Annotated in this window: 54 protein-coding genes (1 of these 54 cut by a window edge); 27 read left to right on the top strand and 27 right to left on the bottom strand. The window is 66.1% G+C overall.

From position 1 onward, the window contains the following. Positions 1-250: the 3' end of a RadC family protein gene (radC, locus tag CHB74_RS11565; protein ID WP_089219800.1), read on the top strand. Its footprint begins 440 nt before the window's first position; 250 of the gene's 690 nt are visible here — the last part of the coding sequence; its start codon lies off the left edge, out of view; its stop codon occupies positions 248-250. 21 nt (positions 251-271) lie between these two features. On the opposite strand, the gene hslU is transcribed toward radC, so the two are convergent. Continuing rightward, positions 272-1570 carry an ATP-dependent protease ATPase subunit HslU gene (hslU, locus tag CHB74_RS11560; RefSeq protein ID WP_089219799.1) on the bottom strand — a complete coding sequence of 433 codons (1299 nt, stop codon included), beginning with the start codon at positions 1568-1570 and terminating at the stop codon, positions 272-274. A gap of 95 nt (positions 1571-1665) precedes the next feature. Continuing rightward, positions 1666-2220 carry an ATP-dependent protease subunit HslV gene (gene hslV / locus CHB74_RS11555; protein ID WP_089219857.1) on the bottom strand — a complete coding sequence of 185 codons (555 nt, stop codon included), beginning with the start codon at positions 2218-2220 and terminating at the stop codon, positions 1666-1668. Positions 2221-2600: 380 nt separating this feature from the next. Here hslV and CHB74_RS11550 point away from each other — a divergent pair, with 380 nt between their 5' ends. Next, positions 2601-3623, top strand: coding sequence for a mechanosensitive ion channel family protein (locus CHB74_RS11550; RefSeq protein WP_089219798.1), 1023 nt, complete (start codon positions 2601-2603; stop codon positions 3621-3623). Between the two features lie 190 nt (positions 3624-3813). On the opposite strand, the gene CHB74_RS11545 is transcribed toward CHB74_RS11550, so the two are convergent. From CHB74_RS11545 to CHB74_RS11520, 6 genes are all read right to left on the bottom strand, one after another. Then, positions 3814-4149, bottom strand: coding sequence for a DMT family protein (locus CHB74_RS11545; RefSeq protein WP_089219797.1), 336 nt, complete (start codon positions 4147-4149; stop codon positions 3814-3816). A 45-nt stretch (positions 4150-4194) separates the two neighbouring features. Next, the gene (locus CHB74_RS11540; RefSeq protein WP_089219796.1) at positions 4195-4602 is read right to left on the bottom strand and encodes a holin family protein; all 408 of its coding nucleotides are present in this window, start codon (positions 4600-4602) and stop codon (positions 4195-4197) included. A gap of 450 nt (positions 4603-5052) precedes the next feature. Then, complete coding sequence (locus CHB74_RS11535) at positions 5053-5484, bottom strand: ExbD/TolR family protein (RefSeq protein WP_089219795.1); 432 nt, start codon at positions 5482-5484, stop codon at positions 5053-5055. Positions 5485-5499: 15 nt separating this feature from the next. Continuing rightward, positions 5500-5979 (bottom strand): ExbD/TolR family protein, encoded by a 480-nt coding sequence (locus CHB74_RS11530; protein WP_089219794.1) that lies wholly within the window; start codon positions 5977-5979, stop codon positions 5500-5502. A gap of 101 nt (positions 5980-6080) precedes the next feature. Further along, positions 6081-6839, bottom strand: coding sequence for a MotA/TolQ/ExbB proton channel family protein (locus CHB74_RS11525; RefSeq protein WP_089219793.1), 759 nt, complete (start codon positions 6837-6839; stop codon positions 6081-6083). Between the two features lie 75 nt (positions 6840-6914). Next, a complete protein-coding gene (locus CHB74_RS11520; RefSeq protein ID WP_089219792.1) occupies positions 6915-7574 on the bottom strand; it encodes an energy transducer TonB in 660 nt (219 codons plus the stop codon). Between the two features lie 247 nt (positions 7575-7821). Between CHB74_RS11520 and CHB74_RS11515 the strand changes: the two genes are divergently transcribed. Beyond that, complete coding sequence (locus CHB74_RS11515) at positions 7822-8676, top strand: hypothetical protein (RefSeq protein ID WP_245842852.1); 855 nt, start codon at positions 7822-7824, stop codon at positions 8674-8676. 59 nt (positions 8677-8735) lie between these two features. Here CHB74_RS11515 and CHB74_RS11510 read toward each other — a convergent pair whose 3' ends face one another. Beyond that, a complete protein-coding gene (locus tag CHB74_RS11510; RefSeq protein ID WP_089219791.1) occupies positions 8736-9137 on the bottom strand; it encodes a dihydroneopterin aldolase in 402 nt (133 codons plus the stop codon). Between the two features lie 251 nt (positions 9138-9388). Between CHB74_RS11510 and CHB74_RS11505 the strand changes: the two genes are divergently transcribed. The 4 genes from CHB74_RS11505 (at position 9389) to CHB74_RS11490 (ending at position 12494) form a co-directional block, all read left to right on the top strand. Then, entirely contained in the window at positions 9389-9916 is a 528-nt protein-coding gene (locus CHB74_RS11505; RefSeq protein WP_089219790.1) for a GNAT family N-acetyltransferase, read from the top strand. A gap of 189 nt (positions 9917-10105) precedes the next feature. Beyond that, complete coding sequence (locus CHB74_RS11500; protein WP_089219789.1) at positions 10106-10678, top strand: DUF1285 domain-containing protein; 573 nt, start codon at positions 10106-10108, stop codon at positions 10676-10678. Further along, positions 10675-11277, top strand: a complete 603-nt coding sequence (locus CHB74_RS11495; RefSeq protein ID WP_089219788.1) for a CoA pyrophosphatase — start codon at positions 10675-10677, stop codon at positions 11275-11277. Before CHB74_RS11500 ends, CHB74_RS11495 begins: the two co-directional genes overlap by 4 nt. Beyond that, positions 11274-12494 carry a CCA tRNA nucleotidyltransferase gene (locus tag CHB74_RS11490; RefSeq protein WP_089219787.1) on the top strand — a complete coding sequence of 407 codons (1221 nt, stop codon included), beginning with the start codon at positions 11274-11276 and terminating at the stop codon, positions 12492-12494. Before CHB74_RS11495 ends, CHB74_RS11490 begins: the two co-directional genes overlap by 4 nt. Here the strand turns inward: CHB74_RS11490 and CHB74_RS11485 are convergent. From CHB74_RS11485 to gcvA, 4 genes are all read right to left on the bottom strand, one after another. Continuing rightward, complete coding sequence (locus CHB74_RS11485; RefSeq protein WP_089219786.1) at positions 12470-14248, bottom strand: putative bifunctional diguanylate cyclase/phosphodiesterase; 1779 nt, start codon at positions 14246-14248, stop codon at positions 12470-12472. The two genes, CHB74_RS11490 and CHB74_RS11485, sit on opposite strands and share 25 nt — an antisense overlap. A 105-nt stretch (positions 14249-14353) precedes the next feature. Continuing rightward, positions 14354-16603, bottom strand: coding sequence for a DNA topoisomerase IV subunit A (gene parC / locus CHB74_RS11480; protein ID WP_089219785.1), 2250 nt, complete (start codon positions 16601-16603; stop codon positions 14354-14356). A gap of 71 nt (positions 16604-16674) precedes the next feature. Continuing rightward, positions 16675-16938, bottom strand: a complete 264-nt coding sequence (locus CHB74_RS11475; RefSeq protein WP_089219784.1) for a hypothetical protein — start codon at positions 16936-16938, stop codon at positions 16675-16677. A 52-nt stretch (positions 16939-16990) separates the two neighbouring features. After that, the gene (gene gcvA / locus CHB74_RS11470) at positions 16991-17938 is read right to left on the bottom strand and encodes a transcriptional regulator GcvA (protein WP_179220814.1); all 948 of its coding nucleotides are present in this window, start codon (positions 17936-17938) and stop codon (positions 16991-16993) included. A gap of 43 nt (positions 17939-17981) precedes the next feature. Here gcvA and CHB74_RS22005 point away from each other — a divergent pair, with 43 nt between their 5' ends. After that, a complete protein-coding gene (locus tag CHB74_RS22005; protein WP_089219783.1) occupies positions 17982-18221 on the top strand; it encodes a hypothetical protein in 240 nt (79 codons plus the stop codon). A gap of 56 nt (positions 18222-18277) precedes the next feature. Here the strand turns inward: CHB74_RS22005 and aroC are convergent, their stop codons facing one another. The 6 genes from aroC to CHB74_RS11435 form a co-directional block, all read right to left on the bottom strand. Continuing rightward, positions 18278-19348 carry a chorismate synthase gene (gene aroC, locus CHB74_RS11460; RefSeq protein WP_089219782.1) on the bottom strand — a complete coding sequence of 357 codons (1071 nt, stop codon included), beginning with the start codon at positions 19346-19348 and terminating at the stop codon, positions 18278-18280. Beyond that, positions 19348-20151 carry an enoyl-ACP reductase FabI gene (fabI, locus tag CHB74_RS11455; RefSeq protein WP_089219781.1) on the bottom strand — a complete coding sequence of 268 codons (804 nt, stop codon included), beginning with the start codon at positions 20149-20151 and terminating at the stop codon, positions 19348-19350. The genes aroC and fabI overlap by 1 nt, the downstream gene beginning before the upstream one ends. A gap of 20 nt (positions 20152-20171) precedes the next feature. Further along, the gene (locus CHB74_RS11450) at positions 20172-21110 is read right to left on the bottom strand and encodes a YihY/virulence factor BrkB family protein (RefSeq protein ID WP_089219780.1); all 939 of its coding nucleotides are present in this window, start codon (positions 21108-21110) and stop codon (positions 20172-20174) included. 34 nt (positions 21111-21144) lie between these two features. After that, the gene (locus tag CHB74_RS11445; RefSeq protein WP_089219779.1) at positions 21145-22080 is read right to left on the bottom strand and encodes a DnaJ C-terminal domain-containing protein; all 936 of its coding nucleotides are present in this window, start codon (positions 22078-22080) and stop codon (positions 21145-21147) included. A gap of 82 nt (positions 22081-22162) precedes the next feature. Then, positions 22163-23044, bottom strand: coding sequence for a transglutaminase family protein (locus CHB74_RS11440; RefSeq protein ID WP_089219778.1), 882 nt, complete (start codon positions 23042-23044; stop codon positions 22163-22165). A 2-nt stretch (positions 23045-23046) separates the two neighbouring features. Further along, positions 23047-25539 carry a circularly permuted type 2 ATP-grasp protein gene (locus CHB74_RS11435; RefSeq protein WP_089219777.1) on the bottom strand — a complete coding sequence of 831 codons (2493 nt, stop codon included), beginning with the start codon at positions 25537-25539 and terminating at the stop codon, positions 23047-23049. A gap of 137 nt (positions 25540-25676) precedes the next feature. Between CHB74_RS11435 and pdxH the strand changes: the two genes are divergently transcribed. Beyond that, positions 25677-26255, top strand: a complete 579-nt coding sequence (pdxH, locus tag CHB74_RS11430) for a pyridoxamine 5'-phosphate oxidase (protein ID WP_089219776.1) — start codon at positions 25677-25679, stop codon at positions 26253-26255. Further along, positions 26252-27145 carry a cation diffusion facilitator family transporter gene (locus tag CHB74_RS11425; protein WP_089219775.1) on the top strand — a complete coding sequence of 298 codons (894 nt, stop codon included), beginning with the start codon at positions 26252-26254 and terminating at the stop codon, positions 27143-27145. Before pdxH ends, CHB74_RS11425 begins: the two co-directional genes overlap by 4 nt. A gap of 160 nt (positions 27146-27305) precedes the next feature. Here CHB74_RS11425 and pepN read toward each other — a convergent pair whose 3' ends face one another. Beyond that, on the bottom strand, positions 27306-29906 hold the full coding sequence (gene pepN / locus CHB74_RS11420) for an aminopeptidase N (RefSeq protein ID WP_089219854.1): 2601 nt from the start codon (positions 29904-29906) through the stop codon (positions 27306-27308). 82 nt (positions 29907-29988) lie between these two features. On the opposite strand from pepN, the gene CHB74_RS11415 reads away from it, so the two are divergent. Continuing rightward, positions 29989-30825, top strand: a complete 837-nt coding sequence (locus tag CHB74_RS11415) for a Rossmann-fold NAD(P)-binding domain-containing protein (protein WP_089219774.1) — start codon at positions 29989-29991, stop codon at positions 30823-30825. Here the strand turns inward: CHB74_RS11415 and CHB74_RS11410 are convergent. Together CHB74_RS11410 and CHB74_RS11405 are read right to left on the bottom strand one after the other, a co-directional pair. Further along, positions 30735-31619, bottom strand: a complete 885-nt coding sequence (locus tag CHB74_RS11410) for a DMT family transporter (protein ID WP_089219853.1) — start codon at positions 31617-31619, stop codon at positions 30735-30737. The two genes, CHB74_RS11415 and CHB74_RS11410, sit on opposite strands and share 91 nt — an antisense overlap. Before the next feature lie 68 nt (positions 31620-31687). Next, positions 31688-32689, bottom strand: coding sequence for a threonine aldolase family protein (locus tag CHB74_RS11405; protein WP_089219773.1), 1002 nt, complete (start codon positions 32687-32689; stop codon positions 31688-31690). Between the two features lie 176 nt (positions 32690-32865). Between CHB74_RS11405 and CHB74_RS11400 the strand changes: the two genes are divergently transcribed. The 10 genes from CHB74_RS11400 to CHB74_RS11355 all read left to right on the top strand — a co-directional run bounded on the left by CHB74_RS11400 (position 32866) and on the right by CHB74_RS11355 (position 46196). Then, a complete protein-coding gene (locus CHB74_RS11400; RefSeq protein ID WP_089219772.1) occupies positions 32866-33885 on the top strand; it encodes a GGDEF domain-containing protein in 1020 nt (339 codons plus the stop codon). A gap of 109 nt (positions 33886-33994) precedes the next feature. Next, positions 33995-34333: a PilZ domain-containing protein gene (locus CHB74_RS11395; RefSeq protein ID WP_089219771.1), complete on the top strand. Its 339-nt coding sequence runs from the start codon at positions 33995-33997 to the stop codon at positions 34331-34333. A 108-nt stretch (positions 34334-34441) separates the two neighbouring features. Continuing rightward, positions 34442-35611 carry a TetR/AcrR family transcriptional regulator gene (locus CHB74_RS11390; protein WP_089219770.1) on the top strand — a complete coding sequence of 390 codons (1170 nt, stop codon included), beginning with the start codon at positions 34442-34444 and terminating at the stop codon, positions 35609-35611. 178 nt (positions 35612-35789) lie between these two features. Then, positions 35790-37577: an alkyl sulfatase dimerization domain-containing protein gene (locus CHB74_RS11385; RefSeq protein ID WP_179220812.1), complete on the top strand. Its 1788-nt coding sequence runs from the start codon at positions 35790-35792 to the stop codon at positions 37575-37577. Between the two features lie 176 nt (positions 37578-37753). Then, positions 37754-39937 carry a TonB-dependent receptor gene (locus tag CHB74_RS11380; RefSeq protein ID WP_179220811.1) on the top strand — a complete coding sequence of 728 codons (2184 nt, stop codon included), beginning with the start codon at positions 37754-37756 and terminating at the stop codon, positions 39935-39937. 178 nt (positions 39938-40115) lie between these two features. Next, complete coding sequence (locus CHB74_RS11375; protein ID WP_089219768.1) at positions 40116-42494, top strand: arylsulfatase; 2379 nt, start codon at positions 40116-40118, stop codon at positions 42492-42494. Positions 42495-42528: 34 nt separating this feature from the next. Beyond that, the gene (locus CHB74_RS11370) at positions 42529-43818 is read left to right on the top strand and encodes a TetR/AcrR family transcriptional regulator (RefSeq protein WP_089219767.1); all 1290 of its coding nucleotides are present in this window, start codon (positions 42529-42531) and stop codon (positions 43816-43818) included. Between the two features lie 73 nt (positions 43819-43891). Beyond that, a complete protein-coding gene (locus CHB74_RS11365) occupies positions 43892-44524 on the top strand; it encodes a DUF1326 domain-containing protein (RefSeq protein ID WP_089219851.1) in 633 nt (210 codons plus the stop codon). 61 nt (positions 44525-44585) lie between these two features. Next, on the top strand, positions 44586-45395 hold the full coding sequence (locus tag CHB74_RS11360) for a DUF2182 domain-containing protein (RefSeq protein ID WP_245842849.1): 810 nt from the start codon (positions 44586-44588) through the stop codon (positions 45393-45395). A 39-nt stretch (positions 45396-45434) separates the two neighbouring features. Next, positions 45435-46196 (top strand): NRDE family protein, encoded by a 762-nt coding sequence (locus CHB74_RS11355; protein WP_089219765.1) that lies wholly within the window; start codon positions 45435-45437, stop codon positions 46194-46196. A 7-nt stretch (positions 46197-46203) separates the two neighbouring features. Here CHB74_RS11355 and fghA read toward each other — a convergent pair whose 3' ends face one another. Further along, positions 46204-47052 (bottom strand): S-formylglutathione hydrolase, encoded by an 849-nt coding sequence (gene fghA / locus CHB74_RS11350; protein ID WP_281253537.1) that lies wholly within the window; start codon positions 47050-47052, stop codon positions 46204-46206. A 182-nt stretch (positions 47053-47234) separates the two neighbouring features. Here fghA and CHB74_RS11345 point away from each other — a divergent pair, with 182 nt between their 5' ends. The 4 genes from CHB74_RS11345 (at position 47235) to CHB74_RS11330 (ending at position 50254) form a co-directional block, all read left to right on the top strand. Further along, a complete protein-coding gene (locus CHB74_RS11345; protein ID WP_089219849.1) occupies positions 47235-47546 on the top strand; it encodes a PilZ domain-containing protein in 312 nt (103 codons plus the stop codon). Between the two features lie 79 nt (positions 47547-47625). Next, positions 47626-48297, top strand: coding sequence for a DUF969 domain-containing protein (locus CHB74_RS11340; protein ID WP_089219764.1), 672 nt, complete (start codon positions 47626-47628; stop codon positions 48295-48297). Continuing rightward, on the top strand, positions 48294-49250 hold the full coding sequence (locus CHB74_RS11335; protein WP_089219763.1) for a DUF979 domain-containing protein: 957 nt from the start codon (positions 48294-48296) through the stop codon (positions 49248-49250). Before CHB74_RS11340 ends, CHB74_RS11335 begins: the two co-directional genes overlap by 4 nt. Next, positions 49247-50254 carry a DUF2891 domain-containing protein gene (locus CHB74_RS11330; protein WP_089219762.1) on the top strand — a complete coding sequence of 336 codons (1008 nt, stop codon included), beginning with the start codon at positions 49247-49249 and terminating at the stop codon, positions 50252-50254. Before CHB74_RS11335 ends, CHB74_RS11330 begins: the two co-directional genes overlap by 4 nt. A gap of 368 nt (positions 50255-50622) precedes the next feature. Here the strand turns inward: CHB74_RS11330 and secA are convergent, their stop codons facing one another. The 3 genes from secA to CHB74_RS11315 form a co-directional block, all read right to left on the bottom strand. Continuing rightward, complete coding sequence (gene secA / locus CHB74_RS11325) at positions 50623-53358, bottom strand: preprotein translocase subunit SecA (RefSeq protein ID WP_089219761.1); 2736 nt, start codon at positions 53356-53358, stop codon at positions 50623-50625. A gap of 113 nt (positions 53359-53471) precedes the next feature. Continuing rightward, a complete protein-coding gene (locus tag CHB74_RS11320) occupies positions 53472-53738 on the bottom strand; it encodes a hypothetical protein (RefSeq protein ID WP_089219760.1) in 267 nt (88 codons plus the stop codon). Between the two features lie 103 nt (positions 53739-53841). Next, positions 53842-54456 (bottom strand): energy transducer TonB, encoded by a 615-nt coding sequence (locus CHB74_RS11315; protein ID WP_245842847.1) that lies wholly within the window; start codon positions 54454-54456, stop codon positions 53842-53844. Positions 54457-54553: 97 nt separating this feature from the next. Between CHB74_RS11315 and argJ the strand changes: the two genes are divergently transcribed. Next, positions 54554-55777, top strand: coding sequence for a bifunctional glutamate N-acetyltransferase/amino-acid acetyltransferase ArgJ (gene argJ / locus CHB74_RS11310; protein WP_089219759.1), 1224 nt, complete (start codon positions 54554-54556; stop codon positions 55775-55777). A 4-nt stretch (positions 55778-55781) separates the two neighbouring features. After that, positions 55782-56393, top strand: coding sequence for a glutathione S-transferase family protein (locus tag CHB74_RS11305; protein ID WP_089219758.1), 612 nt, complete (start codon positions 55782-55784; stop codon positions 56391-56393). Positions 56394-56429: 36 nt separating this feature from the next. On the opposite strand, the gene CHB74_RS11300 is transcribed toward CHB74_RS11305, so the two are convergent. Next, on the bottom strand, positions 56430-56840 hold the full coding sequence (locus CHB74_RS11300) for a hypothetical protein (protein ID WP_089219757.1): 411 nt from the start codon (positions 56838-56840) through the stop codon (positions 56430-56432). Positions 56841-57091 lie beyond the last annotated feature (251 nt).

Below are 57091 nucleotides of genomic sequence, written 5' to 3'. Positions count from 1 at the left end.
GTCCGAAGGATCGGTGGATCAGGCGGCGGTCTATGTCCGCGAAATCGTCCGCCGCGCGATCGATCTTGGCTCGGCGGCGCTGATCCTGGTCCACAACCACCCGTCGGGCGATCCCACCCCCAGCCGGCAGGATATCGCCCTGACCCGCGAACTGATCGCGGCCGGCAAGCCGCTGGGCATTACCGTCCACGATCATATCGTCATCGCTGGCGAAGGCCATGCCAGCCTGCGGGCGATGGGGCTGATGTAGCCCCCCGCCCCGCCCCGGCCCTTACAGCACGAACTTGCTGAGATCGGTGTTGCGCGCGATCGCCGAAAGCTGATTTTCGACATAGGCCTGATCGATCACGAGCGTGCTGCCCTTGCGATCCTCGGCATCGAAGCTCACTTCCTCCAGCAGCTTTTCCATCACGGTGGAAAGCCGGCGGGCGCCGATATTTTCCACCTGCGCGTTCACCTCCGCCGCGATGCGGGCGATGGCGGCGATGCCATCGTCGGTGAAGCGGATCTCGACCCCTTCGGTGCCGATCAGCGCGCGATATTGCTCGGTCAGCGATGCCTGGGTGGCCGAAAGGATGCGGACGAAATCCTCCTCGGTCAGCGCGCGCAGCTCGACGCGGATCGGCAGGCGGCCCTGCAGTTCGGGCAGCAGATCGCTGGGCTTGGCGACGTGGAAGGCGCCGCTGGCGATGAACAGGATATGGTCCGTCTTCATCGGCCCATATTTGGTGGCGACGGTGGTGCCTTCGATCAGCGGCAGCAGATCGCGCTGCACGCCTTCGCGGCTGACCGATCCGCCACGCACGTCGCTGACCGCGATCTTGTCGATCTCGTCGAGAAAGACGATGCCATTGGCTTCGGCGTCGGCCAAAGCGACGCGGCTCACCTCATCCTGATCGAGCCGCTTGTCGGCTTCCTCGTCAACCAGCTTGGCCCATGCGGCGCGGACCGGCAGCTTGCGGCGCTTGGTGCGCGCGCCGCCCAGCTTGCCCATCATGTCGCTGAGGTTGATCATGCCGACCTGGCCGCCCATGCCGGGGATCTCGAACGAAGGCGAACCGCTGTCCTCCAGCTCCACCTCGACCTCCTTGTCGTCGAGATGGCCATCGCGGAACCGCTGGATGAAGGCGCTGCGCGTCGCTTCGCTCGCATCCTTGCCGACCAGCGCGTCGAGCAGGCGGATGAGCGCGGCCTCCTCGGCCTTGTCCTTCACCGCGTTGCGGCGGCGTTCCTTTTCCAGCCGCACCGCTTCCTCGACGAGATCGCGGGCAATCTGCTCCACATCGCGGCCGACATAGCCGACCTCGGTGAACTTGGTCGCTTCCACCTTCACGAAGGGCGCATCGGCCAGCTTGGCGAGGCGGCGGCTGATCTCGGTCTTGCCGCAGCCCGTCGGCCCGATCATCAGGATGTTCTTGGGCGTCACCTCGTCCCGCAGATCCTGCCGCAGCCGTTGCCGGCGCCAGCGGTTGCGCAGCGCGACGGCGACGGCGCGCTTGGCCTCCTGCTGCCCGACGATATGCGCGTCGAGCGCGTGGACGATTGCCTTGGGGGTAAGCGCGTCGTTCATTCTGGCTTTCTCTGGGAAGGAACTTCAGGGGGCGAAACCGGCGATATCGGTGCGGGACAATCGCGGTTCAAGCCAGGCGTTGGGCGGGACCGCGATCAGGTGGCGCTATCCAGCGTCTCCACCGTCAGCTGGTCGTTGGTGAACACGCACACCTCCGCCGCGATGCCCATCGCCTTGCGGCACAGCCGTTCGGCATCAGGTTCATAATCGACCAGCGCGCGCGCGGCAGCGAGCGCGAAATTGCCGCCCGAACCGATCGCCGCGACGCCGCCCACCGGTTCCAGCACATCGCCATTGCCGGTCAGGATCAGCGTCACATCCTTGTCCGCGACGATCATCATCGCTTCGAGATTGCGGAGATATTTGTCGGTGCGCCAATCCTTGGCGAGTTCCACCGCGGCGCGCATCAGCTGGCCGTGATGCTGTTCCAGCTTGCGTTCCAGCCGTTCGAACAAGGTGAAGGCATCCGCCGTGGCGCCCGCGAAACCGCCGATCACCGATCCGTCGTGCAGGCGGCGGACCTTGCGGGCGTTGGGCTTCATCACCGTATTGCCCATCGAAACCTGGCCGTCACCGGCGACCACCACCTTGACACCGCGCCGCACCGACAGGATCGTCGTGCCGTGCCAGCCAATCTTGTCTTCGCTCATATCCATTCCGTAATCTGTTCCACGGGCGATATGGGCGCGGGGTAGCGGGATGACAACGCGGGCGCCGCCATCGCGACGCGAAAAGATGGCCGAACGGCAACTGCCCCGGCGGAATAGCGAAGTTGCGGAAGTTGAGCCTTGCCATGGCGACTCTCAAGATCCAGATAACTATCGGAAAAGCAAAGATTCTCGCCCAGGCGGCGCGGACGAATGCGGACAGAGGCCGTTCACGGCAATAAGCTGAACGCCGCGTCGTACGGGCGGCCAAACCCCATTTGCTTTAACGGTGCAAAGCCTCCGCCATCCCAAGAAACACCGATACCGAGGGGGTGTCGCGCGATGTAGCCTTGCGGCACGCGTTCACCACCAGGGCCCCGGCTATGTTCGAAGACGCACTCCAGGCCGCACAGGCCCTCGCAGGCTCGGTCACGTGGACCATCCTCGCCAAGCGCGCCATGACAGCTATCGCCATCGTCGCGTGCGCGCTCCTCGTGGTGAAGATGCTGCGATATTCTCTGGATCGCGTGCGCGGCCGCGTCACCAACGGCGCGCCCATGGTTTATATTGTCGAGCAGTTGGCCACCTATCTGATCATGATCGTCGGCGTGCTGGCCGGCGTCACCGCGCTGGGCATCGATATCACCTCGCTTTCGATCTTTGCCGGCGCCATCGGCGTGGGGCTCGGGCTGGGCCTACAGGGTATCGTGAAGGAGTTCGTTTCCGGCCTCGTTCTGATTTTCGATCCGACGATCCGGATCGGTGATTTCATCGAGCTTGAAGGCGAGGTCCGAGGCGAGGTCGTAGAAATCGGCCCGCGCGCCACGCGGCTACGGACCAACGACAATCTCAATGTCGTCATCCCCAATTCCGCACTGGTCCAAAGCCAGGTCAGAAACTGGACTTACAACGAATCTTCCCGGCGCATTCACGTACCCTTCTCGGTCGCCAAGCAAAGCGACTGCACAAAGGTTCGCGACGTCGTGTTGGCGGCCGCGAGGGGCCTCGATTTCACCTTGCCGGACGATGATCTGCACAAGGCGCAGGTCTGGCTGAAGGGGTTCAGCGGCGCCGGGCTCGATTTCGATCTCGTGATATGGCCAACGCCGGCATCGGCACGCCATCCGCGAACCCTGCATGCGGCTTATACCTGGGCCATTTATGAAGCTTTGCGTGCGGAAGGCATCAACAGCGCCAGTGACCAGCTGGAGATAAGCCTGCGCGGCCTGTTCGGCCTTGAAGGCGATGACGCGCTCAAGGTCATTCACGTCCCCACAGTGGACGAAGCACAATCGCGACCGCGTAAGGAGCATGAAACGGCGCCGAACGACGCGGCAACCGCCGTCGCGCTCGATTCCGATCGGGGCCTGCATGAACGGGCAATCGAACAGCCACGCCACCGATAGCATCACCGGATCGCGCGTCGCGCTCATTTGGCGCGGACCGGCTCGTTCACCATGGACACTTGTGACCCAAGCCGACCGTCGCAGAGGGCAACGCCGCCGGTCCGCTTGCCCGACAAAGCGGCCCTCTGAATATCCTGCCCGCCTGCCGGCCAGCCGACCATCACTGAGCGTTGGAATTTCCGCGCGCCGTTTAAGCGCGCCCGACGAACATGAATGCCGCCGCGCCCGCGATGCACGCCGATGCGCCCAGGAAGCGCCAGCTTAGCGGTTCCTTGAGCACGAAGATCGCGAACAGCGCGAACACGGCAAGCGTGACGCATTCCTGCATGATCTTGAGCTGGCCGCCGGTAAAGCCATTGAAATAACCGATCCGGTTCGCCGGCACCGCTAGGCAATATTCGATGAGGGCGATCCCCCACGATGCCAGGATCACCACCCACAGCCGCGCGTCGGGAAATTTGAGATGGCCATACCAGGCGATCGTCATGAACAGGTTGGATGCGACCAGCAAGGCAAGGGTGGGCATGTGGCGGGGCTCCTGCGCGGCCCCGCCACCCGGCGTGGGCGAAGCTCAGCTCTTCTTCGCCTTGCCCCATTCACGCGCGGCCGTATAGCCCAGATAGCCGGTGCCGAAGAGCGCGTAGAGCGGTTCGGGCAGGCCGGCGAGATAGGCGTTCATCGCCTGCGCGATGGCGGTGGCGACATCGGGCTTCGCCGCCGCGATCAACCCCATCGGGATCGACCAGAGCAACAGCGCGTAGATGACGTAGAGAAAGCTGGGCCGCGCGCGGCTGGTCCACGGATCGGCCGACTGCGCCTCGGCCACGATCGCCGAAAGCTGCACCTTGAGCGCTTCCATTTCCTGGCTGCCTTCCAGCTTGATGAGTTCGAGCTTGGCCCGATCGCGCGCCTCGGGATCGGGAATGATCTTGTCGATCAGCTTCGCGACCGGACCGATGATACCTTCGATGAGCGACATGAATGCCTCCTGCGATTGAGGCACGATTTTAACCGATATGGATATCTGTAGGACAGCGGCGACGGAAGCCGGCACGCACGGAGCCGCCTGGCCCGCGTCGACGAAAGGGATCCCGCCACTTGGGACGCAGAAACAAAGACGAAAGGCCCTCGCGGAAACCGCCCCTGCGCGCGCGCCCACACACTCCGCCGCCATCGGGAGGAAATTGGCCGATTCAGACGGCTAGCGCCGCCCCCCAAACGCATGACCAACGGCCGATCGGGTGGACCGCCAAGATCGACAGAACGCAGGCCCACACCCCAAATTTCCGGGCTGCCGCGCCCTGCCACACAGATCGCGCTGGCAACCCTGCGCTGCTTCCCGCAGGCCGGTGGCCACCGACCCGCATAAGAAAAGGGGCGGACCTTGCGGTCCGCCCCTTTCTTTCGTCCGAATGCTTGCGCGCCGGGATTACCAGGTCGCGTAAGCCTCGTTACCGACGAAGCCCATCTTCTCGACCTGGGCGCGCTTGGTGATCGCGAGGACTTCGTCCACGACCACATAGCGGGCCTGCGGGTCGGGCTGCAGATGCAGCTCGGGAACCGGGTTCATCGTCTGGGTCTGATCCAGATACTGGCGGAGCACGGTGAGGCTCACCGGGCTGCCGTTCCAGAACACCGTGCCGGCCGGATCGATCGTGACCTTGTTCTTCACGGGATCGATGGGCGGCGGATCCTTCTTCGCATTGGGATCGTCGACCGGAAGGTCGAGCTTCACCGCGTGCGTCTGGATCGGGATGGTGATGATGAACATGATGAGGAGCACCAGCATGACGTCGATCAACGGCGTCGTGTTGATGTCCATCATCGGCTCACCTTCGGTGGTGCTTGCTGCCATTGCCATGATGGATACTCCTGATCAGAGACGGCCAGCCGTGTAGCCCGCCGGCGGTTCGGAAATGAACCCGACCCGCGCGAAGCCCGCACGCTGCATGGTGAAGATCGCGCCGCCGATGCAACGGTACGGCGTGTTCACGTCCCCGCGGATATGCGCTTCCGGAAGTTCGACGCCAGGCGCGGTCGGGCCGCCCTGCTTGTCGATTTCAGCCTTCAGCTTGACCACGGCGCGGTCGAGCAGTTCCTGCGGCTGAACCAGCGTCTGGCCCCAGAAAACCTCGCACTTGCCGCCAGTGGCGCGCACCGAGAGCGAAACGTTCTCGGGCTTGGTCGTCGTCGGTTCGAACACAACCTTGGGCAGATTGACGGGAACCGTCTGGATGACGACGGGAACGGTAATGAGGAAGATGATGAGCAACACCAGCATGACGTCCACGAGAGGCGTCGTGTTGATGTCGGACATCGGGGCGTCGTCTTCAGCGGGCCCTGCACTCATGGCCATAGGGTGAGATCCTGTCCTACTTCAACTTTCGGCGGCGACGGAGCCAACCGAGCGACCCGGCGTTTCCGGCGTGACCCCAAGGGGCCACGCCGGGCCGATAGTTACGCCTTGGTGGCGGTCGCAGCCGGCTTGGCAGCGGCCGGAGCGGCCGGCTTCGCAGCGATCAGCGACGGCTTCACCGCACCGTTCGACACCATGTAGCCATGGATGTCGGTCGCGAAGGCAGCGAGCTGCTCGGCGACGACCTTGTTGCGGCGGATCAGCCAGTTGTAGCCGAGCACGGCCGGAACGGCCACGGCCAGACCAAGCGCGGTCATGATCAGAGCTTCACCGACCGGGCCGGCGACGGCGTCGATCGAGGCCTGACCGGCAGCGCCGATCTTGATGAGCGCGCGGTAGATACCGATCACGGTACCGAACAGACCGATGAACGGCGCGGTCGAACCGACGGTGGCGAGAACGGCGAGGCCGTTGCCGAGCTTCGAGTTCACCGCCTGCTGGCTGCGCGACAGCGAGCTGAGCAGCCAGTCATGCTGGTCGATCGGATCGATGAGCTTGGTGTGCTCGTCCTGGGCGCGCAGGCCGTCGTCGACGATCTGGCGATAGGCCGAGTTCTTCTCGAGCTTGGCGGCGCCGTCCTTCAGGCTCGGCGTGCCCCAGAACGAGGTGCGCACGCGCTTCGCCTGGTTGAGGATCTTCTGCTGCTCAAGGAGCTTGGTGAACATGATGTACCAGGACGCGGCCGACATCACCACGAGGATGATGAAGGTGGCCCAAGCGATCGTTCCGCCCTGCTCCAGGGCGGCCATCAGGCCGTAGGGGTTCTCGCCGCCATGGGGCGCTGCAGCGGGGGTAGCCATTTCGGTGTTCTTCCTCTTCGTCGAATTGGTTGATTGGCCGGCCGGATGCTTCAGGCGATCCGGCTCATGCCGTCATCAGTCTTTGGGCATCTGCCAGCGAACGCGGCGCGAATAGCCACTCGAGGGCACATCGTTGCCAGCCGAGTCCTTCGCGGGCTTGTAACGGCCGCGACGGGTGATGTTGCGGCAGGCCGCTTCATCGAGGTCCGGGTGGCCGGACGAGGCCGTCACGCGGCAGTTGACCACCTTACCGCCGGCATCGACGTCCCAGGCCACCGTAACGGTGCCTTCGCGCTCTTCACGCAGGGCTCGCGACGGATAGTCCTCGGTGGTGACCCAAAGGCTCGAATTACCGCGTTCGGATGCCTTCGCAGCCAGGGCAGGCGGCGGCGGCGGCGGCGGGGCCGGAGGCGCGGTCGGCGTGATGACGACCGGGGGCGCCTCACGAACCGTGGTCACCGGCGGCGGCGCCACATTCTGCACCTGAACGATCGGCGGCGGAGCAAGCACGGGCGGCGGCTCAACCTTCTGTTCGGGCGGCGGCGGCGGGGGCAGCTCCTCCGGGGGTGGCGGCTCCTCTTCGACGTCGAAAGTCTTCAGGTCCTGAGCGACTTTCTTGACGACGTTGTAGGCCAGGCCCGTCACGAACGCATAGCCGATCACTGCGTGCAGCAGTGCGACAATGCCGATCGCCACGACCCGGCGGGAGCTCATCGATTGATCAGCGTAAGCCATTAAGGAACGACACTCCCTCCAATCCACAAGCTTCACGGGTCCGGGCTGCCCATGGGGGAGCGCCCGACATAATCTAGCGGGTACCGTCTTGGTTCAGTAATTATTGACGGAATGTGTGTCCTTATCGCGACACTTTCGACGACGCAATTCCTTTGTCCAACCCTTGAACCGTCCGGGGTCGCCATGCGAAACCGGCCTCTCAGGCCATTTTCAAATGGTTGTATGCTCTTGGCCAGAAGGATTGAACATGCGTCAAACGTCGCTCGCGATCGCGATTCTGACAACGCTTTCCGCGATTCCGGCGGCAGCCCAGCAAACCCCGCGAATCGTCGAAAATGCGCCGGTCGCCCGCCAAATGACCTATGCGGATCTCGTCGCGCTGGCCGAAGCGGCGGACGCCGTCGCCGATATCGAGGTGACGGCCGCAACCAAGCTTAAGGGCCCGGCGGCGGCGGGCACGCCGGCCGGCATGCAGCGTTTCTACATCGAAGGCCGGTTGATCGCCCTGCTGGGCGGGAAAAAAGGCCTGCCCGGCCAGGTGGCGTGGCTTGCCGATGTCCCGCTCGATGCGGCGAATCGCGCGCCAAAGCTCAAGAAAATGCGGCTTCTGGCCTTTGTGGACACGGTTCCCGACCGGCCCGGCGAGCTGCGGCTGGCGCGGCCTTATGGCCAGATGATGTGGTCCGCCGATCTGGAAACCCGCACGCGCGGCGTGCTGCGCGATCTGATCGCCGCGGATGCACCGCCGCACATCACCCGCGTCGGCAACGCCTTCCACGTCCCCGGATCGCTGCCCGGCGAGAGCGAAACCCAGATTTTCCTGGGCACGGACGATGGCCGCCCGGTCTCGCTCAACGTGCTGCGCCGGCCGGGCGAATCGCCGCGCTGGGCCGTGGCTTTGGGCGAAATGGTGGACGACAGCGCCGCCCCGCCCGCGCCCGACAGCCTGCTCTGGTATCGCCTCGCCTGCACCCTGCCGGCCGAATTGCCCGATCATTCGACGGCCGATCTGACCGCCGATCAGGCCGGTGCCGCGCGCGCCGATTATCGCGTCGTCATCGAGGCACTTAAGCCCTGCACGCGCAATTTTCCGGCGGGCTGACGCCGCTTAATTTGCGCTGGCCACAATCAAGTCGGCCGGCCAGCGCGCGGCGCCGGGGGTCAGAAGGACGCCAGTTCCACCCCGACGCCGGCGCAATCGGGATAGATATCGGGCTTGCGGGTCGAGACTCGCAGCGCCGTCACCCCGGCGCGGGCCGCGATCAGATCGTAAATGGCGCGCGCCAGCGTTTCCTGCAGGTTGAATCGGCCACTGTCCGCCAGCCTTTTGATCTCGGTGCGCAGGAAATCATAATTCCACGCGGCGGCGGCATTGTCCTCGCGCGCGAAGCTCGCCTCGTCGACCCACACCTCGACATTCACGACCAGCCGCTGCGGCGTGCCCACCTCGAAATCATGGAAGCCGATATCCACCGGCAGATTGAAGTCTTCGAGGAAGATTCGGCGCGACTTGGGGGCAAGCGCGGTCGGAACGAGTCCATCGAGGACAGGCGGCGTGGTCATGTGGTCATCTCGCATTGTTCGCGGTCGCGGTAGCCGCTGCCTGAAAATCGGGCAAGTCGCGCAAGCGCCAGGCGGGCCGCGCTGGTCCCGCGACCGTCCCGGGTTTATCCACAGCCCTTTCCACGAGTCATGTGGAAAAGCCCCCAGCCCGCCCGATCCCCGCCCCCATCGACAATTCGGACTTTTCTTTCGTGCGGGAGTCTCTAGAGGGCGCGCGCATCTTCACACATCATGGAAAGCTCCCCCCAGGATTGATCACGCTCGCTCCGCTCGCCGCCGCCGATCCCGCCGCCGTTGAACAATTGCTCGATGCCGCTTTCGGCACCGATCGCCACGGCCGGACCGCCTATCGCCTGCGAACCGGGGTGGATGCGATTGCCGAACTGTCCTTTTCCGCATTCGACGATGCCGGAAATCTGGTGGGAACGCTGCAAAGCTGGCCGGTCGAACTGGCGGGTGACGATGGCCGCACGGTGCCTCTCGCACTGGTCGGCCCGGTCGCGGTGCGGCCCGATCGCCAGCGCGACGGCATCGGCCGCAAGCTGATGGAAAAGATGCTCGCCGCCGCCGATGCCGGGCTGGCCGATTCGCTCGTGCTGATCGGCGATCCCGAATATTATGGCCGCTTCTTCGGCTTTGACGCGCAATGGACAGGTGGCTGGGAGGTTCCCGGGCCGGTCGAACGGCGCCGGCTGCTCGCCCGGCTGCGCGGGACGGCGCCGCTGCCGCTCAACGGCCAGTTGCAGGCGCGCCATGCCGCCCCGGCGGCCCCGCGCTGACCCTGCCTTTCGCCGGAGTCGCCGCCCCGATAGCATCGGAGCGGCCATTCCGGCTTTCACCTCCGCGCGATTTCCGAGTCAGCAGATGTTTCCATCTGCTTCGAAATCGCGCGCGCTTGGCCGATCCCGCGATTTCCGAGTCAGCAGATGTTTCCATCTGCTTTGAAATCGCTCTAAGCGGATGGCGTCATGCCTGAAACCAGCCCCCCGCCAGAGGATCTGACCGGCCTTTCGCTCGCCGAAATCGCCCGGCTGGCCGCCGAGCGGAAGTTGCCGCCGGTGGAAAAGTGGAATCCGGCGCATTGCGGGCACAGCGATATGCGGATCGCGCGCGACGGCACCTGGTTCCATCAGGGCTCGCCGATCGGGCGGCAGGCGATGGTGCGGTTGTTCGCCAGCATCCTGCGGCGCGAGCCCGATGGCCGCCATGTGCTCGTCACGCCGGTGGAAAAGCTGGATATCGACGTGGATGATGCCGCGTTCGTCGCGGTCGAACTCCAAAGCGAAGGCGAAGGCGCCGATCGCCGCATGGCCTTCCGCCTCAACACCGGCGACATGGTGGTCGCCGGGCCCGAACATCCGCTCCGTTTCGAGGACAAGGGCGATGGCCCCCACCCCTATCTCGCCGTGCGCGGCGGGCTGGAGGCGTTGATCGCCCGGCCGGTTTATTATGAACTGGCCAATATCGCGATCGACGAGGGCGCCGATCCGCCCGGCCTGTGGAGCGGCGGCGCCTTCTTTCCGCTGGAGCCCGCGCCATGATGCTCGCCACCCGCCTCCGCACCGCGCTTGCCGACGGGCAGGCGCGCGATCCGATCCTGCTGGAACATGACGATGCCGATTTCGCGCTGCGCGCCGGCGAACAGATCGTGCCGGCGGCCGTGCTCGTCCCCTTCGTCGATCGGGTCGATCCCACGATCCTGATGATCCTGCGGCCGGAAACCATGCGGCGCCATGCCGGCCAGATCGCCTTTCCCGGCGGCCGGGTCGATCCCGGCGACGATGGCGTGATCGGCGCGGCCTTGCGCGAGGCGGAGGAGGAGATCGGCCTGCCGCGCGCCCATGTCGATGTGGTCGGCACGGTCGATCGCTACCGCACGATCACGGGATATGATGTGACGCCGGTGATCGGCGTGCTGCCGCCGGATCTGCCGCTGATCGCCCAGCCGACCGAGGTGGCCGACATCTTCGAAATCCCCCTCTCCTTTCTGCTGGAGCCGATGAATCACATCGAGCAGGCGGTGGAATGGCAGGGGCGTGAACGCCGCTTTTTCGAGATCACATGGCAGGATCGGCGCATCTGGGGCGCCACCGCCGCGATGATCGTCAACCTTGCCCGCAGGCTCGCTTACCCCGCATGACCACCCGACTTCCCGATGCCCCCTGGCGCAACCGCGCCGGGCTTGCCGAACTGCTGGCCGCGCTGGGCGCCGCCGATGATGCCACCCGCTATGTCGGCGGGGCGGTGCGCGATACGCTGCTCGGCCTCCCCGTTTCCGATGTCGATTGCGCCACCGCGCTCGCGCCCGAAGAGGTGGTGAAGCGCGTGCGCAAGGCCGGGTTCAAGGCGGTGCCCACCGGCCTTGCCCACGGCACGATCACCGCCGTGCTGCCCGATGGCGCGACGGTGGAGGTGACGACGCTGCGCCGCGACGTTTCCACCGACGGGCGGCGCGCCACCGTCGCCTTCACCGACAATTGGCGCGAGGATGCCGAACGCCGCGATTTCACGATCAACGCGCTGTTCGCCAGCCCGATCGACGGCAGCGTTACCGATTATTTCGGCGGGATCGACGATCTGGCCAATGGCCATATCCGCTTTATCGGCGATCCGCTGACCCGCATTGCCGAGGATCATCTGCGTATCCTGCGCTTCTTCCGCTTCCACGCGCGCTTCGGCAAGGGCGCGCCCGATGCGGCAGGCCTCGCCGCCTGCGCCGCGCGCGCAAATGACCTGATGGCGTTGTCGCGCGAACGGATTGCCGACGAACTGACCAAGCTGCTTGCGCTGCCCGATCCCCATCCGACCATCGCCTTGATGCACGATGAAGGGATCTTCGCGCCGGTGCTGCCCGAAATCGACGGGGACGGCGTCGCCCGCCTCGCCCGGCTGATCGCGCGCGAGCCGATCGCCCATGCCGCGCCCGATGCGGTGCGCCGGCTGGCGGCGCTGCTGCCGCGCGATCCCGCTGTCGCCTTCCAGGTCGCGTCGCGGCTCCGCCTGTCCAACGCGGCGCGCGGCCGGCTCGAACTGCTTGCCGCGCCACCCTCGCCCGGCACCGCGCCGGTTCCGCTCGCTTATCGCCAGCCGCAGGCGGCGGTCGATCTGCTGCTGCTGTCGGATGCCGATGATGCCGAACTGGCGGCCGCGATCGCCGCGCTCGACGGCTGGCAGCGCCCGCAATTCCCGATCAAGGGCGGCGATCTCGTCAAGCTCGGCCTGCGCCCCGGCCCGCAGGTGGCGGCCGCGTTGCAGGCGATCGAGCGCGACTGGCTCGATGCCGGCTTTCCCGACGAACAATGGGTGAAAAACGCCGCCGAAGCCGCGGTCGATCAGGCGCTGCGCGAACGCCAGTAAGGCAGCGCCTCGCCGGCCGAAAGTGGCCGGGCGAAGTAGAAACCCTGGCCGCAGCCGCAGCCGAGCGCCGAAAGCGTGTGGGCGAGTTCGATCGTCTCGACACCCTCGGCCGTGGTGTCCATGCCCAGCGCGTCGGCCAGCCCGAGCACGGCGCGGACGATCGCCACCGAGTCGCGGTCGCCCAGCATCCCGGTGACAAAGCTGCGGTCGATCTTCAATATGTCGATCGGCAGGCGCTGCAGATAAGCAAGCGATGAATAGCCGGTGCCGAAATCGTCCATCGCGATCTTCGCATCCAGCCCCTTCAGCCCCTGCAGCGTGCGGGTGGCACGTTCGGGATCCTGCACGATCGCGCTTTCGGTCAGTTCCAGCGTCAACCGGTCGCCGCGCAGGCCCGAACGGCGCAACGCGTTCTCGACCGCGCTCGACACATCGTCGCGGGCAAGCTGGATGGCGGAGACATTGACCCCGACATGGATGGGCAGCGGCGCGCCATGTTCGGCGTCCCAGCGCGCCAGCGTCGCCAGCGCGGTTTCCAGCGCCCAGCGGCCGAGCGGCACGATCAGCCCCGATTCTTCGGCCACGGGGATGAACTCGGTCGGCGAAATCAGCCCCAGCGCCTCATGCTCCCAACGAGCGAGCGCCTCGAACCCGGCCACCTTGTTGGTCTGCAGGTTGACGAGCGGCTGGAAGGCCAGGGTCAGCGAATCGCTCTCGATCGCGCGGCGCAATTCGGTTTCCAGGCTGAAGCGGTGGCGAGCCTTGCTCACCTCGCCCGGCTGATAGACCTCGACCCGGCCGGAGCCCTTGGCCCGCTTGAGCGCGAATTGCGCGTTGCGCACCAGATCCTCGGCGCCGCCGATCTGATCGCTCACCAGCGCACAGCCGATCGCGCAGTCGATGCGGATTTCCAGGTCGGAAATGCGGAAGGGCGCGGTCATCGTCGCCTGGATGCGGCGGGCCGCGTGCAGCGCATCGCCCGGCCCGTCCGCCAGCTTGAGCAGGATCGCGAATTCGTCGCCGCCGATTCGCGCCAGCAGGTCGCCTGCGCGGAGCGACGCGATCATCCGGCGCGCCACGGTGATGATCAGTTCGTCGCCGGCGATCGAACCCATGCTTTCATTGATACGGCTGAAGCGGGTGAGATCGACAACGAGCACCGCATGCCCCGCCATCCCCGCATCCGCCTCCAGGACGGATTCGACCGCTTCATTGAATGCGACGCGGTTGGGCAGCCCGGTCAGGCTGTCATGCGTCATTTCCGCCCGCAGGCTGCGTTCATTCTCCACTTCGGCGGTGCGGTCGATCAGCGAAAGCACGCAACGCCGCGTGCCATCCTCATAAGCCGCCAGCCGGCCGAAGCGGACGACGAAGTGGCGCCCGCCCACGCCTTCGCCATCCTGCCAGGCAAATTCATGCGCCCGCGCGCTGCCGCGCAGGAAATCGGCGAGCGCGGTCTGCACCGGCTCGCGCTCCACCAGCGGCAATGTCGCGCCGGGGCGAATCGGAATGGCGCCGGAAATCGCGTCGAGCACCTGGAACTGCTCGTTCCCCAGTATCTCGACCGTGCCATCCAGTTGTTCGGTCACGATCGCCGCGGCGATCGGCAGCGCATTCAGATATTCCTGCCGGGCGCGGCGTATAAGCTCGATCGTCGCCAGTTCCTCGACGCGCGCGATCTCGCGGACGATGGGGAATTCCATCGTCTCGTCCACCATAGCGGCCAGTTCGCTGCGATGTGGCTCGACCTGCATGGTGGAGAGCCATAACCCGAGACGGTTAATTCTTGCTTTAGCTCAAGCCGGGCCGAAGCGACGGAATCTACGACACTTTCCCGGAAGCGATCGGCAGCGCCCCGCTCACCCCTCGAAACGGTTGTCGCGCGGGAAGCCGATGGGCGGCATCCGGCCGCCTGCGCCACGCGCCGTGCGCCACGGGGTCATGTCGCCCTCGGTGCGGGTCCGGCCGGTTTCGCCGCCCATCGCCCAGCTCAGCCCCTGTTCGAAGCGGAAGGCCAGCGCGTCGGACAGGCCACCGTCGCGATAACGCTGCAACTGCACGCCGGCGCCGCGCGTCATTTCCGGCATCTCGCCAATCGGGAAGACGACGAGCTTCCGATTCTCGCCGATCACCGCGATATAATCGGCATCCGCCGGCACCGCCCGCACGATCCGCAGCTTGGCGCCGGTGCGCAGGTTCACCACCTGCTTGCCCTTGCGGGTTTCGGCAACGATGTCGGCGGTCGTGCCCAGGAAGCCGCGCCCGTCGGACGCCGCCAGCAACAGCCGCGCGCTGGCGCTGGCGGGCAGCAGCGCCACCGGCGGCGCCTCGCTCTCGATATCCACCATCAGCCGCACCGGCTCGCCAAAGCCGCGTCCGCCCGGCAGCTTGTCGGCCGCCAGCGTGTAGAAACGCCCGGTTTCGGTGGCGAGCAGCAGCTTGTCGGTGGTCTGCGCGTGGAAGGCGAACAGCGGGCCATCGCCTTCCTTGAACTTCAGCGCATCGGCCGAAGCGAGGTCGTTATGCCCCTTCATCGCGCGGATCCAGCCGCGCTGCGACAGGATGACGGTGATCGGCTCGCGCTCGATCATCGCTTCCAGCGGAATCTCGCGCGCGGGCGCTGCTTCCTCGATCAGCGTGCGCCGCCGGCCCAGCTCGGTTTCCGGGCCATAGCGATCGCGCAGCTTGGCGAGATCCTTCTTCATCCGCGTCTTCTGCCGCGCCGGGCTTTCGATCAGCGCGACCAGGCCCTTGCGTTCCTCGTCCAGCGCATCGCGCTCGCGCTTCAGCTCCATCTCCTCCAGCTTGCGCAAGGAACGCAGCCGCATGTTGAGGATCGCTTCGGCCTGGCGGTCGGTCAGCGAGAATTCCGCCATCAGCACCGGCTTGGGCTCGTCCTCCTCGCGGATGATCTGGATCACGCGATCGAGGTTGAGATAGGTGATGATATAGCCGTCGAGCAACTCGATCCGGTCGTCGATCTTGGCCAGCCGGTGCTGCGATCGGCGGACGAGCACTTCGAACTGGTGCGCCAGCCATTCGGCCAGCGCCTGCTTCAGGCTCATCACGCGCGGCGTGCGCTGGGCATCGAGCACGTTGAGGTTGAGCGACACGCGCGATTCCAGCGCGGTCAGGCGGAACAGGCCGTCCATCAGCACCTGCGGATCCACCGTGCGCGAACGCGGTTCGAGCACGATCCGCACCTGTTCGTCCGATTCATCGCGGATGTCGGCCAGGATCGGCAGCTTCTTGTCGTTGATCAGCGCCGCGATCTCCTCGATCAGCTTCGCCTTGGGCGTCTGATAGGGGATTTCGTGGATGATCGCCGTCCAGGTGCCGCGCCCCTGATCCTCGATCGACCAGCGCGCCCGCACGCGAAAGCCGCCCCGGCCGGTGGCATAGGCCTCCGCGATCGCCGCCGCACTGTCGACGATCACGCCGCCCGTCGGGAAATCGGGGCCCTTCACGAACTGCATCAATTCGCTGTCAGGCGCCTCGGGCTGGTCGATCAGCAGCGTCACCGCGTCGATCAGTTCGGCCACATTGTGCGACGGGATCGACGTCGCCATGCCCACCGCGATCCCGCTCGCGCCATTGGCCAGCAGATTGGGGAACAGGCCGGGGAAGATTTCGGGCTCTTCCTCCTCGCCATTATAGGTCGGGCGGAAATCGACGGTGCCTTCGTCCAGCCCCGCCATCAGATCGATCGCCGAAGCCGTCAGCCGCGCTTCGGTGTAGCGATAGGCCGCAGCATTATCGCCATCGATATTGCCGAAATTGCCCTGCCCGTCGACGAGCGGATAACGCAGCGAGAAATCCTGCGCGAGACGGACCATCGCGTCATAGACCGACTGATCGCCATGCGGGTGATATTTGCCGATCGTATCGCCCACCACGCGGGCGCATTTCTTATAGGCCGCCGCCGGATCCAGCTTCAGCAGCCGCATCGCCCACAGCAGCCGGCGGTGGACCGGCTTCAGCCCGTCGCGCACGTCCGGCAGCGATCGCGCCGTGATCGTCGACAGCGCATAGACAAGGTAGCGGTCGGACAGCGCGCTATCGAACGGGGCTTCGGTGATGAGGTCGATCGGCTCGGCAGATGCGGTCATGGCCAAGGGGATAGCAGCGCGTTCGGCGCTGTGCGAGGGCGTTTTGCCTTATGCCTGCCGCCCGAACAGGGTTAGCGGGGCGCGGCCGACCGTTGCGGCGATTCCGGCCGCTCGCCATCGATCATATTGTTGATCAGCGGATCATCGGCCGCCGGCACGGGTTCGGCCGAATTGCCCCAATTGCTGTTGCTCAACGGGTTGTCCGCCGTATTGCCGGGCTGATCGGGGCCTGGCTGGTCGGGGCCGGGCCGGTCGGGCGGTGCCGGCGCATTCTGCGCGATCGCCAGGATCGGCACTGCCAGCAGCAGCAGGCCCAGCGCGATTTGCCTGCGCATCGAAACGTCTCCCACGGGATATGGCAGACAAACGCACGAACGCGGGTTCGGGTTACAGCGGATCGGCCGTCCGCTCGTCCGCCGCCGGCTTCAGGAACACGCCATTGCCGTCCAACGCGGCCTGCGCGGCAATCTCCTCCAGCACCCAATCCCGGAAGGCGGCGATCTTGGGCACGTTGCGGCGCTGTTCGGTATGGACCAGCCAGAAGCTCGGCCCCTCGAACGCGATCAGCGGAAAGGGCTGGACCAGCCGGCCGGCCGCCAGTTCCTGTTCCAGATAGAGCGGGCTGACGATCGCCGCCCCATGCCCGGCCATCGCCGTGCTCGCCTCCAGCACCTGGGAATCGAGGCGGATGCCCGGCCGTCGCGGTCCATCCGGCACGGCGACACCGGCCGCGGCGAACCATTGCTTCCACCACAGATCGTCCGGGCTCAGCCGGTTCACCGCCAGCAGATCGGCCGGCGCGTTCAGCGGATGCGCCGCCAGATAGGCCGGGCTGCACACCGGCGTGAAATGCAGCCGGAACAGGAAATGCGCGCGCAGGCCCGGCCAGTCGCCATAGCCGGTGCGGATGCCGACATCGACCTCCTCGCGCGCGAGATCGAGCACCTCGTTGCCGGCGTGCAGGCTCACCGCCAGGTCGGGCCGCGCCATCTGGAACCGGCCCAGCCGCGGCGCCAGCCAGTGCGACGCAAAGGTCGTCGCGCAGGTGATCTTCAACACCCCGGCATCGTCGGATGCGAGGCTGGCGAACGCATCGTGCAGCGTGTCGAACGCGCCCGATATCGTGGGCGCGACCTTGCGGCCCGCATCGGTCAGCACCACCCGGCGCTTCGCCCGCGCGAACAGCGGCACGCCCAGCCGCTCCTCCAGCAGGCGGATCTGATAGCTGACCGCCGCCTGCGTCATCCCCAGTTCCTGCGCGGCGGCCGTGAAATTCTCGTGCCGGGCAGCGGCCTCGAAAACACGGACGGCGGTCAGCGGGGGAATCCTGCGCATGCGAGTTGATAAGCCCTCTTTATCACCTCAGTCGACCCTTTTGTTGGCCGGTGCGCGCGGAATCGGGCATTCAGCATGGGCCAAGGGCAATTTCGACAATCGAAGGATCAATAAGATGCAGCGCGATTTCCGCAATGATGCCGCACGTCCGTCGTCCACGATCGCCGGATGGATCTCCAGCCTGATCGGCAATGTGACGGACACGTTCGAGCCGCTCCACCGCGCCTATTTCGACGCGCCGTGGCACCGTGAAAACCGCGACGGCTGCGCCCGCCGCTCCTGATATAAGAAGGCCGGCCGCCGGCTCGGCCGCATGGGGCCGTCAGCCGCGCCGGATCGTCAGCCGCATTGGGCGCGGTGGAGCAGCTTCTGGTCAGCCAGGACAAGCGCCACCATCGCTTCCACCACCGGGGCCGCGCGAATCCCGACACAGGGATCGTGGCGGCCCTTGGTGCGAATATCCGCCGCCTGCCCGTCCCGCCCGATGGTTTCCACCGGGGTCAGGATCGACGATGTCGGCTTCAGCGCGACGCGCAGCACCAGTTGCTGCCCGGTCGAAATCCCGCCCGCGATGCCGCCGGCATGGTTGGCCATGAACAGCGGCTTGCCATCGGGGCCGGGACGCATCGGATCGGCATTTTGCTCGCCGGTCAGCCGTGCCGCCTCGAAGCCGTCGCCAATCTCGATACCCTTCACCGCGTTGATCGACATGCACGCCGCCGCCAGTTCGCTGTCCAGCTTGGCGTATAGCGGCGCGCCCCAGCCCGCCGGCAGGCCATCGGCCACGCATTCGACGATCGCGCCGACCGACGATCCCGCCTTGCGCGCACCATCGACGATCGCTTCCCACCGCGTCGCCGCCGCCGCATCGGGACAGAAGAACGGGTTGCGATCGATCTCGGCATCGTCGAACGCCGCGCGGTCGATCGCGTCGCCGCCCAGTTCCACCAGATAGGCGCGGATCCGCACCTCGGGGATCACCTTGCGCGCCACCGCGCCCGCCGCCACCCGCGCCGCCGTTTCGCGCGCGGACGAACGCCCGCCGCCGCGATAATCGCGGAAGCCGTATTTCGCGTCATAGGCATAATCGGCATGGCCGGGCCGATAAGCGAGCGCGACCTCCGAATAATCCTTCGACCGCTGGTCGACATTCTCGATCATCAGGCTGATCGGGGTGCCGGTGGTCCGCCCCTCGAACACGCCGGAAAGGATGCGGACCTGATCCGGCTCCTGCCGCTGCGTGGTGAAGCGCGACGTGCCCGGCCGCCGCTTGTCGAGCCAGGGCTGGATGTCAGCCTCGGCCAGCGCCAGCCCCGGCGGGCAGCCGTCCACCACCGCGCCCAGCGCGGGGCCATGGCTTTCCCCCCAGGTGGTGAACCGGAAGACGCGACCGAAGCTGTTGAACGACATCAGGCGAGCGCGATGTCCGGCGCGTCCTCGGCCTTCATGCCGATGACGTTATAGCCCGCATCGACATGGTGGACTTCGCCGGTGACGCCCGATGCGAGATCGGACAGCAGGTAAAGCGCCGAACCGCCGACATCTTCGATCGTGACGTTGCGGCGCAGCGGCGAATTCAGCTCGTTCCACTTCAGGATGTAGCGGAAATCGCCGATGCCCGACGCGGCCAGCGTCTTGATCGGCCCGGCGGAGATGCCGTTGACGCGGATATTTTCCGGCCCGAGGTCCATCGCCAGATATTTCACCGACGTTTCCAGCGCGGCCTTGGCGACGCCCATCACGTTGTAATGCGGCACCACCTTTTCGGCGCCATAATAGCTGAGCGTCAGGATCGAGCCGCCATTGGGCATCATCGCCCGCGCGCGCTTGGTGACGGCGACGAACGAATAAGCCGAGATGTTCATCGTCATCAGGAAATTTTCGAGGCTGGTATCGACGAACAGCCCGCGCAGCTCATTCTTGTCCGAAAAGCCGATGGCGTGGACCACGAAGTCGATTGTCGGCCAGCGCGCCGCCAGCGTGTCGAACGCGGTGTCGAGCGCGGCCATGTCGCCGACGTCGCAATCGATCAGGAAATCGGATCCCAGCTCTTCGGCCAGCGGGCGCACGCGCTTTTCCAGCGCCTCGCCCTGATAGCTGAAGGCAAGCTCCGCCCCGTGCGCGCGCAGCGCCTTGGCGATCCCCCACGCAAGCGAGCGATCATTGGCGAGACCCATGATGAGTCCCCGCTTTCCTTCCATCAGGCCCGTCATTCTAACTCCATCAGCCTTGTTCAGCCTTGTGACGCAGGCCCCTTTAACGCCGGTTCGGGCATTTCCGCCAGTGCCGCGTTGATATTCGCGCCGATCACCAGGCCGAAACCGATCAACCAGAAGAAAAGCAACGTAATGATCACGCCGGCCAGGCCGCCATAGGTGAGGTCATACCCGCCCAGCATGCTCAGCGCGCGCGGCAGCAGCATCGTCACGCCGATCCACCAGAAGGTGACGAACATCGCGCCGGGCCATTTCGGGCAGGCGGTGTAGCGATATTTGCTGGGTGTCAGCGAATAGATCAGCGCGTAGAGCGCGAAGCCCATCAGCGCGAGCGGGACGAGGTGGGAAATGGCGATCCACAATTGCGCTTCACCGGCGAAGGGCAGCAACCGCGTCACGAATTCCTGCGCGGCGGTGATCAGCACCTGCATCGAAAAGGCGGTCAGCGTGGCGATCACCGACACCACGATGATGCCGATCGAACCCAGCCGATAATGCAGGAATCCGCGCGAATAAGGCGTGCCATAAGCGCGGCGCAGGATATCGCGGATGGTTTCGACGAAGCTGCCCACCGTCCACAGGCCGACCAGCGCGCCGAACCACAAGAGCGGCCCGGTGCCGCGTGCCGCCAGCACGTCGTTGATCGGCTTGCGCAGCAATTCGGCCACCGTGGGCGGCAGGCTGGCAAGGAAGGTGCCCACCGCCACCGCCGTATCGGGCCCGCGCCCGAACGCCTGGGCCAGCGCCGCCAGGATGATGAAGAAGGGGAACAGCGCCAGCATCGACAGATAAGCCAGATTGCCGGCATGGATGAAGCCATCGGAATAGACGCCGACGATCACCCGCTTGGCGATCTCGAACGGGCGCGTGCCGGGGCGGACGCGATCGAGATGCCTGTCCCATGCCGGGCGCCGCCTGGCGCGTTCTTCCGGTGATTCTGGGGAGACATCCTGCAAGATCGCGCCTTTCGCTGCGGCTCCGGTTAAGGGGTCAAACTCCCAGCGTTAGCCGTGGGTTGCGTCCCTTGCCCTTCCAGCCTTCGACAAAGGCCTCAAGGTCGGCATCGCCCAACGGCACATCCACCATCAGGGTGACGAGCTGGTTGCCCCGGCTGCCATCCTTGCGGTGGAAGCCCTTGCCGCCCAGCCGCAGCACCTTGCCCGATGTCGCGCCCTTGGGGATGTTCAGCATCACCGGCCCGTCCACCGTGGGCACGCGCACCTTGCCGCCCAGCACCGCCTCGTCGATGGTGATCGGCAGGTCGAGCCGCACGTCATCGCCCTCGCGCATGAAGAAGCGGTGGGGCTTCACCTCGATCGTCACGATCGCGTCGCCGGCGCCGCCGGGGCCCTGTTCACCCTTGCCGGCCAGCCGCATCTGCGTGCCGCTTTCCAGCCCCGCCGGCAGCTTCACGTCGATGGTCTTGCCGTCGCTCAGGGTCACGCGCTGCGCCTTCAGGCCGGCCGCCTCCTCGAACGGCACCGACAGGCGATAGGCGATGTTGGCGCCCTTTTGCGGCGCGCGCCGCTGGCCGCCGCCAAAGCCGCCGAAGCCGCCCCCGGCGCGGCGCTGGCCGCCGAACAGCCCTTCGAAGATGTCGCCGAAATCGGCCGCATCGCCCCCGAAGCCGCCAAAACCGCCGCCGCCCGCACCGTGGCCGCCGCCGAAGCCGCCGCCCCCGCCGCCAAAGCCGAACCCGCGCGGATTGCCCTGCTCGTCGATTTCGCCGCGATCATATTGGGCCCGCTTGTCCTTGTCGGACAGCAGATCATAAGCGGATGTCACCTCGGCAAAGCGGTCCGCCGCGTCGGGCTTGTCCGCGTTGCGATCGGGATGAAGCTCCTTCGCAAGCTTGCGATAGGCCTTCTTGATCTCGGCATCGCTCGCCCCGCGCGATACCCCCAGCTTCGAATATAGATCCGCCATGTCCACCCGTTACGCCGGATGCCGTCCGGCACCAACTGTTGCAAAAATACAACAGAAAAGATGGGTGAGCAAAGCAAGGAGGTCAAGCCTCCACCGGCTCCACATCGACTGCCACGTCCACACTCTGCTGGTCCTGCCCCATGAAGATGCCGTCGATCGGCGACACATCGGCATAATCGCGGCCCACGGCGGTGACGATATGATCGCCCGCCATCAGGCAGGCATTGGTCGGATCGAAGCCGATCCACCCGCGCGCCGGGCCGCACCACAGCATCACCCAGGCATGGGTGGCATCCGCACCGACCAGCCGGGGCTGCCCTTCGGGCGGGATCGTCCGCAGATAGCCGCTGACATAAGCGGCGGGCAGGCCGTGCGCGCGCAACGCCGCGATCATCACCTGCGCGAAATCCTGGCAGACGCCGTGGCGCCCGCGAAAGGCTTCGATCGGCCGGGTATCGGCCACGGTGGCGGCGCCGTCATAAAGGAATTCGTCGTGGATGCGCGTCGCCAGCGCCAGCCCCGCCTCCACCGCCCCGCGCCGCGGATCCAGCTCCGCGGCGGCCCAGGCCGCGATCTCGGCCTCGAGCGCGATCAAGGGCGATGCGAACAGATAATTGGCCGGCCCGGTCGACGAAAGATCGCCCGATGCGCGCACCGCCGCCGCCACGTCGCCAAGGCTGGCATCGTCGGTGCGGATTTCGGGCACGTCGCGGTCCACCGCCATGCGGAACCGGCTTTCGATCACCAATTCGGTGGTCGCCTGTTCCAGCAACATGCGCACCATGTTCACCGGATAGCCGCCCGGCCGCATCACGGTGAGCGCCGCGCGCGGCGTAACGGTCAGTTCATAGCCTTCCAGTTCCTGCCCGCTCCAGCGCACCGGCTCCAGCCGCAAGTTGCAGCGCTGGAAGCGCACCGGCTGGGCATAATGGAAGGATGTGCGGTGGCTGACGTCGTATAGCATCCTCATGCCAGGATCATCGAAGCCGCGCGCAGCGCCTCGCCCCCTTGCAGGAAATAACGCCGGCCGATCGCATCGGACAGCGCAAGCAGCCGGTTCTCGATCGCCATCACCGCATGGCCGCCCAGCGCCTCGGCCTTGGCCAGCGCCACCAGCCCGCCCAGTTCGATCGCAATCAGTTGCTGCTCCTCCGCCATGCCGTCGTCGCGCAGCACCGGCAGCGCCGCCAGATGCTTGCCGATGCTCGCCACCTGATAGGCCAGCGAGCGCGGATTATAAGCGTCGAGCGCGACGAGATCGCGCACCGGCGCCAGCGACAATTCGGTCATGTAACGCGCGCGATAGCTGATCTGGCTGTCGGTCAGGTCCAGCAAGGTGGTCAGATCATCGGCGCTGGCATCATCGTCGGCGAAGTTGCGCAGCAGCCGGCACGCCAGCACCGCCCGTTCGATCCGCCGGCCGACATCGTGGAACCGCCATGCGGCGGTGCGCCCCATATTCTCCGCCGCCAGCCCGGCCAGTGCCGAAAAGCGCACCTGCAACGCCGTCGCCCGGTTGAGCAGCCCGGCGGCATCCTCCGCCCGCCCTTCGGGCATGGGTTCGTCGATCAGCCGCCACACGTCCGCCGAAAGCCGGTCGCGCGTGCCCTCGCCGATCGCATGGACATTGGCCAGCAGCCGCCGCACCGATGCCAGGCCGTTGCCGTCCACGGCAGAAAGCGCCAGCGCCAGCATGTCCTGCTCGCCCAGATCGCCGCCACCGCCGGCCCAGTCGGTCGCCGCGCCAGACGATATCAGCAGCCCGCGCAGCCGCGTCATCGTGCGCGGCAGCAGCCCGGCGCCGGCATCGGCCTCGATCGTGCCGCCCAGCGCCGCGCGCACCAGCCGCAAGGTCGCCTCGCCCCGTTCCAGATAACGGCCCAGCCAGAACAGATTGTCGGCCGCGCGGCTCGGCAGCGTGCCGGGGTTGCGGCGGATCGCCACCTTGGGCGGCACCAGCGTCACGGCGTCCACCGGGCGGTGGGCGACCACGCACACATCGGCGCTGAACGCACCCTCGCCCATCACCGCCGCGCGCACATCGCCCTGCGCGCCGAAGCGGGCGAAGCCGCCGGGCATGATCGTCCATTGCCCGTCCGCGTCGCGGCAGGCGAATACCCGCATGGTGAAGGGACAGGGCACCAGCATATTGTCGACCAGCGTCGGCGCGGTCGAAAGATGCACCACTTCCTGCCCCACATAATCCTGCGGCCGGCGGCGCAGCCCTTCGGCCAGTTCGGCGCGGGCGGCGGGGCTCAGATCGGCGCCCAGCACCGGCCGGCCATCGGGCAAGCCCGGCAGCGGGCCGCCAAAGGCCGGCGCGATCAGCAGCTCGTCCAGCATCGCCTCAACCTGCTCGCGCTCACGCTCCTGCCCGCACCACCAGGTGGCGATATTGGGCATGTGCAGCTGCTCGCCGGTCAGCCGCCGGGCCAGCCCGGGCAGGAAGGCGGACAATGCCGTCGCCTCGATCACGCCCGCGCCGGGCGCGTTGGCGACGACGGCATTGCCCGCGCTCACCGCATCCATCAGCCCGGGCACGCCGATCGCCGATTGCGCGTCGAAGGTCAGCGGATCGATGAAGCGCGTGTCCAGCCTGCGCCACAGCGCGTCGATCCGCTTCAGCCCCTCGATCGTGCGGACGAACAGCTGGTCCTCGCGCACCGCAAGATCCTCGCCCTCGACCAGCAGGAAGCCCAGATAGCGGGCGAGATGCGCCTGTTCGGCATAGCTCTGGTTGAAGCGCCCCGGCGTCAGCAGGCCGATGCGCGGATCGGATCGCTTGCACGCCGCCGCCATCCCCTCGCGAAAGGCGGAAAAGAAGGGCGCCAGCCGGCGGATGTTGAGCCGGGTATAAAGCGTGCCCATCACCCGCGATGCCGCCAGCCGGTTTTCCAGCGCATAGCCCGCGCCCGCCGGTGCGCGCGAATAATCCGCCAGCACGCGCCATTCGCCATCGGGGCCACGGCCGATATCGGCGACATAGGTGTGCAGCCGGTGCCCGCCCGGCGGCGGCACGCCGATCATGGTGCGCCAGAAATGTTCGCTGCCCGTCGCCATCACGGCCGGCAGCGCACCATCGCGGAACAGCGCCTGTTCACCGAAAATGTCGGCGAGCACGCGTTCCAGAAGCTCGGCGCGCTGGCCGATCGCGCGTTCGATCCCGCGCCATTCGTCCTCGCCGATCAGGAGCGGGATGGCGGAAATCCGCCACGGCCGCTCATGCGCCTCGCCCGGCAGGCGGAACGACGTGCCGATCTCCGCCACCTGCCGGGTGATCCGATCCTGCAGATGGTTCAGATTGCCTTCGCCAAGGCCGGCCATGCCTTCCAGCAGGTGGTTCCACCAGCGCGCGCCGCGCCCCACGTCGCCGCGCAATATGTCGCCGCTCGTCGCGCGAGGCAGATAGGATGCCAGCCACCCTTCTCCCCATGTCGGCAGGCCGGGCAATTGCGACATCGAAAATGATCCCCTGGCATCTCCGCGCGACCATGCGGCGCTTGTCGCCAACTGGATCATATCGCCTTGTGCAGCGCAATATCTTCCGGGCCGTAACGATGGTTCTCTCGTCCGGGCCGATGCGCTAAAGCGCCGGTATGACGCACGATCCCTTCGCCCAGTTCGATGCCTGGTTCGCCGAAGCGCGCGCCAGCGAACCCAATGACGCCAACGCCGTGGCGCTCGCCACCGTGGCCGCTGATGGCCAGCCATCGCTGCGCATGGTGCTGCTGAAGGGCCATGACGAACGCGGCTTCGTCTTCTACACCAACCTCGAAAGCCGCAAGGCGGAAGAACTGCTCGCCACGCCCAAGGCGGCCTTGCTGTTCCACTGGAAATCGCTGCGCCGGCAGATCCGCATCGAAGGCGCCGTCTCGCGCGTCAGCGACGCGGAAGGCGACGCCTATTTCGCCACGCGCAGCCGCGATTCGCAGCTTGGCGCCTGGGCGTCGGAACAATCCCGCCCGCTGCCCGACCGCGCGACCTTCGAAGCCCGCTATGACGAGATGGCGGCGCTGTTCGAAGGCAAGGACGTGCCCCGGCCGCCGCATTGGTCGGGCTTCCGCGTCGCGCCGCAGCGCATCGAATTCTGGCAGGATCGCCCCCACCGCCTGCACGAACGCCACGTCTATACCCGCACCGCCACCGGCTGGACCGAGGGGATGCTATACCCGTGACGGGCGGCATCCCGCTCGCCCAGCGCGCCGCCCTCGCCAGCGTCGCGACCGCCGCCTTCCTGATCCTGCTCAAGGGCTATGCCGCGGCGCAGACGGGATCGGTGGCGATGCTCGGCTCGCTCGCGGATTCGGGGCTGGATCTCGTTGCCTCGCTCGTCACCCTGTGGGGCGTGCGCATCGCCGCCGCCCCGGCGGACGAGGATCACCGCTTCGGCCATGGCAAGGCGGAGGCGCTGGCCGCCCTCTTCCAGGTCGCGCTGATCACGCTGTCGGCCGCCGCGATCGGCTGGCGCGCCGTCACCCAGTTCCTTGCCGGCAGCCAGCCGGCCAATGCCGAATATGGCATCGGCGTGTCGATCCTCGCGCTTGCCGCCACCGGCCTGCTCATCGCCTATCAGCGCAGCATCCTGCGCCGGCAGAACAGCATCGCGATCCGGGCGGACAATGTGCACTACCAGTCCGATCTGCTGCTCAACGGCGCGGTGATCGCCGCCCTCGTGCTCGATCAGTATCTCGGCCTGACCGGCGCGGACCCGGTGTTCGGCGTGCTCATCGCGCTGTGGCTCGGCTGGGGCGCGTGGGGATCCGCCGTCACCGCGATCGATCAGTTGATGGACAAGGAATGGCCGGAAGAACGCCGCCAGCACTTCCTGGCCGTCGCCGCCCGCCACCCCGAACTGCGCGGCATCCACGATCTGCGCACCCGCACCAGCGGCATGCGCGATTTCGTGCAGTTCCACGTCGATGTCGCGCCCGACATGACGATCGCGGAGGCGCATCGCGTGATGGACGAGGTGGAGGAACGGCTGGCCCGCGAATTTCCGGGCACCGAAATCCTGATCCACCCCGATCCGCAGGGCTGGGTCCGCCAGCGCGGCAAGGCGCCCTGACCATCGCCACTGCCATGCCGGCCGATGCCGGCATGGCAGTGGCGATGGCGATGGCGCTTAGAGCATTTTCCGACCCGACTGCGTCGGCTCGAAAGCTCTAAACTTTTAGTTTGCCGCGTTTTCCGAGTCAGCAGGTGACGCCACCCGCTTGGAAAACGCTCTAGCCCAGGCTTTTCGACGCCTGTTCGAACACGTCCTTCGACAGGCCCGGCGTCGCCAGCACGCGCGCCAGCTCGGCACGCATCAGCGTGGCCCGCGCCTCATCGAAACGGCGCCACCGGCCCAGCGGCGGGATCAGCTTGGCCGCCGTCTGCGGGTTCAGCTTGTCGACGGCCAGCACCATATCCGCCAGGAAGCGATAGCCGCGCCCCGAAAGATCGTTGAAGCCCTTCTGGTTCACCGCAAAGGCGCCCACCAGCGCGCGCACGCGATTGGGGTTGGCCAGCGTGAAATCGCCATGCCCGGCCAGCGCCTCCACCGCCGCCACGCTATCGTCGCGGGTCGACAGCGCCTGGGTGGTGAACCATTTGTCGATCACCAGATCATTGCCGCGATAACGGTCGTAGAACAGCTTCAGCGCCTCATCGCGTTCGGCCCACTGGCTGTTGACCAGCGTGCCCAGCGCGCCCTGCCGGTCGGTCATATTGTCCGCGTCGCGGAACTGGCGGAACGCGATCACCGATGCGTCGGGCGCCCCGCTTGCCGCCATATAGCCGAGCGACACCGTCTTCAGCCGCCGCAAGCCCTTGGCCGGCGGGGTATATTCATAACGGTTGGCATGCGTCTTGGCGTAAGAGGCGCGCCATTCGTCCTCCAGTTCCTGCCCGAGATCGCGGCGCAGCGCCTCGCGCGCCAAATGGATCGCCACCGGATCGACCACCGGCATCTGATCGCCGATGAAGGATTCGCTGGGCAGCAGCACCGCTTCGGCGATGAAGGCGGGGTCGAGCGCGGCATTGCGCAGCGTTTCCTGCACCGCTTCGATCACCGGGCGATGATCGCCCTCACCAAGCGCCACCGCGCGCACCAGCGTGTCCACCATCAGCTGCTGCATCGCCTCGTAACGGGCGAACGGATCGTCATCCTGCGCGGACAGGAAGGCAAGGTCCGCCGCCGATCGATCGGCCACGACCGTCACCGGGGCGGAAAAGCCGCGATTGATCGAAAGCACCGGCCGTTCGCCAATCCCTTCGAACAGGATTTCCTGATGCGCATCCTCCAGCATCACCAGCCGCTCGCCACCGAAGGTCTGGCCGGTCACCTCGCCATAAAGCGCCACGCGCAACGGGATCGGCATCGGCTGCTTGCTCGGCTGGCCGGGCGTGGGCGGCACCCCCTGCTCCAGCGTCAGGCGCGCCTGCCCACCGGCCGGTTCATGCTCCAGCCGCGCGGTGACGCGCGGGGTGCCGGCCTGCGAATACCACAAGCGGAACCGGGCGAGATCGACGCCGGATGCGTCCTCCATCGCGGTCACGAAATCCTCGCAGGTCGCCGCCTGCCCGTCATGCCGGTCGAAATAGAGGTCGGATCCCTTGCGGAACGCGTCCGCGCCCAGGATCGTGTGAAGCATCCGGATCACTTCCGCGCCCTTGTTATAGACGGTCGCGGTGTAGAAGTTGGAAATCTCCATATAGCTTTCGGGGCGGATCGGATGCGCCAGCGGCCCGGCATCTTCCGGGAATTGCGACGCGCGTAGCGCGCGCACATCCTCGATCCGCTTCACCGCCGCCGATCCCTGATCGGCAGAAAAGCTCTGGTCGCGGAAGACGGTGAAGCCTTCCTTCAGCGAAAGCTGGAACCAGTCTCGGCAGGTGACGCGATTGCCCGACCAGTTGTGGAAATATTCATGCGCGACGACACCAGCGACATTGTCATAATCCACGTCGGTCGCGGTATCGGGATCAGCCAGAATGTAGCGTGAATTAAATATGTTGAGGCTCTTGTTCTCCATCGCGCCGAAATTGAAATCGGCGACGGCGACGATGTTGAATTCGCCCAGATCATATTCGCGGCCATAGGCCTTTTCGTCCCACGCCATCGACGCCTTCAAGGCGGCCATGGCGTGTTCGGTCTTGGCCAGATCCTCGGGCTTCACCCAGATCGCAAGCTCCACCTCCTTGCCCGATCGCGTGGCAAAGCTGTCGCGATTGGCCACCAGATCGGCCGCCACCAGCGCGAACAAATAGGTCGGCTTGAAGAACGGGTCGCGCCATTCGGCCCAGTGACGGCCGTCGTCCAGATCGCCGCCATCGGTGCGGTCGCCGTTCGACAGCAGCACCGGAAAGCGCGCCTTATCCGCCTCCATCCGCACGACATATCGGCTCAGCACGTCGGGCCGATCGGGGAAGAAGGTGATGCGGCGGAAGCCTTCGGGTTCGCATTGCGTGCACAGCATCCCGCCCGAGGCATAAAGCCCCATCAGCTGGGAATTCTTCTCGGGCGCGATCTCGACCTCGGTTTCGATGACATGCGCGTCGCCGGGCAGGTCGATCATCAGCGCGGCACCGTCCATCCGCCAGGCATCGGCCTGCGGCTCGCCGTCGATCCGCACGGCCAGCGGCGTCAGCCCGTCGCCATCCAGCCTGAGCGGGCGGTTATGCGCGCCGCTGCGCGTCACCGAAAGCCGCGCCGTCACCCGCGTCGCCGCCGGGTCCAGCGCGAAATCCAGTGCAACATCAGGCACAAGCCAGTCGGGCGGCCGATAATCCTCGCGGTGAATGACGGGCGGCGGGGCGGCAGTGGCGGTCTGGGCGTCAGGCATGGTCACAGGTTACGCTCCGGGTCGGCGGGATGCCAGTGCGATGACTCTATCTCGGCGGTCGTTAGCCATTTACAAGCACGGCATGTCCCGTCTGCTGATCTTCGGCCCCGGCTATTCGGCCCGCCGCATCGCCGCACCGCTCGAACAGGCCGGCTGGCAGATCATCTCCATCGGCCGCGATCGAATCGACAGTGCCGATGTCGCGGCGGAGATCGCGGCGGCGACGCATATCCTCTCCTCCGTCCCGCCGGCCGAAGGCGTGGATCCGGTGCTCGCCCGCCATGGCGCGGCGCTCGCATCGGCTTCGGCCCGCTGGATCGGCTATCTGTCCTCCACCGGCGTCTATGGCGATACCGGCGGCGGCTGGGTGGACGAAACCGCGCCCACCGGCCTTGGCCGGCGTTCGGCGCGCGCGCTGGCGGATCGGGCGTGGCTTGCCCTCCACCCCGAAACGCGCGTGTTCCGCCTGCCGGGAATCTATGGGCCCGGCCGCTCGGCGCTCGATCGTGTCGCCGCCGGGCAGGCGCACCGCATCGCGCTGCCCGGCCAGATTTTCAGCCGCGTCCATGTCGACGATATCGCCGCCGCGGTGCTCGCCAGCATGCGCCACGGCCCGGCGGGCGCCTACAACATCGCCGACGATCATCCCGCCGCCCAGAATGATGTCGTGGAATATGCCTGCGATCTGCTCGGCCGGGACTGGCCACCGCTGTTGCCGCTCGATCAGGCCGGGCTGTCGCCCGCCGCCCGCGCTTTTTATGGCGAAAACCGGCGGGTCGCGAACAACCGGGCGAAGCGGCTGCTCGGCTGGCGCCCCCTCTACCCCGATTATCGCGCGGGGCTGCGCGCCCTCAGCGCGATCACCAGCCCGGCCAGCGTCAGCAACCCGCCGGATGCCGCGAGCACGCTCCAGCGATAGCCCTCGAACATGGTCGAAAGCGCCATCGCCAGCACCGGGATGACGACGCTGGAATAGGCCGCGCGCGCCGGCCCGATCGCGCGGACGACACCGAAGTAAAGCGGGAAGGTCAACGCCGATCCCACGACGCCCAGATACAGGATGCCCGCCGCATAAGCCGGTCGCGGGTCGAAGCTCGGCGCACCCACGGTCAGCAGCGCCCAGCCCGCGTTCATCGCCGCGCCCAGCGCCATCGCCCAGGCGAGCACCGCCACGATCGGCAGGCGCTTGGCCAGGTCTGTCGCCTGCGCGACATTGGCGGTCGATGCCGAAAGGACGCCCATCAGGGTGAAGCCGATCCCCGTCGCCACCGCCGCATGGCCGGCCGTTCCCGCCGCAAGCTCGTGGATGAACAGCAGCGCGATGCCCAGCCCCGCGACGGCCGATCCGGCGATGAAGCGCCGCGTCAGCACATGGCCGAGGAAGATGCGCCCGAACACCGCATTGGGCACCACCAGCAGCGCGAACACCACCGCCACCAGCCCCGACGTGACATAATGTTCGGCGCGATAGACGAAGTTGAAATTGAGCACGAACTGGGTGACGCCCACGATCGCCGCCATCGCCCAGCCTTCGCGCGGCAGGCGCAGCGTCTGCCGCGTCACTAGCGCATAAAGCATCATCGTGATCGCGCCGACCGCGAAGCGATAGGCGACCGACCATGTTGGCGGCACGACCGCGATCTGATCGCGGATGACGAGCCAGGTCGAACTCCAGATCAACGTCACGATCGCCAGCGGCACCAGCACGCGCATCTGCGCGCCGGGCGCGGGAGCCTCGGGCGGCGCCTCGGGCGGCGCGGCCGATGCGGCAGGCGCCCCGCTCACAGGGCGGCGATCGCGGTGGCGAGCGCGTCGACCTCGCCCGCAGCCTGGCTCCATGACGTCACGAAACGCGCCTCGCCCGGCGCCCAATCGTAAAAGTCGAAGCCCTGGGCGCGCAGCCGTGCCGCCTCCGCCGCATCCAGCCGCAGGAAGATCTCGTTCGCCTGCACCGGATGGCACAGCCGCGCCGGTGCCGCCGCGCCGATCCGCGCCGCCGCCGCATTGGCCGCGCGCGCATTGTGAAGCCACAGATCATCGGCCAGCATGGCGTGGATCTGCGCCGCCAGATAGCGCCCCTTGGACAGCAGATGCCCGGCGCGCTTGCGGCGGATCGCCACCTCGGCCGCCAGCTCGGGCTTGAAGAAGACGATCGCCTCGGCCGACATGCCGCCATTCTTGACGAAGCCGAAGCTCAGCACGTCGACGCCCGCGCGCCATGTCACATCGGCCGGCGTGCAGCCGAGATGGGCGACGGCATTAGCGAAACGCGCGCCATCCATGTGCAGGCCGAGCCCGCGTTCCCGCGCCAGCGCGCCGATCGCCCCCACCTCGTCAGGGCCATAGACCAGCCCATATTCGGTGGCATTGGTGATCGAGATTGCGGCCGGCTGCACGCGATGCACATCATTGGCGATCTGATCGATCACGTCGCGGATGGAAGCCGGCGTGATCTTCGCGCCCTCCCCCTCGGCCGCCAGCAGCTTGGCGCCATGGGTGAAGAATTCGGGGGCGCCCGCCTCGTCATTGTTGATGTGCGCGTCGCGATGGCAGACGACGCTGCGCCACGGCTGACACAAGGCGCCCAGCGCCAGCGCGTTGGCGGCGGTGCCGGTCGACACCCAATGCGCCGCGACGCGGGTTTCAAACAGATCGGAAAAAGCCTTGTCGAGCCCCTGGCTGAGCGCGTCGCCCGCATAAGCGGTGTCGACCTTGTTCGCCGCCGCCATCGCGGCAAGCACGGCATCGGCCACGGGGGCGGCATTGTCGGAGAAGAAGCGCATGATCCGCCTTTTGACGCAGCCACGGCGGCGGTCAATCGGACAGTCGCACGGCGGGCGCCTTGCCACCCATTTTTTGTATCAAAGTTAGCACCTTCTTGACGATTATCGGCTTGATAGGCTCTGTTCGGGGCGCGCGCGGCGGGGGGCTTGCGCGGCTCGCAACTGGCCAGGGGACCATGGGCGCACTACCGCAGGAAAACCAATCGAGCTGGACGGCCGATCTCTATGCCGAGATCGGCGCGATGCTGGCCGCGCACGGGCTCGAACCCTCGCCCGCCCATTATGAGCTGATCCACTGCTATCTCACCGCCGGCGACGCCCAGCTCGTCACCGCGATCGACGATACGATCCGCCAATATGGCACGCTCACCCCGGCGATGGCGGCCACGATCGCCGCCCAGCGCCGTGGCGAGCTTTCCCCGGTCGAGCTGGAACGGATGGCGGACGACGCCCAGCGCCGGCTGCAGGCGATCGCCGCGATCGCCGATCGTTCGGGCCGCGATGCGCGCGATTATGGCGATGCGCTCGCCCGCAATGTCAGCGCGCTCGAAATCGGGCCGAAAAGCGACGCGCTGGTCAGCCTGATGGATCTGACCCGCGCGATGATCGACAAGACGCGCAGCGCCGGCGAGGAACTGCGCCGCGTGTCGGACGAGGTGATGACGCTGCGCTCCTGCCTGGCCGAAGCGCGCAAGACCGCCGAGACGGATGCGCTGACCGGCCTGCCCAACCGCCGCGCGCTCGACATGAAGATGCGGCTGGCGTTCGAGGCCGCGCGCGATCAGGGCAGCCCGCTGTCGCTCGCCATCTGCGATATCGATGCGTTCAAGGCGGTCAACGATCAGCACGGCCACCAGCTTGGCGACAAGGTGATCAAGTTCATGGCCGGCGCGCTCGCCCGTAACGCGCCCGAAAGCCTTTATATCGCGCGTTATGGCGGCGAAGAATTCGTCATGCTGTTCGAAGGCATGACCGCGCAGCAGGCGGCCGACTATATTGATGTCATCCGCGCCGAAATCGCAGCGCGTGAGTTCAAGGTCGCCGAAACCGGCCGCCCGATCGGCCGCCTCACCTTTTCCGCAGGTGTCGCCGCGCTGGAAGGTCGCAAGGGGCCGACGGCTACATTGAAGCTCGCCGATGCCGCACTGTATCGGGCCAAGCGCGATGGCCGGAACTGCGTGCGCGTTGCTGAATGACCGGCACAGCTAAATTGACGAATTGCTCGAATTAATAGCTCCTTAGCCAAATTTCTTCTATAAAGGGCGTGGGGCAGGCGGTATCACCGCCAAAAGGATGGGGAGCACAATGGCCATTGAGGGCGCCAAGCTCACGCATGATCCACTGACGCACTTCAAATATGGCCGTCGCCATGGCCGGCATCGCGTGCAACTGCTCGCCTGCCTGCATTCGCCGCGCGGCACCTTGTCGGCGGTTCTCCTCGATATCTCGCAAGGCGGCGCGCTGGTGTCCTGCCCGACGCCGATCGAGGAAGGCACGCACGTCACCCTTACCCGCGGCAGCCTCAATGCGGAGGCCACCGTCGTCCGCACCGAAGGCCGCCGTCTCGGCCTGTCCTTCGCCGATCCGATCGACGCCGAACTGGTGGCCAACGTCGTCACCCCGCTGGCGCTCTGGGCGAACTGATCGTCCTCCGCATGGCGCGCCGGATCGCCGCCGCCATCGCCTGAATATCGCACGCCCCTTGCCACCGGCCCGTCCGGCGGCCAATTCCGTCGCGAACATGGAGGCGGAATGGCGAACGACGCGGCCCACAAGATTGCCGATGCAGCGGCCCGGCACTGTCTGGATGCGGGGCTGGGCAGCGTAACCATGCGCTCGGTGGCGGCCGCCGCCGGCGTCGCGCCATCTGCCGTCGCTTATCATTTCAAGACGCGCGATCGCCTGCTCGTCGCCATTCTCGATCGCCTGTCCTTCGGCATCCAGGCGTGGCGCGACGGCGCCCGCGACCAGTTGGCCACGGCGGCGGCACAATCGCTCGGCCATGGGGCGATGGCGGCGGTCGCGCTCTCGGGCTTCATCCACATGCAGGGTCTTGCCAGCGTCACCGCGCGCGAAGTCGCCCGCGCCCTGCGCACCACGGAAAGCGCCGATGCGGCCGCCGGGATCGTCGCGCAAATCCACCAGCAAGGCCGGCTGTTCTGGCAATCGCTACCCGTCTTCGCCGGCGACGATGCGGAAACGCGCGCCATCTGGGCCGGCGTGATCGAAGGGCTGGTGCCGCTCGCCATGCTGGATCGCAACCCGATCACCCGGCATGGCCGGATCATCCAGATCCTGATGCGGCTGGAAGATCGGCTGGCGGGCCGCGCCCCCCGCCCGTTCGACGACGCCCCCCTGCCGCCCGCGCAGGACCGGCCCAGCCGCCCCACCGGCAAGCAGGAAATCGTGGAAGCGACGATCCGGCTGAGCGGCCGGGTCGGCATCGAAGGCCTCACCCACCGCAACATCGCCGCCGAAGCCGGGCTGTCGGTCGCCTCGACCACCTATTTCTATCCGGCGAAGGAAGACATCATCGCCGATGCCGCGCACGAACTGCAGACGCGGGCGATCAACGCCATCGTCAGCGGCGATTCCCCCCTCCCCCAGTTCATGTCGCGCATCGCGCTCGATCTGGAAGGCGGCGAACGGGCGGAGCTTGCCGCGCTCACCGCCTTTTCCACCGCGGCGGTGCGCCATGGCGAGCTTCGGGAACTGGCCGATACCTTCCTCAAGCTGCGCGGCATCGATGCGCTGCGCTGGCTCGACGCGCGCGGCTGTTCGGGCGTGGATCGACTGGACGGAATCATCTGGTCGGCCGCCAGCACCGCCCTCGTCGATCAGGCATTGCAGCGCCCGCAAGACCAGCGCGTCGCATTTTTAGACGCAATTTCATCGACTTGGATGCACAGACTGTTCGGCTGAAGCAAACTGCACATATGTTCACATCCCTCTTGTGAACTGTACGGACGCACCGTAATAGGCGGATGAAACTGGCGGGACAGTCAGTGATTCGTTGAATTTCGGCTGCGTCACCGGCCCGGCACAAACTGTTCTTATGTTCAGTTTTTGCAGCCTGGCGCACCGCTCGGGAGAGTTGAGGATGCGCCTGTCATTTGCCGCCACCCTTTTGTTCGCAACCGCCACCCCGGCGCTTGCCCATGGCCCGGCCGATCTCGCCGTCCCCTTCTCTGCGCCCGCCAACTTCACCGCACATGCCAAGATGTTCCAGGAACGGGTGACGCGCGTCGGCACCACGCCCGTCTGGCAGATCGAGTTCCAGGGCATGAACGTCGTCGTCATCGAAGGCACCGACGGGCTGATCCTCGTCGATACCGGCATGAACAAGGATGTCGCCAATGCCGCGCTGGCCAAGATCCGCGCGCAGATTTCGGCCAAGCCGATCAAGGCGATCATCTACACCCACCACCATCCCGATCATGTTCACGGCGCATCGGTTTTCGCCAATCCGGCCGATGTCGCCAGCGGCAAGGTGCCGATCTTCGCGGCCAGCAACTTCCTGAAGGAATTGTCGGACGAAGGCATCGCCACGCTGCCGATCGTCGCCACGCGCGCGGCCTACATGTTCGGCTTCAGCCTCACCGGCGATGAAGCCGCCGATTATCATGTCGGCTGCTGCGGCGGGCTGAACACGCCGGGCAAGAATGAATCGGGCTACATCCCGCCCACGCAGTTCGTGGAGATGGATGGCGCCCGCGACGTCGAAATCGCCGGGGTGAAGCTGCACCTGTTCCACACCGGTGGCGAAGCTGCCTCGCACATCGCCGTCTGGCTGCCCGAACATAAGGTTCTGGTTTCGGGCGACGAGGTTCAGGGGCCGACCTTCCCCAACCTCCATTCGATGCGCGGCACCAAGATGCGTGACGCCAATCGCTGGATCGCCGCGCTGCGCCGGATGCAGGCCTATGACAGCGCCTATATGGTGCCGCTGCACGGCCCCGTCGTCACCGGCGCGCCCAAGATCAAGGCGCTGCTCGCGGGCTATGAGGACGCGATCCAGTACACCCACGATCAGGCGATCCGCCACATCAACATGGGCAGCACCGTCGCCGATCTGCCCGAAGCCGTGGGCGATCTGCCGCCCTATCTGCGCTCCGAACCCTATACGACCGAATATTATGGCACCGTAGCCGATGCCGTCCGCAGCTATTATGTCGGCTATGTCAGCTGGTTCTCCGGCGACGCCACCGATCTCGATCCCACCCCGCGCCCCGAACGCGCGCGCCGCGAAGTGGAATTGATGGGCGGCCGCGCCCGCGTGCTGGCCACCGCCACGGACGCCTTCACCAAGGGCGACGCACAATGGGCGGCCGAACTCACCACCCTGCTGATCGCGATCGACCATCAGGACATGGACGCCCGCAAGCTGAAGGCGGCCGCCTTCCGCAAGCTCGGCTATGCCACCTATAATTCCAACCGCCGCGGCTTCTACCTGATGGGCGCGCTCGAACTCGAAGGGAAGATCAACCCCAACGGGCTCACCGCGCGCTACATGAACCCGGATAATATCAAGAAGATGCCGGTTCCGCTGATGCTGGAACAGGTGCGTTATCGGGTCGATCCGGCCAAGGCCGGCGATCGCGATGTCAGCGTCGCCCTGTCGCTGCCCGGCCAGGCCGGCGGCGCGGCTGACAGCTGGGTTGTCGAACTGCGCAACGCGACGCTCAAGAGCTACCGTCAGGCCGCCCCGGCCGGCATGCCGGTCGCGACGCTCGATCGCGCGGCTTTGGGCGAATTGGTTGCGGGTGCCGCAACGGTCGACGTTCTCGCCAAGCGCGGCGCGATCTCCGGCAACGGCGCCCCGGCCCTTTCCAGCATCTTCAACGCCCTGGATCTGAAGCCCGCCCCGATCAGCCTTGTGGTCCGTTGACCACAGTTGCAGCCAAATTGAGCGAGCCATGCGATATACCGCACTCTGCGTATTGATTTACAGAATATATTACGCATAGAGCGACCCCACGTCCGTTTGGACGGTCACTTGTACGATACAGATTAGTACCACCAGTCTCAGCCAGCGCGCTGTCCGCTGGCTTAGGGGAGATTTTGATGTTGAACGGCCTTGTGTCGCGGCGCGTGCTTGCCGCCTGTCTGTTTGCGTGTGCTACGCCCGCCTTCGCCCAGGATGCGGCGCCGGCTGAAGGCTCGACCGCCGCGGTCGAAGCCCAGGGCCTCGAAGAAATCGTCGTCACCGCGCAGAAGCGCTCCGAGTCGCTCCAGAAGACGCCGATCTCGATCATGGCGATGACGAGCGCCGACATCGAAAAGAAGGGCATTGTCGACCTGACCGACCTGCGTTCGCAGGTGCCCGCGCTTCAGGTCACCCCGCACCCGAACAGCGCCACCACCGCCCGCGTGTTCATCCGCGGCGTCGGCAACAATGACGATCAGATCACCGTCGATCCCAGCGTCGCCGTCTATCTCGACGGCATCTATGTCGCGCGCGGCCAGGGCCTTTCGGCCGAAATCGCCGAAGTGGAGCGGATCGAAGTGCTGCGCGGCCCGCAGGGCTCGCTCTACGGCCGCAACGCGACCGGCGGCGCGATCAACTACATCACCAAGGCGCCCGATCTCGGCGAATTCTCCGCCAAGCAGACCTTCACGGTCGGCAATTATGATCAGTTCCGTTCGCGCACCCGCGTCAACATTCCGGTCGGCGACAAGCTCGCCGTCGAGCTCGCTTATCTCCACAGCGAGAAGGACGGCTATGTCGACAATCTCGGCACCGGCGTGAAGCGCTTCGGCGACCAGCGTCGCGACGCCTATCGCGCCGCCGTGCTGTGGGAACCGATCGATACGCTGCAGCTGCGCTACACCTATGATCGTTCGGACATCAACGACACGCCGGCCTACATGGTCTACGCGCCGTTCTACCCGGATCAGGCCGATCGCCCGACCGCGGGTTCGCCGGCCGTCAACAACCTGCTGCGCAACGACGTCACCGCGCAGGGCCACAACTTCACCGCCACCTGGGAAGTTGCCGACAATCTGACGATCAAGTCGCTCACCGGCTATCGCAAGCTCGATAACGAGACGCACCAGGATTACCTGACCGGCGCTGTCGGCCCCTTCCCGGTGTTCCTGACCAACTTCTACCAGAATCAGGAACAGTGGAGCGAAGAGCTGCAGCTCATCGGTTCGGCCTTCGACGACCAGATCGAATATGTCGTCGGCGCCTACTGGTTCGACGAAAAGGCGGACAGCTTCGACACCACCGTGCCGACCGGCCGCCCGACGAGCAACCGCACCGCGACCGTCCGCAACAAGGCCTATGCGCTGTATGGCCAGGGCACGTGGCGTCCGGACTTCCTCGACGGCCTGTACGTCACCGGCGGCATCCGCTGGTCGCGTGACGAGCGCAAGGCGACGCTGGCGCAGGAAGTCATCCCCGTCGGCGGCGGCACCCCGATCGTGCTCGCGCCCGGCGCTGGCGACAACAGCTTCAACGATGTCAGCCCGAGCCTGACCGTCGGCTACAACGTCAACCCGGACGTCAACGTCTACGCGAAATATGCCAGCGGCTATAAGACGGGTGGCTACAACCTCCGCGCCAGCAGCATCGAGCGCTTTGAGGACGGCTTCGGCCCCGAAACCCTCGACTCGTTCGAATTCGGCATCAAGTCGAGCTGGCTGAACAACCGCCTGCGCGCCAACCTCGCGGTCTTCCGGTCGAACTACAAGGACATCCAGACCAACGTCCAGATCGACCCGGCCAACCCGGCGATCACCGACGTGTTCAACGCCGGCAAGGCGCGGATCCAGGGCATCGAGCTTGACCTCACGGCCAAGCCGACCAAGAGCCTGACCTTCTCGGCCAACTACGCCTATCTCGACGCCAAGTATCAGAAGATCATCGATCCGCTGACCAACGCCGACATCACCTCGGCCTTCACCTTCGTGGAAGCGCCGAAGCACACGCTGACGACGAGCGCGGAATATTATTTCCCGGAAATGTCGATCGGCCAGCTCAGCGCCAGCGTCGATTATTTCATGCAGAGCAAGAAGTCGTCGGCGACCAGCGATGCGCGTTACGTGATCGGCGATTATGGCCTGCTCAACGCGCGCCTCACTTTGTCGGATATCCCGCTGGGCCTCGGCAAGTGGCGTCTGTCGGCGTTCGGCAAGAACCTGACCGACAAGGAATATTATGTCGCGCACTTCGCCGGCGGCCTACCCGCCGCGATCTTCGGCGAACCCCGCACCTACGGGCTCGAGCTGACGTTCGAATATTGATCCAGACCGGTGCCGGCCGCCTTCGGGCAGCCGGCGCTCCGGGGCCTCTCGACCGCCGGCGAAGCACGTCTTCGCCGGCGGTTTTTTTATGTCGCCATCGCCCCCCCACGCGCGGCTCTAAGCCCTTGCCTTATACGAAACCGTATCGTACCGATCCGGCAAGCAGAGGAGGACGGACATGCCGGCAAAGAAGGCGACGGGACGATTGAAGGCGCAGATTTCCGGGGCGATTGCCCTGTCGATGATGCTCGGCGCGGTACCGCTCGCCGCGCAGACGGCGCTGCCGCCCGCCCCTGCCCCCTTCGCCGGCACGATCGGGCAGACCTATGCCGATTCCACCGCAGCCTTTCCCAAGCGCGCCACCGCGCCGGCCGGCGCGCCCAATATCTTCCTGATCATCACCGATGATGTCGGCTTCGGCGCCGCATCCACCTTCGGCGGGCCGATCCCCACCCCCAATCTCGATCGGCTGGCGGCGCGCGGGCTGATCTACAACCGCTTCCACACCACCGCGATGTGCTCGCCCACGCGGGCCTCGCTGCTCACCGGGCGCAACCACCATGCCGTGTCGAACGGCATCGTCGCCAATCTGTCGACCGGCTTTCCCGGCTACAACAACGTCCTGCCCAAGAGCGCGGCGACCGTGGCGGAAATCCTGCGCCAGAATGGCTACAGCACGGCGATGATCGGCAAGCATCACAACGCGCCCGAAGCCGATGTGTCGGCCGCCGGCCCGTTCGATCTGTGGCCCACGGGGCTCGGCTTCGATCATTTCTTCGGCTTCATGGGGGCCGAAACCAACCAGTTCACCCCGGCGCTCTATCGCGGCACCACGCCCGTGCCGACACTGAAGGACGGCGTGCTCGACAAGGCAATGGCCGATGACGCGATCGACTGGATCCACAACCAGAAGGCCGCCGCGCCCGACAAGCCCTTCTTCCTCTATTACGCCACCGGCTCGGCCCATGCCCCGCTGCAGGCCCCGGCGGACTGGATCGCCCGCTTCAAGGGCCAGTTCGACAAGGGGTGGGACAAGGTTCGCGATGAAAGCCATGCCCGCCAGCTGAAACAGGGCATCGTCCCCGCCGGCACGGTCAACACCCCGCGCCCGGCCGGCATCACCGCGTGGAAGGATCTCACCGCCGATCAGCAGCGCGTCAACGCGAAGATGATGGAGGTCTATGCCGCCATGCTTGCGTATCAGGATGCGCAGGTCGGCCGCGTGCTCGATGAAATCGATCGCATGGGCGAAGGCGGCAACACGCTGGTCATGTTCATCGAAGGCGATAATGGCGCGGCGGCCGAAGGCGGGCCCAATGGCAGCACCAACCCGATGGCCAATTTCGCCAACGCCATGAACGAGGACGAACAGGCGCTGCTCGCCAATATCGATGCCTTTGGCGGGCCGGATGCGGTGCCCAATTGGGGCTATGGCTGGGCCTGGGCCACCAACGCGCCGTTCCGCCTGTTCAAGCAATATGCCTCGCATCTCGGCGGCACGCGCAACGGCTTCGTCGTGTCCTGGCCCGATCGCATCGCCGCGCGCGGTGTCCGCCCGCAATTCACCCATGTCGTCGATGTGATGCCCACCATCCTCGAAGTCACCGGCATCAAGGCGCCGGACATGGTCAACGGCGTCGCCCAGCAGCGGATCGACGGCGTCAGCTTCGCCTACAGCTTCGCCGCGCCCAAGGCGCCCGAACGGCATGAAACCCAATATTTCGAAATGATGGGCAACCACGCCATCTATCATAAGGGCTGGCTGGCCAGCACCACGCCGCCCACCGAACCGTGGAGCCTCGGCACGCGCGATGTGCTGCCCACCGATTATCAGTGGGAGCTTTACGACCTGACGAAGGATTTCTCGCAGTCGCGCGATCTGGCCAAGGCCCAGCCGGCAAAGCTGAAGGAAATGCAGGCCGTATTCGACGCCGAAGCGAAGAAAAGCCAAGTCTATCCGCTTGATAACCGCATGACGATGGCCCGCTTCATGGCCGGTCAGCAGCAGCTGCCGAAGCGCGATCTCTACACCTATTGGGGCGCAGGCATTTCGGTGCCGTGGGTCCGCGCGGCGCCGATCAACGCGCGCGGCTTCCGCATCACCGCCTCGGTCGATCTTGCCGAAACGCCGGCCAATGGCGTGCTGGTGGCGGTCGGCAGCAAGTTCGGCGGGTGGAGCTTCTACATGAAGGATGGCCGGCCGGTCGCGCTGATGGCGGCGTCGCAGCTCAAGGGCGCGCAGTTCCGCGTCGAAGGCCAGCCGGTCGGCGCCGGCAAGACCGATCTCGTCTTCGATTTCCGCTATGATGGCGGCATGAACGCGGGCGGCGAAATGGTGATCAGCGCCAATGGCCGCGAAATCGGCCGGGGCCGGATCGCGCGGACGATCTCGAAATATCCGGAAATGACCGACACGCTCGACATCGGTTTCGACGCCGATACCCCGGTCACCGACGATTATGCCGATGGCGGCCGCTTCAACGGCCATATCGCCAAAGTCGATATCGCGGTCGGCAAGCCGGGGGCGCCGGACGGTCCGCAGGCCGCTGCCCGTTGACCGGATCGGGGCATTCGGCCCAAACGGTCGGCAGATGACGACCAGACCGATACCGATCGACGACCGCGAACAGATCAGCCGCGCGCAAATCCTGCGCGCGGCTGGCATCGTGTTCCTGAAGGAAGGCTTTGAACGCACCAGCGTCGATATGATCGCCGCCGTCGCGCATATGAGCAAACAGAGCCTCTACGCCTTCTATCCCAACAAGCTGGCCCTGTTCGAAGCCGCCGTGCGCCGCGAGGTTGGCGGATCGCGCCACCGCGATGCCGTGGCCGAATGCGATCAGGATATCGCAGCGACGCTGCGTCGCTACGCCGAACGCCTGTTCGCCGATTTCACCGATCCCACCAATTTCGGCCTGTTCCGCGCCAATATCGCGGCCGCCAACCATGTCCCGGCGCTGGCCGCCGATCTCCATGCCTGGCGACTCGCCGGATCGCGCCCGCTCGGCGATTATCTCGAACGGCAGGTCGCCGCCGGCCGGATCGTGCCCTGCGACGCGCTGGCCATGGCGATACGCTTCGGCGGGCTGGTCGTGGGTGGCAGCCGGCTCTTCTTCGGCTACCCGGCGCCCGCGCCGGACGATCGCGATGCGCTCGCCAACACCGCCATCCGCCTGTTCCTGCACGGCTATGCGGGCGCGGCCACGGCCGCTGAACGGCCGGACGACATCGAACCTGCCCCCGATCTCGCGCCCGACCTCGCCAATATCTTCGCGCCGCCGGCGCTCGAAGGCACGGCCGCGCTGCGCCTCTCTCCGGCGAAGCTCGCCGCATTGGTCGAAGCGGCCACGGCCGAATTCATCGATCAGGGCTATCGCGGCGCCAATGTCGAACGCATCGCCGCCGCCGTCCACGCCAGCAAGGCGACGATCTACCGCCAGTTCGGCAACAAGGAAAAGCTGCTGCGCTATGCGATCCAGCAGGACATCCATGTCGCCGGGCAGGCCGCCTTGCCCACCGATGCCGGGCCGGATCTCGACGCCGCCATCACCGGCCTCGCGCGGGCGGCGATGGATGAACATCTGCACCCCCGCAACATCCGCATGCACCGGCTGCTGATTCAGGAAGCCGACCTGCTGCCCGATCTCGCCCGCCGCTTCCACGCGGGCCGCGAGGCGCGGCTGGGCCTCGCGCTCACCGCCGTGCTGCGCCACCATGCCCGGCCTGCGCCTTCGGCCTCGGACATCGCGGCCTTCCATGTGCTCGCCACCTATGCGGTGCGCTTCTTCACCGACGATACTCCGGTCGATCCGGCGGTGCGCGATCGCTATGCGGCGGAATGCGCGCGGCTATTCCTCCACGGCCTCGCCACTGGCGGCTGAACGCCGGGCGGGCTGGTTGCCCGGCCGCGAAAGGCGTATCATGCGCCCCGCACGGCATCGCCGGGAGGACCGCATGACCTCATGGGAAATCCGGGGGCGCGAACTCGTCAACTGCACCTGCGAATATGGCTGCAACTGCCAGTTCAACGCGCTGCCCGACAAGGGGCATTGCCACGCCGTCGCGGGCATCCAGATCGATCGGGGCCATCATGGCACGACCACGCTGGACGGCCTTCGCGTCGCCGCCATCTTCAAATGGCCGGGCGCGATCCACGAAGGCAATGGCGAGGTGATCGCCTTTGTCGACGATCGCGCCGACGACGCCCAGCGCGAAGCCTTGCTCCGCATCATGACGGGGCAGGATACCGATCCCTTCGCCACCATGTTCGCGGTCTATGCGGCCACGATCACGACCATGCACCCGCCGGTCTTCATCCCCATCGAACTCGATCTCGACGTCGACGGGCGGCGCGGGCGGATCTTCGTCGCCGGCTATATCGAAACCACTGGCGAACCGATCCGCAACAAGGCCACCGGCGCCGAAACCCGCGCGCAGATCGTGCTGCCCGAAGGCTTCGAATATGCCGTCGCCGAAATCGGCAGCGCCAGCAGCGTCACCCAGGGTCCGGTGCTGATGCAGACCCGCGACAGCTACGGCCAGTTCGCGCATCTGCACCTCAACAATCACGGCGTGGTCCGCGCCTGATCCGCGACCGATGGACGGGGCGCCCACTCCATCCCCCTCGCGCCGCCGCGATCGCCGCATCGTGGGTGTCGGCATCCTCCTCCTCTGCCTGCTCGCCTGGGCCTATCTGCTGTCCGGCGCCGGCTTCGGGATGAGCCTCGCCGATATGACCACGCTCACCTTCCACCCGACGGCGCACCACGCCGCCGCGATGCCCGAGGATTGCGACATGCCGGGCATGGGTGCGCCGGGGGCATGGTCAGCGGCGCAATGGCTGCTCGTCATCGCGATGTGGTGGGTGATGATGGTCGCGATGATGCTGCCCGCCGCCACGCCCACGATCCTGCTCTACGCCCGCGTCCACCACCACGCGGCGGCCCGTGCGACGGCCGACGCCCCGACCGCCGCGATCGCGCCGGCCTGGGCCTTCGTGGCCGGCTATCTGCTGGTGTGGCTGGGCTTCGCCATCGGCGCGACCGCACTGCAATGGCTGCTGGAACGCCAGCAGTTTTTCGACGGCGCGGCGATGGCGCTGCACGATCACCAGCTTGCCGGGGCCATCCTGATCGCAGCCGGCTTCTATCAACTCTCCCCCCTGAAACATGCCTGCCTTGCCCATTGCCGATCACCGGCAGCCTTTCTGGCCCGGCACTGGCGACCGGGCATCGGCGGCGCGCTGCGGCTCGGCATCGCCCACGGCGCCTATTGCGTCGGCTGCTGCTGGATATTGATGGCGCTGCTGTTCGTCGGCGGCGTGATGAACCTGATCTGGATCGCGGCGATCGCGCTGCTGGTGCTCGTCGAAAAGCTCGCCGGGCCGGGCAAGGGGATCGGCCGCCTCATGGGCGGGTTGCTGATCCTGTGGGGCGTGCTGTTGCTGATCACCGCCTGACCGCTTCGTCCGCAGGCAAAAATCGGCGATAGAGGCGCGATGTGTGTTCTCGCATTCGCATGGCAGGCCCATCCTCGCTGGCGGCTGATCGCGGCCGGCAACCGTGATGAGCTGCACGCCCGCCCCGCCGCCGCGCTCCACCATTGGCCTGCGCCCAGCCCGCTGATCGCGGGGCAGGACCTTGCATCGGGCGGCACCTGGATGGGCGTGTCCGATCAGGGGCGCTTCGCCGTGGTGACCAATTTGCGCGGCTATGGCGGGCCCGAGCCGGACCGCGCCTCACGCGGGGCGCTGGTCTGCGACATGCTGGCCGGCAACGGCCATTATGCCGCGCCGTCGGACGCGGATCTGGCTGATTTCAACCCGTTCAACCTGATCGTTGCCGATCGCGAGCGGGCGGACTTCCTGTCCAACCGGCCCGGGGCGATCCGATCGCCGCTGACCAGTGGCATTTACGGCCTGTCCAACGGCCGCCTCGACGAACCATGGCCCAAGACGATCCGGCTGAAGGCGATCCTGCTGGACTGGATCGTCAACGATGCCACCGACCCTGCGGCCTTGCTGAGCGGGCTGGCCGAAGCCACCCTGCCCGCCGCCGGCCTGCAACCGGCATCGCCATCGGACGTGCCGGAGGAGGCGCTGCTTTCCCCAATCTTCATCCGCAATGCCGTCTATGGAACGCGGTGCAGCACCGTCGTCGCGATCGACATGGAGGGCCAGGGCCGGATCATCGAACGGCGCTTTGCCGCCGATGGCAGCGCCACCGGCGAAACCGCCTTGTCCTTCCGCTGGCCCGGTTAGGACGCGTTCAGCCCGCCAGCCGCGCCGCGTGCCAGCGCAGATGATCGTCCATGAAGGTCGAGATGAAATAATAGCTGTGGTCGTAACCCGGCTGCATCCGCAGGGTGAGCGGGATGTCCGCGTCGCGGCAGGCCTGTTCGAGCAATTCGGGCTTGAGCTGCCCGGCGAGGAAATTGTCCGCACCGCCCTGATCGACGAGCAATTCGGCAACGCGCGCGCCATCCGCGATCAGCGCCGTCGCATCATATGCCCGCCACGCGGCGCGATCATTGCCAATATAGCCGCCCAGCGCCTTTTCGCCCCATGGGCAGTTGAGCGGCGAGCTGATCGGCGCGAAGGCCGAAACGCTGCGATAGCGGCCGGGATTGCGCAGCGCGATGGTTAGCGCGCCGTGGCCGCCCATCGAATGGCCGGTAATGCCCTGCCGCGCCATATCCGCCGGGAAATGCTCCGCGATCAGCGCCGGCAATTCCTGTTCGATATAGCTGCGCATCCGGTAGTTCGCGGCGAACGGCGTTTCCGTCGCATCGACATAGAAGCCCGCGCCGAGGCCGAAATCATAGGCGCCATCGGCATCGTCGGGCACGCCTTCGCCACGCGGCGACGTATCGGGCGCGACCAAGATCAGGCCGAGTTCGGCGCAGGCGCGGCGAAACTCCCCCTTTTCCGTCACATTGGCGTGGGTGCAGGTGAGGCCCGAAAGATACCAGACGACCGGCAGCTTCGCGCCACTTTCGGCCTGCGGCGGCAGATAGACCGAAAAGACCATGTCGGTGCCGGTTTCGCGCGATGCGTGCCGATAGACACCCTGCACGCCGCCGAAGCTGCGATTGGTGGAAATGGTTTCGATCGTCATTCCGGTCTGTCCCTGGCTGCGGCCCTGCCCGCCCATAGCCCGGATCATCCGGCACGGGAATGGAAGCAGGCACGCCACCCCGGCCAAGATGACCGCCAATCATCGCAGAGTTGATTTACGCGAATTTCACGATCTTGTTCTAATCGATCGCATCAGGTGGATCGATGAACAGGATGATCCCGATGACGGATGCGGTCAGACGAAGCACGCGCCATGATGTCGCGGCCCATATTTCGGTGAAGGTGGATGGCGCAGCGCCGGTTGCGGCGATCCTGTGCAACATTTCCCGCCACGGCCTTGTCATCGACAGCCTAGCCGCGCTTTCGGAAGACAGCGACATCGTGGTCGAACTGATCCCGGGCACGCAGGCGCCGGCCCGTTTCGTGTGGCAGGATTCCTTCCGGTCGGGGCTGGAACTGGTCGATCCGCTGAAGGCCGAGGATTATTGGTCGCTGCTGCAACAGCTGGATCATTGCAGCGACGCGGCCGAATAGCGCCCGGCGCAACATCTTTCCCCGCCGCCGGCCTGCATTTCGCTCTTTCCCGGCGAACGCGGGGGCTTAACATGCCGCCATGCTCGTCCTGTCCGGTATCGCCGTTGTCATCCTCGGCTTCGCGCTGAGGTTCAATCCGCTCCTTGTCGTCATCACCGCCGGGCTTGTGACCGCGCTCGCCGCCGGGCTCGATCCGGTCGCCGCGATAGCCGCCATCGGCAAGGCGTTTCGCGACAACCGCTTCATCGCCATTCCCTGGCTGGTGCTGCCGGTGATCGGTCTGATCGAACGCGGCGGCATCCGCGAACGCGCCCGCACCCTGATCACGCGGATTCGCGGCGCGACCACCGGACGCGTGCTGATCGCCTATTTCACCGTCCGCCAGATCACCGCGGCGCTCGGCCTGATCTCGCTGGGCGGGCATGTCCAGATGGTGCGGCCGCTGATCGCCCCGATGGCGGAAGCGACGGCCGAGCGCGACGCGCCGATCGACCCCGACACCCGCCACCATATCCGCGCCCACGCAGCGGCGGCGGACAATGTTGCCGTGTTCTTCGGCGAAGATGTGTTCATCGCCATCGGATCGATCCTGCTGATCCGGGGCGTGCTGGAACAGCATGGCATCTTCGTCCAGCCGCTGCAGCTGGCGGTGTGGGCGATCCCCACCGCGATCGCCGCCTTCCTGATCCATAATGCCAGGCTGCTGCTGCTCGACCGGCGGCTGCGCGCCCGCGTGGGGGCCGAGGCATGATCGGGCTGGAAGAACTCTACATCCTGGTCGGGATGATGTTCGCGGTGTTCGCGCTGGGCCACGTCTTTCACCGCCGCGATCCCGCCCGCTGGCGCAGTGCCGGCTTCTGGGGCTGCTATGCCGCCATATTCCTGGCCGGATCCCATTTGTCCGACCTTGCCGTCGGCGGGCTGGTGCTGGGCATGGCGATGCTCGCCGCGCTTTGCCTCAAGCCCGGCGCGCCGCCACCGACCACGAGTGCCGACGAACGCGAGGCGAGCGCCAACCGGTTGCGCAACCGCCTGTTCATTCCCGCGCTCGCCATTCCCGCTATCACGCTGGGCGTATCGCTGGCGATGAAAGACGGCATGGTCGCCGGCTTCCCGCTGATCGACCCCAAGCAGGTGACGCTCGCCGGGCTGGCCGGCGGCGCGCTGGTCGGCCTCGCGCTCGCCATGTGGCTGATCCGCCCCCCGGCCGGCGCGCCGGCTGCGGAAGGACGGCGGCTGGCCGATGCCGTGGGCTGGGCGATCGTGCTGCCGCAGATGCTGGCGGCGCTGGGCGGTGTGTTCGCCGTCGCCGGCGTGGGCGAGGTGGTGGCGCGGATTGCGACCGATCACATGCCGATGGCGATCCCGCTCTTCGCCGTGATCGTCTATACGGTGGGCATGGCGCTGTTCACCATCGTCATGGGCAATGCCTTTGCCGCCTTCCCGGTGATGACCGCCGGCATCGGCCTGCCGATCATCGTCGGCCAGTTCGGCGGCGATCCCGTGATCATGTCGGCCGTGGGCATGCTATCCGGCTTTTGCGGGACGCTGCTGACGCCGATGGCGGCCAATTACAACATCGTGCCCGCCGCGATCCTGGAGCTGCCGGACCGCAACGGCGTGATCAAGGTGCAGGTGCCGACCGCACTGCTGCTGCTGGCCTTCAACACCGCGCTGATGGCGCTGACGGTATATCCCAAATGACCCCGTCCGCATTGACCCCCGACCTCGCCGCACGCTTTGCGGAGATCGCGCTTGGCCATGTCACGCGCGAATATCCCCACAAGCTCGATCATGTGCTCGACGGGCCCGACGATGCCCGCACGCCGCGCGATCTGCACCCGATCTTCTACGGCAGTTTCGATTGGCACAGTTGCGTGCACGGCTATTGGCTGCTCGCCCGGCTGCGCCGCCGCTTTCCCGGTCTGCCGCAGGCCGCGCGGATCGCGGCGCTGTTCGATGATGCCTTCACCGCCGCGAAGGTGGAGGCCGAGCGCGCCTATCTCGACCGCCCGTCGTCGCGCGGGTTCGAGCGACCTTATGGCTGGGCGTGGCTGCTCAAGCTGTCGGCGGAACTGCGGCTTTCCGACGGGCCATGGGCCGACCGGCTGAGCCCCCTGGCCGATGCCTTTGCCCAACGCTTCCGCGCCTATCTGCCGGTGCTGACCTATCCCGTCCGCGCCGGGACGCATTACAACACGGCCTTCGCGCTCTGCCTGGCATGGGATCATGCCCGCATCGCAGGTGACGGCGCGCTGGCGGCGCTGATCGCCGAGCGCGCGCTGCAGTGGTTCGGGGGCGATGCGGGCGCGCAGGCGTGGGAGCCGGGCGGCGACGATTTCCTGTCGCCCACGCTGATCGAGGCCGAATGCATGCGCCGCATCCAGGCGGCCGAAGGGTTTCAGCGCTGGTTCGGCGCCTTCCTTCCCGACATTGCCGAAAGCCGCCCGGCGGCCCTGTTCGCGCCGGCGCATGTCAGCGACCGCAGCGACGGCAAGATCGCCCATCTCGATGGCGTGAACCTGAGCCGCGCCTGGTGCTGGCGCAGCCTTGCCTCCGCGCTGGCGCCCGGAGATTCCCGCCGCGCGATCATGGAGGTGGCCGCCGACCGGCATCTGGCGGCCGGGCTGGATCATATAGCGGGCGATTATATGGGCGAACATTGGCTGGCGACCTTCGCCACACTGGCGCTCGACCCCGACGCCTGAGACTGCCCCAGCATCTTCGAGACAAAAAAAGGGGCCGGCCCGTTGGGGCCGACCCTTGAAAGTTTTAGGAGAGGATGCCTGAAAGGCCCGATCTTTTTGCGCCTGCGAACTAACTTACACAAGTGCAAAAATCACGCACACGATTGCATAAAGTGCAACTGACATCGATATCATAAACGCAGTTTTCGATCCTACCCTCTCCACAGCCACATGATGCGTATCCCAATATCCGTAAAATTACGCATTGATAGGTAGCAGATTGCAACGAGGGTAGCAGCGCGCATTCAAAATCGGATGAAATGCCGCGCCTGCAAAAGAAAAGGCGAGGAGCAGGGCCCCTCGCCTTTCACCTGCCTGTCAGGCGTGCGTCAGAGCGCGCCGTGGCAGTGCTTGTACTTCTGGCCGGAACCGCAGGGGCACGGCGCGTTGCGGCTAACCTTGCCCTCCCATTCGGCCGGATCGCTGCCGAAATCGTCCGCGGCGGACGTGACCGGCATCTGCAGCGGCGCGAGACGGGTCGTCACCAGACCCAGCGATCCGCCGTCGAAATCGTGCGTATCGTCCTCGCCGGTCAGCGGATCTAGATGGCTCGTCACGAAATCGGGCATCGGCGGCAGTTCGGGCGGGGCGTTGAACTGCACGTGGCTCAGCATCCGCGTCACATCCTCGCGGATCGCCACCAGCATCCGCTCGAACAGCGCGAAGGCTTCCTGCTTATATTCGTTGATCGGCGTTTTCTGCGCATAAGCACGCAGATGGATGACCGCGCGCAGCGCATCGAGCGTCGCCAGATGTTCCTTCCAGTGATGATCGAGCGACTGGAGCAGGATGCTCTTTTCGACGCTGCGGCGCGATTCCGGCGTCACCGGCTCGAACCGCTCGGCAATGCGCGCGCTCGACAGCGCCTGCAGCCGCTCCTCGATCATCTCGGGTTCAACGGCTTCCTCCTTCAGCCAGTCATCGACCGGCGGCTCGACGGCGAGCAGCATCGCCGCGCGCTCCTTGAGGCCGGCGACATCCCATTGTTCGGGATAGCTGTTGGGCGGACAGGCATCGGCAACGATCGCGTTGACCGTTTCGGAACGCATGTCGGCGACGACGTCGTCCACCGTTTCCGCGTCCATGATGTCGGCGCGCTGTTCGTAGACCACCTTGCGCTGGTCGTTCATCACGTCGTCATATTCGACGACCTGCTTGCGGATGTCGTAGTTGCGCGCCTCGACCTTCTTCTGCGCGGTCTCGATCGCCTTGGAAATCCACGGGCTGATGATCGCCTCGCCATCGGCAAGGTTCTTGTTCATCATCTTGGCGAACATCGTCTGCGGGCCGAAGATGCGCAGCAGATCGTCGTCAAGGCTGAGATAGAAGCGGCTGAGGCCCGGATCGCCCTGACGGCCCGAACGGCCACGCAGCTGATTGTCGATACGGCGGCTTTCATGCCGTTCGGTGCCGAGCACGAACAGGCCGCCCGAGGCGAGCACCGCCTCCTTCTCGACCACGATTTCGGCGCGGATCTTTTCGGCCTGCGCCTCATATTCGGGCGTGCCTTCGACGAGCTGCGAATGTTCGTCGGCCATGCGGAATTCGAGATTGCCGCCGAGCTGGATGTCGGTGCCGCGGCCCGCCATGTTGGTGGCGATCGTCACCGCCTTCAGCCGGCCCGCCTGGGCGACGATATGCGCTTCATGCTCGTGATAGCGGGCGTTCAGCACATTGTGCGCGACGCCTTCGCGATGCAGGAATTCGGACAGCATTTCCGACTTTTCGATCGAGACGGTGCCGACCAGCACCGGCTGGCCGCGATCCGCCGCCTCGCGGATCGCCTTGGCGATCGCGCCGAACTTGTCGGTGATGTTCTTGTAGAATTCGTCGTCCTGGTCGATCCGCTGTACCGGCAGGTTGGTCGGGATGGTGACGACGTTCATCTTGTAGATCTGGTAGAATTCGCCCGCTTCGGTGGCGGCCGTGCCCGTCATGCCGCCGAGCTTCGGATACATGCGGAAATAATTCTGGAAGGTGATCGACGCGAGCGTCTGGTTTTCCGGCTCGATCTTCACATTTTCCTTGGCTTCGACCGCCTGGTGAAGCCCGTCCGACCAGCGCCGGCCATCCATCATGCGGCCGGTGAACTCATCGATGATGATGACCTTGCCGTCCTTGACGATGTAATCGATGTCGCGCTTGAACACGATGTTCGCGCGCATCGCCTGGTTCAGGTGATGGACGACCTGGGTGTTTTCGAAATCATAGAGATTGGCGCCTTCGAGCAGGCCCGCCGTTTCGAGCAGGCGTTCCATCCGCTCGGTGCCGTCCTCGGTCAGCGTGACCGACTTCTGCTTTTCGTCGAGCTCATAATCGTCGGGCTGGACCTGCTTCACGACGGCATCGACCGCCAGATAAAGCTCCGACTTGTCGTCGGTCGGGCCCGAGATGATCAGCGGCGTGCGCGCCTCGTCGATCAGGATCGAATCCACTTCGTCGACGATGGCGTAGGCGAAGGGCCGCTGCACCATCATCGCGCGCTCATACTTCATGTTGTCGCGCAGATAATCGAAGCCGAATTCGTTGTTCGTGCCGTAGGTGATATCCGCCGCATAGGCATCGCGGCGCTGCATATCGCTGATATTGGGCACAATCACGCCGACCGTCAGGCCGAGGAAGCGATAGACCTGGCCCATCCATTCCGCGTCGCGGCTGGCGAGATAGTCGTTCACGGTGACGACGTGGACGCCCTTGCCGTCGAGCGCGTTGAGATAGGTGGCGAGCGTCGCGACCAGCGTCTTGCCTTCGCCGGTGCGCATTTCGGCGATTTCGCCGCGATGGAGGACGATGCCGCCGATCATCTGCACGTCATAATGGCGCTGACCGAGCACGCGCTTGGCCGCTTCGCGCACGGTGGCAAAGGCTTCGGGCAGGATCTGGTCCAGCGTCTCGCCGGCGGCAAGGCGCCCCTTCAACACCACGGTCTGATTTTTCAGCCCGTCATCGTCGAGCGCCTGCATCTGCGGTTCGAGCGCGTTGATCTTGGCGACGATGCCGCGCAGCGACTTGACGTAACGGTCGTTGGACGATCCGAAAATGGCCTTGGCGAGTCCGCCGAGCATGGGGCTATCCTGTTCTTTGAATGGCTAGGTTGCGGGGCCGCACATCGCGGTCCGGGAGATGCGCCATCGCGGCGCGATGCAGCGGCCCGGCACGGACCGCGCAGAAAAAAGGCTTATTCCAGCCGGCGTTCGCTGACGCGGCGAAGATCGCCAAGCGGCGCATCGGCGACCGCGAAATGCGGCGCGGACGCCGCAGCCAGCGGCCGGGGCCGCGCCAACAGCACGACGGCGGCCTGCGTCACCGCTTCGGCCAGTTCCTCCGCCACGACCGCCGCCTCGGCGCTCGCACGCTCCAGACTGGACGGCGCATTGACCCGCTCGCCGGAGATCACTCCGGTCAGGCCGCTCAACAGCGCGGAAAGGAAAAGCAGAAGCTGCAAGGACGATCCCGTAATTGCGAGGCGACTCACATAGGTGCTGGTGCGCCGTCCGTCCAACCGAAATCGCAGCGGACGGGCATGGCCGCCCAATGGCGCGGCTGCATCATTTCGACGACGGCGGCGGCAGCTTATCGGCAGACACCCCCTCGACAGTCATCGAATGACGATATGTCACCCGCTTGCGCACCAATTGGCCGGCTTCATCCCGAAACGGCTCGTAACGGACATTCGCCACCGGCTCGCATGGATCGAGCCCCGCCGGCATTCCGGCGCTCCACACCACCCGGCAATTTTCCGCCAGGCCGGTTTCGGCGACATCATATTCGTAGGTGATGGAATAAGGCTGGGGCGGCGGCACCCGCATCCGCCCTTCTTCGTCATCCTTCGGCATCTGCCAGCGAACCCGCCGCGAATAGGTGGCGCCGATCGCGCGACCCATGCGATCCTTGGCCGGTTCGAACCGGGCACGAAGCAGCAGCAGGTTGCAGGTCGTATCGTCGAGCAGCTTGTGGCCGCTCGATACCGTGACCGTGCACCCGGCCGGTTCACCCTTTGGCGAGACCGAGAGCTGAACGGCGGTCATGCCCTCCATATCCGCCCGCAACGCCTCGAACGGATAGTCTTCCGTCGTCACCCACATCGCGGAATTGCCGATTTCCTTCGGCTCCTCGGCAACCAGCGCCGCGCTGCCCGACAGGGCCAACAGCAAAAACAGCAAGATCCTTCCCCCAATTCCCCATGGCAGCCTAGCATGAGGGGCGGCCGGGGCAATCAGCACTCTTCTATCGCGGGCCGACTCGCTCTATGGCGCGGCCATGGAAAAGTCGCCCCTCGCCCCCGCCGCCTTCCCCGATCTGCCCCGGATTGCCGGCGTTCGCCCGGCGGTGGCCCGCGCGCGATACAAGACGTGGGATCGCTGCGACCTGACCTTCGTCGCGCTCGACGAAGGCACGGCGGTTGCCGGCGTCACGACGAAGAGCCTGTGCCCTTCGCCCGAAGTGGAATGGTGCCGCGCCGCGCTGCCGCTCGGCCGTGCCCGCGCGCTGGTGGTGAATGCGGGGAATAGCAACGCCTTCACCGGCCATCGCGGCCGCGCGGCGGTGGAAGCCATCGCCGCCAAGGTGGCGGGTGCGATCGGCTGCGAGCCGTCCGACGTCTTCGTCTCCTCCACCGGCGTAATCGGCGTGCCGCTGCCGATCGACAAGGCCGAAGCCGGGCTCGATGCCGCGCTGGCCGCCCCCGAAGCATCGTGGGAGGAAGCCGCCGCCACGATCATGACCACCGATACCTTCCCCAAGGCCGCCACCGCCAAGGTGGTGCTGGGCGACAGGACGGTGGAGATCCTGGGCATCATCAAGGGTTCGGGCATGATCGCGCCCGACATGGCGACGATGCTGGGCTTCATCTTCACCGACGCCGCCGTGGAGCCCGCCTTCCTGCAGGCGATGCTGGCCGAAGCCAATGGCCGCAGCTTTTCGTGCATCACCGTCGACGGCGATACCTCGACCTCGGACACGGTGCTCGCCTTCGCGACGGGCAAGGCCGGCAATGCCCCGCTTGCCTCGTTCGACGATGCCGGCGCGGATGCGTTCCAGGCGGCGCTGACCGCGCTCTGCACCGAACTGGCCCAGCTTGTCGTCCGCGATGGCGAGGGCGCGTCGAAGTTCATCGGCATCACGGTGGAAGGCGCGGTTTCCGACGAAAGCGCGCGGACGATCGCGCTGTCGATCGCCAATTCGCCGCTGGTGAAGACCGCGATCGCGGGCGAGGACGCCAATTGGGGCCGCGTCGTCATGGCCGTCGGCAAGGCCGGCGAACCGGCCGAGCGCGACAAGCTCGCCATCCGTTTCGGCGCGACGCAGGTGGCGCGCGATGGCCTAGCGGTGGAAGGCTATGACGAAGGCCCGGTGGCCGCGCACCTGAAGGGTCAGGAGGTCGAGATCGGCGTCGAGATCGGCCTCGGCACCGGCCGCGCGACGGTTTGGACCTGCGATCTGACCCACGGCTATATCGCCATCAACGCCGATTATCGGAGCTGATGCGATGCTGACGGTGTGGGGCCGGCTCAATTCGCACAATGTGAAGAAGGTCGTCTGGCTGGCCGAGGAAATCGGCCTGCCTTATGCCCGCCACGACATGGGCGGCGCCTTTGGCATGAGCGACGCCTATCTGGCGATGAACCCTAACGCGCTGATCCCGACGATCGAGGACGGCGATGTGGTGCTGTGGGAATCGAACGCGATCCTGCGCTACCTCGCCGCGCGGCATGGCGGCGACGCGCTGTGGCCCGCCGATCCGGCGGTACGTGCGCAGGCCGACAAGTGGATGGACTGGCAATTCGCTTATGCCGACGCGCAGCGCGATGCCTTCGTCAACCTCGTCCGCCGCGCGCCCGCCGATCGCGATATGGACGCGGTGGCCCGATCCGCCACGGCCTGCGGGAAGCTGATGGCGATCGTCGATCAGGTGCTGTCACGACAGCCATGGCTTTCGGGCGATAGCTTCGGCATCGGCGACATCCCGATGGGTGTCTATGCCCATAGCTGGTTCACGCTCGCCATCGAACGGCCGGAACTGCCTTATGTCGCCGACTGGTATGCCCGGCTGAAGGCGCGGCCCGGATATGCCGCGCAGGTGATGATCCCGCTCAGCTAGAGCGAGACTAAAGCCAGGGAATGTGCGGCATCGGCCTTAGGGCTGTTGCCATCGGACACGATGCCAGGTTTCGCTCTCGACAGCCTGACCTGAAGCATCGAGCGCCGGCCTATAATTGCCTCGCGCCAGAATAAGCTGGCACGTCCTCACATCCAGTTCTGGATACTTGCCCGGCTTGAGCACCAGACATTCCGACACTTTGCCCGTAGCCGAAATCTTGAGCGTGACATCCGAAATGACTGATTCATCGCGCGTCAACACGCCACGCGGCAGATCATCGGTCGTAACCCACATCGGGACATCAGGTCCGGCACGCGGCCCGGCCGCCTTGCTGGTTGCCGCATCCGTAGCCGTCTCAAACGCTTCCCAGCTGGCTACAGCCTCATACGACCCGGGCGTCGCACGCCGCTGCTCGTCGCGAGCGGGCTTGAAACGCGCCCGCGCCATATAGAGCCTACAAGCATGATCGCCGATCGCCGCCGGTCCAGGGGATTGTGTGACAGTGCAACGCGTCGGCAATCCCTCAGCAGAAACCTCGATCAGCGCTGTGGTTCGAATCCTTTCTCCCCGCTTCAGAAGGCCGGTGGGCACTTCTTGCCTGCCTAGGCGTCGTGGACAAAGCTTGACGGCGTGACTCTGGATTGATTCAAGGCTGCTTTTGGGAGGCAGCGTTGGGCGAGCGGATCGGCGTGTCGGAT

This window comes from Edaphosphingomonas laterariae (assembly GCF_900188165.1).
Classification (GTDB): domain Bacteria; phylum Pseudomonadota; class Alphaproteobacteria; order Sphingomonadales; family Sphingomonadaceae; genus Sphingomonas_E; species Sphingomonas_E laterariae.
The sequence above is the reverse complement of the archived record's forward strand: the minus strand, read 5'-3'. Positions and strand labels throughout refer to the sequence as shown.

Coding starts and splice junctions, on each gene's coding strand:
- hslU (WP_089219799.1), bottom strand. CDS start 1,570: ATGAACGACGCGCTTACCCCCAAGGCAATCGTCCACGCGCTCGACGCG.
- hslV (WP_089219857.1), bottom strand. CDS start 2,220: ATGAGCGAAGACAAGATTGGCTGGCACGGCACGACGATCCTGTCGGTG.
- CHB74_RS11550 (WP_089219798.1), top strand. CDS start 2,601: ATGTTCGAAGACGCACTCCAGGCCGCACAGGCCCTCGCAGGCTCGGTC.
- CHB74_RS11545 (WP_089219797.1), bottom strand. CDS start 4,149: ATGCCCACCCTTGCCTTGCTGGTCGCATCCAACCTGTTCATGACGATC.
- CHB74_RS11540 (WP_089219796.1), bottom strand. CDS start 4,602: ATGTCGCTCATCGAAGGTATCATCGGTCCGGTCGCGAAGCTGATCGAC.
- CHB74_RS11535 (WP_089219795.1), bottom strand. CDS start 5,484: ATGGCAATGGCAGCAAGCACCACCGAAGGTGAGCCGATGATGGACATC.
- CHB74_RS11530 (WP_089219794.1), bottom strand. CDS start 5,979: ATGGCCATGAGTGCAGGGCCCGCTGAAGACGACGCCCCGATGTCCGAC.
- CHB74_RS11525 (WP_089219793.1), bottom strand. CDS start 6,839: ATGGCTACCCCCGCTGCAGCGCCCCATGGCGGCGAGAACCCCTACGGC.
- CHB74_RS11520 (WP_089219792.1), bottom strand. CDS start 7,574: ATGGCTTACGCTGATCAATCGATGAGCTCCCGCCGGGTCGTGGCGATC.
- CHB74_RS11515 (WP_245842852.1), top strand. CDS start 7,822: ATGCGTCAAACGTCGCTCGCGATCGCGATTCTGACAACGCTTTCCGCG.
- CHB74_RS11510 (WP_089219791.1), bottom strand. CDS start 9,137: ATGACCACGCCGCCTGTCCTCGATGGACTCGTTCCGACCGCGCTTGCC.
- CHB74_RS11500 (WP_089219789.1), top strand. CDS start 10,106: ATGCCTGAAACCAGCCCCCCGCCAGAGGATCTGACCGGCCTTTCGCTC.
- CHB74_RS11495 (WP_089219788.1), top strand. CDS start 10,675: ATGATGCTCGCCACCCGCCTCCGCACCGCGCTTGCCGACGGGCAGGCG.
- CHB74_RS11490 (WP_089219787.1), top strand. CDS start 11,274: ATGACCACCCGACTTCCCGATGCCCCCTGGCGCAACCGCGCCGGGCTT.
- CHB74_RS11485 (WP_089219786.1), bottom strand. CDS start 14,248: ATGCAGGTCGAGCCACATCGCAGCGAACTGGCCGCTATGGTGGACGAG.
- parC (WP_089219785.1), bottom strand. CDS start 16,603: ATGACCGCATCTGCCGAGCCGATCGACCTCATCACCGAAGCCCCGTTC.
- CHB74_RS11475 (WP_089219784.1), bottom strand. CDS start 16,938: ATGCGCAGGCAAATCGCGCTGGGCCTGCTGCTGCTGGCAGTGCCGATC.
- gcvA (WP_179220814.1), bottom strand. CDS start 17,938: ATGCGCAGGATTCCCCCGCTGACCGCCGTCCGTGTTTTCGAGGCCGCT.
- aroC (WP_089219782.1), bottom strand. CDS start 19,348: ATGTCGTTCAACAGCTTCGGTCGCGTCTTCCGGTTCACCACCTGGGGG.
- fabI (WP_089219781.1), bottom strand. CDS start 20,151: ATGACGGGCCTGATGGAAGGAAAGCGGGGACTCATCATGGGTCTCGCC.
- CHB74_RS11445 (WP_089219779.1), bottom strand. CDS start 22,080: ATGGCGGATCTATATTCGAAGCTGGGGGTATCGCGCGGGGCGAGCGAT.
- CHB74_RS11440 (WP_089219778.1), bottom strand. CDS start 23,044: ATGCTATACGACGTCAGCCACCGCACATCCTTCCATTATGCCCAGCCG.
- CHB74_RS11435 (WP_089219777.1), bottom strand. CDS start 25,539: ATGTCGCAATTGCCCGGCCTGCCGACATGGGGAGAAGGGTGGCTGGCA.
- pdxH (WP_089219776.1), top strand. CDS start 25,677: ATGACGCACGATCCCTTCGCCCAGTTCGATGCCTGGTTCGCCGAAGCG.
- pepN (WP_089219854.1), bottom strand. CDS start 29,906: ATGCCTGACGCCCAGACCGCCACTGCCGCCCCGCCGCCCGTCATTCAC.
- CHB74_RS11415 (WP_089219774.1), top strand. CDS start 29,989: ATGTCCCGTCTGCTGATCTTCGGCCCCGGCTATTCGGCCCGCCGCATC.
- CHB74_RS11410 (WP_089219853.1), bottom strand. CDS start 31,619: ATGCGCGTGCTGGTGCCGCTGGCGATCGTGACGTTGATCTGGAGTTCG.
- CHB74_RS11405 (WP_089219773.1), bottom strand. CDS start 32,689: ATGCGCTTCTTCTCCGACAATGCCGCCCCCGTGGCCGATGCCGTGCTT.
- CHB74_RS11400 (WP_089219772.1), top strand. CDS start 32,866: ATGGGCGCACTACCGCAGGAAAACCAATCGAGCTGGACGGCCGATCTC.
- CHB74_RS11395 (WP_089219771.1), top strand. CDS start 33,995: ATGGCCATTGAGGGCGCCAAGCTCACGCATGATCCACTGACGCACTTC.
- CHB74_RS11390 (WP_089219770.1), top strand. CDS start 34,442: ATGGCGAACGACGCGGCCCACAAGATTGCCGATGCAGCGGCCCGGCAC.
- CHB74_RS11385 (WP_179220812.1), top strand. CDS start 35,790: ATGCGCCTGTCATTTGCCGCCACCCTTTTGTTCGCAACCGCCACCCCG.
- CHB74_RS11380 (WP_179220811.1), top strand. CDS start 37,754: ATGTTGAACGGCCTTGTGTCGCGGCGCGTGCTTGCCGCCTGTCTGTTT.
- CHB74_RS11375 (WP_089219768.1), top strand. CDS start 40,116: ATGCCGGCAAAGAAGGCGACGGGACGATTGAAGGCGCAGATTTCCGGG.
- CHB74_RS11370 (WP_089219767.1), top strand. CDS start 42,529: ATGACGACCAGACCGATACCGATCGACGACCGCGAACAGATCAGCCGC.
- CHB74_RS11365 (WP_089219851.1), top strand. CDS start 43,892: ATGACCTCATGGGAAATCCGGGGGCGCGAACTCGTCAACTGCACCTGC.
- CHB74_RS11355 (WP_089219765.1), top strand. CDS start 45,435: ATGTGTGTTCTCGCATTCGCATGGCAGGCCCATCCTCGCTGGCGGCTG.
- fghA (WP_281253537.1), bottom strand. CDS start 47,052: ATGACGATCGAAACCATTTCCACCAATCGCAGCTTCGGCGGCGTGCAG.
- CHB74_RS11345 (WP_089219849.1), top strand. CDS start 47,235: ATGACGGATGCGGTCAGACGAAGCACGCGCCATGATGTCGCGGCCCAT.
- CHB74_RS11340 (WP_089219764.1), top strand. CDS start 47,626: ATGCTCGTCCTGTCCGGTATCGCCGTTGTCATCCTCGGCTTCGCGCTG.
- CHB74_RS11335 (WP_089219763.1), top strand. CDS start 48,294: ATGATCGGGCTGGAAGAACTCTACATCCTGGTCGGGATGATGTTCGCG.
- CHB74_RS11330 (WP_089219762.1), top strand. CDS start 49,247: ATGACCCCGTCCGCATTGACCCCCGACCTCGCCGCACGCTTTGCGGAG.
- secA (WP_089219761.1), bottom strand. CDS start 53,358: ATGCTCGGCGGACTCGCCAAGGCCATTTTCGGATCGTCCAACGACCGT.
- argJ (WP_089219759.1), top strand. CDS start 54,554: ATGGAAAAGTCGCCCCTCGCCCCCGCCGCCTTCCCCGATCTGCCCCGG.
- CHB74_RS11305 (WP_089219758.1), top strand. CDS start 55,782: ATGCTGACGGTGTGGGGCCGGCTCAATTCGCACAATGTGAAGAAGGTC.
- CHB74_RS11300 (WP_089219757.1), bottom strand. CDS start 56,840: ATGGCGCGGGCGCGTTTCAAGCCCGCTCGCGACGAGCAGCGGCGTGCG.